The 57,671-nt window shown below is 72.5% G+C and carries 45 protein-coding genes, 2 tRNA genes and 1 pseudogene (1 of these 48 running past the window's edge); 30 read left to right on the top strand and 18 right to left on the bottom strand.

Translation table 11 applies throughout. From position 1 onward, the window contains the following. The 4 genes from AB0912_RS16785 to AB0912_RS16770 form a co-directional block, all read left to right on the top strand. Nucleotides 1-905, top strand: the 3' portion of a protein-coding gene (locus AB0912_RS16785) for an MFS transporter (RefSeq protein WP_366700222.1). Its footprint begins 487 nt before the window's first position; the window shows 905 of its 1,392 coding nt (coding positions 488-1,392); the start codon falls outside the window, past its left edge; its stop codon occupies nt 903-905. A gap of 11 nt (nt 906-916) precedes the next feature. After that, nucleotides 917-1,378, top strand: a complete 462-nt coding sequence (locus AB0912_RS16780; protein WP_366700220.1) for a cupin domain-containing protein — start codon at nt 917-919, stop codon at nt 1,376-1,378. Between the two features lie 10 nt (nt 1,379-1,388). Beyond that, nucleotides 1,389-1,640: a 4-oxalocrotonate tautomerase family protein gene (locus tag AB0912_RS16775; protein WP_366700218.1), complete on the top strand. Its 252-nt coding sequence runs from the start codon at nt 1,389-1,391 to the stop codon at nt 1,638-1,640. 769 nt (nt 1,641-2,409) lie between these two features. Continuing rightward, nucleotides 2,410-5,442 (top strand): BTAD domain-containing putative transcriptional regulator, encoded by a 3,033-nt coding sequence (locus AB0912_RS16770; protein ID WP_366700216.1) that lies wholly within the window; start codon nt 2,410-2,412, stop codon nt 5,440-5,442. A gap of 255 nt (nt 5,443-5,697) precedes the next feature. On the opposite strand, the gene AB0912_RS16765 is transcribed toward AB0912_RS16770, so the two are convergent. Both AB0912_RS16765 and AB0912_RS16760 read right to left on the bottom strand, forming a co-directional pair. After that, nucleotides 5,698-6,390 (bottom strand): hypothetical protein, encoded by a 693-nt coding sequence (locus AB0912_RS16765; RefSeq protein WP_366700214.1) that lies wholly within the window; start codon nt 6,388-6,390, stop codon nt 5,698-5,700. A 263-nt stretch (nt 6,391-6,653) separates the two neighbouring features. After that, complete coding sequence (locus AB0912_RS16760) at nt 6,654-7,847, bottom strand: hypothetical protein (RefSeq protein WP_366700212.1); 1,194 nt, start codon at nt 7,845-7,847, stop codon at nt 6,654-6,656. A 669-nt stretch (nt 7,848-8,516) separates the two neighbouring features. On the opposite strand from AB0912_RS16760, the gene epsC reads away from it, so the two are divergent. The 12 genes and pseudogenes from epsC (at nt 8,517) to AB0912_RS16700 (ending at nt 22,980) form a co-directional block, all read left to right on the top strand. After that, entirely contained in the window at nt 8,517-9,086 is a 570-nt protein-coding gene (gene epsC / locus AB0912_RS16755; protein ID WP_366700350.1) for a serine O-acetyltransferase EpsC, read from the top strand. 253 nt (nt 9,087-9,339) lie between these two features. Next, nucleotides 9,340-10,341 carry a cysteine synthase family protein gene (locus tag AB0912_RS16750; RefSeq protein WP_366700210.1) on the top strand — a complete coding sequence of 334 codons (1,002 nt, stop codon included), beginning with the start codon at nt 9,340-9,342 and terminating at the stop codon, nt 10,339-10,341. Next, nucleotides 10,338-10,805 carry a cupin domain-containing protein gene (locus AB0912_RS16745; protein ID WP_366700208.1) on the top strand — a complete coding sequence of 156 codons (468 nt, stop codon included), beginning with the start codon at nt 10,338-10,340 and terminating at the stop codon, nt 10,803-10,805. The genes AB0912_RS16750 and AB0912_RS16745 overlap by 4 nt, the downstream gene beginning before the upstream one ends. 88 nt (nt 10,806-10,893) lie before the next feature. Beyond that, nucleotides 10,894-11,901 (top strand): DMT family transporter, encoded by a 1,008-nt coding sequence (locus AB0912_RS16740; protein ID WP_366700206.1) that lies wholly within the window; start codon nt 10,894-10,896, stop codon nt 11,899-11,901. A 451-nt stretch (nt 11,902-12,352) separates the two neighbouring features. After that, nucleotides 12,353-13,183, top strand: a complete 831-nt coding sequence (locus AB0912_RS16735) for a cupin domain-containing protein (RefSeq protein WP_366700204.1) — start codon at nt 12,353-12,355, stop codon at nt 13,181-13,183. Between the two features lie 7 nt (nt 13,184-13,190). Next, a complete protein-coding gene (gene asnB, locus AB0912_RS16730) occupies nt 13,191-15,068 on the top strand; it encodes an asparagine synthase (glutamine-hydrolyzing) (protein ID WP_366700202.1) in 1,878 nt (625 codons plus the stop codon). Beyond that, the gene (locus AB0912_RS16725) at nt 15,065-16,099 is read left to right on the top strand and encodes a PrpF domain-containing protein (RefSeq protein ID WP_366700200.1); all 1,035 of its coding nucleotides are present in this window, start codon (nt 15,065-15,067) and stop codon (nt 16,097-16,099) included. Before asnB (AB0912_RS16730) ends, AB0912_RS16725 begins: the two co-directional genes overlap by 4 nt. Beyond that, complete coding sequence (locus AB0912_RS16720) at nt 16,078-17,253, top strand: acyl-CoA dehydrogenase family protein (protein ID WP_366700198.1); 1,176 nt, start codon at nt 16,078-16,080, stop codon at nt 17,251-17,253. The genes AB0912_RS16725 and AB0912_RS16720 overlap by 22 nt, the downstream gene beginning before the upstream one ends. After that, nucleotides 17,241-17,339: pseudogene (locus tag AB0912_RS16715) on the top strand (hypothetical protein); the annotation flags it as partial. The gene AB0912_RS16720 and the pseudogene AB0912_RS16715, both read left to right, overlap by 13 nt. A 27-nt stretch (nt 17,340-17,366) precedes the next feature. Continuing rightward, nucleotides 17,367-18,779 (top strand): dihydroorotase family protein, encoded by a 1,413-nt coding sequence (locus AB0912_RS16710; protein ID WP_366700348.1) that lies wholly within the window; start codon nt 17,367-17,369, stop codon nt 18,777-18,779. Beyond that, nucleotides 18,776-19,363: a flavin reductase family protein gene (locus AB0912_RS16705; protein WP_366700196.1), complete on the top strand. Its 588-nt coding sequence runs from the start codon at nt 18,776-18,778 to the stop codon at nt 19,361-19,363. The genes AB0912_RS16710 and AB0912_RS16705 overlap by 4 nt, the downstream gene beginning before the upstream one ends. A gap of 413 nt (nt 19,364-19,776) precedes the next feature. After that, nucleotides 19,777-22,980, top strand: coding sequence for an alpha-L-rhamnosidase (locus tag AB0912_RS16700; RefSeq protein ID WP_366700193.1), 3,204 nt, complete (start codon nt 19,777-19,779; stop codon nt 22,978-22,980). 33 nt (nt 22,981-23,013) lie between these two features. On the opposite strand, the gene AB0912_RS16695 is transcribed toward AB0912_RS16700, so the two are convergent. Beyond that, a complete protein-coding gene (locus AB0912_RS16695) occupies nt 23,014-24,906 on the bottom strand; it encodes an ABC transporter ATP-binding protein (protein ID WP_366700346.1) in 1,893 nt (630 codons plus the stop codon). Nucleotides 24,907-25,287: 381 nt separating this feature from the next. Here AB0912_RS16695 and AB0912_RS16690 point away from each other — a divergent pair, with 381 nt between their 5' ends. From AB0912_RS16690 to AB0912_RS16665, 6 genes are all read left to right on the top strand, one after another. Next, nucleotides 25,288-26,217 carry a lysylphosphatidylglycerol synthase domain-containing protein gene (locus AB0912_RS16690; protein WP_366700344.1) on the top strand — a complete coding sequence of 310 codons (930 nt, stop codon included), beginning with the start codon at nt 25,288-25,290 and terminating at the stop codon, nt 26,215-26,217. Nucleotides 26,218-26,507: 290 nt separating this feature from the next. Further along, on the top strand, nt 26,508-27,272 hold the full coding sequence (locus tag AB0912_RS16685; RefSeq protein ID WP_366700191.1) for a crotonase/enoyl-CoA hydratase family protein: 765 nt from the start codon (nt 26,508-26,510) through the stop codon (nt 27,270-27,272). 374 nt (nt 27,273-27,646) lie between these two features. Beyond that, a complete protein-coding gene (locus AB0912_RS16680) occupies nt 27,647-28,732 on the top strand; it encodes a mechanosensitive ion channel family protein (protein ID WP_366700189.1) in 1,086 nt (361 codons plus the stop codon). A gap of 226 nt (nt 28,733-28,958) precedes the next feature. Further along, nucleotides 28,959-31,178, top strand: coding sequence for an NADP-dependent isocitrate dehydrogenase (locus AB0912_RS16675; protein ID WP_366700187.1), 2,220 nt, complete (start codon nt 28,959-28,961; stop codon nt 31,176-31,178). A gap of 319 nt (nt 31,179-31,497) precedes the next feature. Then, nucleotides 31,498-32,565 carry a right-handed parallel beta-helix repeat-containing protein gene (locus AB0912_RS16670; RefSeq protein ID WP_366700185.1) on the top strand — a complete coding sequence of 356 codons (1,068 nt, stop codon included), beginning with the start codon at nt 31,498-31,500 and terminating at the stop codon, nt 32,563-32,565. A gap of 186 nt (nt 32,566-32,751) precedes the next feature. Next, entirely contained in the window at nt 32,752-33,792 is a 1,041-nt protein-coding gene (locus AB0912_RS16665) for a methyltransferase (RefSeq protein ID WP_366700183.1), read from the top strand. Nucleotides 33,793-33,889: 97 nt separating this feature from the next. Here AB0912_RS16665 and AB0912_RS16660 read toward each other — a convergent pair whose 3' ends face one another. From AB0912_RS16660 to AB0912_RS16630, 7 genes are read right to left on the bottom strand one after another with little or no spacing between them, the layout of a single operon-like run. After that, nucleotides 33,890-34,222, bottom strand: coding sequence for a TcmI family type II polyketide cyclase (locus AB0912_RS16660; RefSeq protein WP_366700181.1), 333 nt, complete (start codon nt 34,220-34,222; stop codon nt 33,890-33,892). 24 nt (nt 34,223-34,246) lie between these two features. Then, nucleotides 34,247-34,720, bottom strand: coding sequence for an SRPBCC family protein (locus AB0912_RS16655; protein ID WP_366700179.1), 474 nt, complete (start codon nt 34,718-34,720; stop codon nt 34,247-34,249). 1 nt (nt 34,721) lies between these two features. Next, entirely contained in the window at nt 34,722-34,982 is a 261-nt protein-coding gene (locus AB0912_RS16650; RefSeq protein ID WP_366700177.1) for a phosphopantetheine-binding protein, read from the bottom strand. A gap of 27 nt (nt 34,983-35,009) precedes the next feature. Beyond that, nucleotides 35,010-36,254, bottom strand: a complete 1,245-nt coding sequence (locus tag AB0912_RS16645) for a ketosynthase chain-length factor (protein ID WP_366700175.1) — start codon at nt 36,252-36,254, stop codon at nt 35,010-35,012. After that, a complete protein-coding gene (locus tag AB0912_RS16640) occupies nt 36,251-37,519 on the bottom strand; it encodes a beta-ketoacyl-[acyl-carrier-protein] synthase family protein (RefSeq protein ID WP_366700173.1) in 1,269 nt (422 codons plus the stop codon). The genes AB0912_RS16645 and AB0912_RS16640 overlap by 4 nt, the downstream gene beginning before the upstream one ends. After that, nucleotides 37,516-37,998 (bottom strand): cupin domain-containing protein, encoded by a 483-nt coding sequence (locus tag AB0912_RS16635; RefSeq protein ID WP_366700171.1) that lies wholly within the window; start codon nt 37,996-37,998, stop codon nt 37,516-37,518. Before AB0912_RS16635 ends, AB0912_RS16640 begins: the two co-directional genes overlap by 4 nt. A 56-nt stretch (nt 37,999-38,054) precedes the next feature. After that, nucleotides 38,055-39,179, bottom strand: a complete 1,125-nt coding sequence (locus AB0912_RS16630) for a SchA/CurD-like domain-containing protein (RefSeq protein WP_366700169.1) — start codon at nt 39,177-39,179, stop codon at nt 38,055-38,057. A 234-nt stretch (nt 39,180-39,413) separates the two neighbouring features. Here AB0912_RS16630 and AB0912_RS16625 point away from each other — a divergent pair, with 234 nt between their 5' ends. Further along, nucleotides 39,414-41,144: an FAD-dependent monooxygenase gene (locus tag AB0912_RS16625; RefSeq protein WP_366700167.1), complete on the top strand. Its 1,731-nt coding sequence runs from the start codon at nt 39,414-39,416 to the stop codon at nt 41,142-41,144. Between the two features lie 40 nt (nt 41,145-41,184). Here the strand turns inward: AB0912_RS16625 and AB0912_RS16620 are convergent, their stop codons facing one another. Next, nucleotides 41,185-41,877, bottom strand: coding sequence for a TetR/AcrR family transcriptional regulator (locus AB0912_RS16620; RefSeq protein WP_366700165.1), 693 nt, complete (start codon nt 41,875-41,877; stop codon nt 41,185-41,187). Nucleotides 41,878-42,034: 157 nt separating this feature from the next. Between AB0912_RS16620 and AB0912_RS16615 the strand changes: the two genes are divergently transcribed. Then, the gene (locus tag AB0912_RS16615; RefSeq protein WP_366700163.1) at nt 42,035-43,642 is read left to right on the top strand and encodes an oleate hydratase; all 1,608 of its coding nucleotides are present in this window, start codon (nt 42,035-42,037) and stop codon (nt 43,640-43,642) included. Between the two features lie 209 nt (nt 43,643-43,851). Next, complete coding sequence (gene asnB, locus AB0912_RS16610) at nt 43,852-45,681, top strand: asparagine synthase (glutamine-hydrolyzing) (RefSeq protein WP_366700161.1); 1,830 nt, start codon at nt 43,852-43,854, stop codon at nt 45,679-45,681. A 279-nt stretch (nt 45,682-45,960) separates the two neighbouring features. Here asnB (AB0912_RS16610) and AB0912_RS16605 read toward each other — a convergent pair. Both AB0912_RS16605 and AB0912_RS16600 read right to left on the bottom strand, forming a co-directional pair. Beyond that, a tRNA-Pro gene (locus AB0912_RS16605) sits at nt 45,961-46,034 on the bottom strand. Nucleotides 46,035-46,174: 140 nt separating this feature from the next. Then, nucleotides 46,175-46,942: an NPP1 family protein gene (locus tag AB0912_RS16600; RefSeq protein ID WP_366700159.1), complete on the bottom strand. Its 768-nt coding sequence runs from the start codon at nt 46,940-46,942 to the stop codon at nt 46,175-46,177. A gap of 537 nt (nt 46,943-47,479) precedes the next feature. On the opposite strand from AB0912_RS16600, the gene AB0912_RS16595 reads away from it, so the two are divergent. Beyond that, on the top strand, nt 47,480-48,016 hold the full coding sequence (locus AB0912_RS16595; protein ID WP_366700157.1) for an NUDIX hydrolase family protein: 537 nt from the start codon (nt 47,480-47,482) through the stop codon (nt 48,014-48,016). Nucleotides 48,017-48,131: 115 nt separating this feature from the next. On the opposite strand, the gene AB0912_RS16590 is transcribed toward AB0912_RS16595, so the two are convergent. After that, entirely contained in the window at nt 48,132-48,686 is a 555-nt protein-coding gene (locus AB0912_RS16590) for a hypothetical protein (protein WP_366700155.1), read from the bottom strand. Nucleotides 48,687-48,846: 160 nt separating this feature from the next. On the opposite strand from AB0912_RS16590, the gene AB0912_RS16585 reads away from it, so the two are divergent. Next, nucleotides 48,847-49,410, top strand: a complete 564-nt coding sequence (locus AB0912_RS16585; RefSeq protein ID WP_366700153.1) for a dihydrofolate reductase family protein — start codon at nt 48,847-48,849, stop codon at nt 49,408-49,410. A gap of 265 nt (nt 49,411-49,675) precedes the next feature. Here the strand turns inward: AB0912_RS16585 and AB0912_RS16580 are convergent. Further along, nucleotides 49,676-49,749: transfer RNA gene (locus tag AB0912_RS16580), tRNA-Pro, on the bottom strand. A 101-nt stretch (nt 49,750-49,850) separates the two neighbouring features. Between AB0912_RS16580 and AB0912_RS16575 the strand changes: the two genes are divergently transcribed. The 3 genes from AB0912_RS16575 to AB0912_RS16565 all read left to right on the top strand — a co-directional run bounded on the left by AB0912_RS16575 (nt 49,851) and on the right by AB0912_RS16565 (nt 53,473). Next, nucleotides 49,851-50,378 (top strand): DUF309 domain-containing protein, encoded by a 528-nt coding sequence (locus tag AB0912_RS16575; RefSeq protein ID WP_366700151.1) that lies wholly within the window; start codon nt 49,851-49,853, stop codon nt 50,376-50,378. Between the two features lie 126 nt (nt 50,379-50,504). Next, nucleotides 50,505-51,275, top strand: a complete 771-nt coding sequence (cobF, locus tag AB0912_RS16570) for a precorrin-6A synthase (deacetylating) (protein ID WP_366700149.1) — start codon at nt 50,505-50,507, stop codon at nt 51,273-51,275. Nucleotides 51,276-51,388: 113 nt separating this feature from the next. Further along, entirely contained in the window at nt 51,389-53,473 is a 2,085-nt protein-coding gene (locus AB0912_RS16565; RefSeq protein WP_366700342.1) for an MDR family MFS transporter, read from the top strand. 210 nt (nt 53,474-53,683) lie between these two features. On the opposite strand, the gene AB0912_RS16560 is transcribed toward AB0912_RS16565, so the two are convergent. The 3 genes from AB0912_RS16560 to AB0912_RS16550 form a co-directional block, all read right to left on the bottom strand. Continuing rightward, nucleotides 53,684-54,439, bottom strand: coding sequence for a cobalt-precorrin-6A reductase (locus AB0912_RS16560; protein WP_366700147.1), 756 nt, complete (start codon nt 54,437-54,439; stop codon nt 53,684-53,686). Between the two features lie 55 nt (nt 54,440-54,494). Continuing rightward, complete coding sequence (locus tag AB0912_RS16555; protein WP_366700145.1) at nt 54,495-56,078, bottom strand: alpha-amylase family glycosyl hydrolase; 1,584 nt, start codon at nt 56,076-56,078, stop codon at nt 54,495-54,497. A 630-nt stretch (nt 56,079-56,708) separates the two neighbouring features. After that, nucleotides 56,709-57,482, bottom strand: a complete 774-nt coding sequence (locus AB0912_RS16550; RefSeq protein ID WP_366700143.1) for a sulfite exporter TauE/SafE family protein — start codon at nt 57,480-57,482, stop codon at nt 56,709-56,711. Nucleotides 57,483-57,671: the final 189 nt, after the last annotated feature.

Below are 57,671 nucleotides of genomic sequence, written 5' to 3'. Positions count from 1 at the left end.
TGAACGTGCCGCTCATCCTCGTCACCGTCGCCCTCGCGCTGCGGGTGCTGCCGGCCGGCGAGCGCACCCAGGCCTCGGTACGGCGGCTCAACATCCCCGGCGCGGCCCTGTTCACCGGCGCGGTCCTCTTCCTGGTGGCGGCGCTCACCGAGGCCGCGGTCGACGGCTGGGCCTCCGCGTCCTGCCTCGGCTGCCTCGCCGCCGCCGTGGCGCTGGGCACGGCGTGGACGGCGTACGACCGGCGCCCGGCCGCCACGCCCCTCATCCCGCCGGCGCTGCTGCGGGTGCGTTCGCTCGCCGGGGCGAGCACGATGTCGGCGCTCTACATGGCGAGCGTCGGCGCCGAGTTCTTCCTGATCACGCTCTTCCTCCAGAACGTGTGGGGCTACGGTCCGCTCGGGGCCGGCATCGCCTTCCTGCCGCTAGCGCTCAGCGTGGTGGCGGGCAACCTCGTCACCGGGCGGCTCGCCGGGTCCTGGGGCATCCGTCCCACGCTCGCCACCGGCTTCGCAGTCGGCGCGGCGGGGCTCGCCCTGCTCGGCCTCGGCACGGGCGGCTCGGACTACTGGACCGCCGTGCTGCCGGGCCTGCTGGTCAGCGGACTCGGCCAGGGCATGGCCTTCGCGGGCATGTACATCGCGGGCACCAAGGACGTGCCGGACAGCGAGCAGGGGACGGCGTCGGCCGTCCTGACGACGACGCAGTACACCGGCGGCGCCATGGGCCTCGCCGTGCTGGTCCTCGTACTCGGCGACGCGCCGGCCGGCGCCGCGTTCGGCCGGGCGTACGCGCTGACCGCCGTCCTCGCCCTGATCGCGTCGGCGGTGGCCCTGCGGACACTCGCACCCGGCACGGCGACGGCCGCCGGGGCGAACGCCGGACCGGACGCCGGGGGCGAGCGGTGACGCTGCCCCGTGTGATCGCTCCCGGTACGGGCCCCACCACGGTCGTCGGCGGCACCCCGGTCTCCTTCCTCGTCACCGGGGACGACACGGCCGGCCGCTTCGGCCTCACCGAGCACCGGCTCCCGCCCCGCGCCCCCGGAGCGCCGCTGCACTTCCACAACGAGCTGACGGAGATGTTCTACGTGGCGAGCGGCGACGTACTGCTCACGCTGGGCGGGGAGCGGCGCGTCGCGGGTCCGGGCACGTTCATGATGGTGCCGCCCGGAACCACCCACGCGTTCGGCAACCCCGGCGCCGACCCCGCCACGCTGCTGGTGATGTTCACCCCGGACGGCGGCCGGGAGAAGTACTTCCGCGAGCTGGGCGAGCTGCTGGACTCCTCGCCCGAACCGACACCCGAGATGATGGAGGAACTGGCGCGCAGGTTCGACCAGTTCCCCGCGGCCGAGGGCCTCGTCGCCCCCGAGAAGTGAGGAGAGAACCGTGCCTGTGGTGACCGTGGACTGGTGGAAGGGCAACGACCGACGGAAACGAGCCGATCTCGTGGACGAACTCACCACGACGCTGGCCCGGATCGCGGGATGCCCGAGAGAGGCCGTGACCGTGCTCGTGCGCGATGTCGAGCAGGACCACTGGGGGCGCGGCGGCGTCCTCGCCGACACCCCGGCCGAGGCGCCCGCGGACCGCCCGCCGGTGCCCGAGGACGCCGAACTCCCCCTGGCGAGGCGCGGTTGAGAGTTCGGACGGACACGGTGGGTGGCCGGCGGCGCAATGCCGCCGGCCACCCGGCGTGTGCGGAACGGACGGGCGGCGGGCGGGGCCCGCGTTCACAACCTGGTCCGCCGTCCCGCCCACGAGCCCGATCGGCGGTACACCGTACGAGGGGGCCGGGGCCGTCTCCCCGTGGGGCGCCCCGCGCTGGCCGTACGGCGGGCGAAGCGGCCGACCGGGCCCAACGCCCTTGATCGCGGTGGGGCTTGATCGCGCCGGCGACCTCCCGAACGGGCAGGAAACGGGCATCTCCCGGCCGCGGGCGGGCACCGGTACGCCCAACTCCGCCGCCGGTGGCGGGCCGCGCCCGGCCCGGCCGGACGATCACACGCCGTCACAACGCCGTCGTGGGACCGCCCGCCTCCCCCGCTTCCGCCCCGTCCGCGGACCCGCGCCCTCCGCGACAGCCGACCGCCGCCTCCAACGCGCCTCTCCGACAGGCCCGTTGAATATGCCCCCGCCCCGCGCCCGGCACCCACACCTGGTCTGGACCCTTGCGGAAACTTGTCCTATATCCGCCAGCGCGTCCGACGCGCACATCATGCGAGCCCTGAACCCGCGACCGTCAGTACACGTTGTGGGTCAGAATGTGAACGTCGACGACGGCCGCCCTGTGCCGTTCCCTGCAGAACGTGAAGGAACGGGACGCCGTCTCCGGTCCTGACGCGCGGTCCCCTCTGCGGGCGAGCGGTGGTACGGCGGCCGCACCAGGACCGAGGAGAGGACCCGCGCCATGCGCCAGCCAGCGCCGATTCGCTTTCGCATCCTCGGCTCCCTGGAATGTTGGGACGGGGACGAACGCGTCCACGTCGGCGGACCGGTCAGCGAACGGGTCCTGGTGACCCTCCTGCTCGAACCGCAGCGCGTGCTGCCGGTGCACCGGCTCGTGGAGGCGGTCTGGGACGAGGACGCCCCCGCCACCGCCGCCCACCAGGTCCGCAAGGCGGTCGCCGAACTGCGCCAGCGCATCCCGGACGGCCGCACCCTGATCGCCACCGACGGACCCGGCTACCGCGCCGCCGTCACCTCCGACCAGCTCGACCTGCTCCAGTTCACCGACGCCCTGCGCCGGGCCCGCGACCACGCCGCCGCCGGACTGGCCGCCGAGGCCACGGCACTGCTGCGCGAGGCCCTCGCCCTGTGGCGCGGGCCCGTGCTGTCCGGCAACGGCGGCGCGGTGGTCGACGCGGCCTCCGCGTCGCTGGAGGAACGGCGCATGACCGCCGTGGAGCAGCTCTTCGACCTGCGGCTGGAGGCCGGCGAGAGCGCCGAACTGATCGCCGAGATCCGCGAGGCCATCGGCGGAAGCCCACTGCGCGAGACCCTGCGCGGGCAGCTGATGCTCGCCCTGTACCGCTCGGGCCGGCAGGCCGAGGCGCTGGAGGAGTACGGCACGATCCGCGCCGTACTGGACGAGGAACTCGGCATCCAGCCAGGTGACGCCCTGCGCGAGCTGCACCAGGCCATCCTGCGCAACGATCCCGCGCTGTCCGCCCCGGCCGCGCCCGCCGCCCCGGCACCGCCGACGGTGACCGGCAGCCGCTCCACCCTCCCCTACGACCTGCGCGACTTCACCGGCCGGGAGGAGGAACTGCACAAGCTCCTCGGCTTCGTCGAGGACGCCACCGGCTCCGGGCCGCTCATCGTGGCGATCGACGGGATGGGCGGCAGCGGCAAGACCTCCCTCGCCGTCCGCGCCGCCCACCGGCTCGCCGAGCGCTACCCCGACGCTCAGCTCCACCTCGACCTGCGCGGCTACACCCCCGGCGAGGAGCCGCTCGCGCCGGCCGCCGCGGCCGAGGCGCTGCTGCGCATGCTCGGGGTGCCGGGGGAACGCATCCCCGACGACCCGCAGGGCCGCATCGCCCTGTGGCGGTCCACCATGACCCGGCACCGGATGATCCTGCTGCTCGACAACGTCGTCGACGAGGCCCAGGTGAAACCGCTGCTGGCCTCCCCCACCGGCACCGTCGTCCTCGTCACCAGCCGCGCCCTGCTCGTGGACCTCGACGCGGCCCACTCCGTCTCGCTCGGCACCATGTCACCGCCGGACAGCGTCGCCCTGATCGTCGGCATCATCGGGGAGCGGCGGGCGCACGCCGAGCCCGCCGCGGTCGCCGAACTGGCCGACCTGAGCGGGCACTTACCCCTCGCCCTGCGGATCGCGGCGGCCCGGCTGCGCAAACGGCCCCGGTGGACCGTGCGCTACCTGGTGGACCGGCTCCGCGACGACACCCACCGCCTCGCCGAACTCAGCGCCGGCGAGCGCAGCGTGGAGGTCACCCTGCGGCTGTCGTACGAGGGTCTGGACGCCGACTACCGCAAGTCGTTCCGGCTGCTGGGCCAGCACCCGGGGGCCGATCTCGACGTCTACACGGCGGCGGCCCTGCTCGACCTCGGGGTGCGGGACGCGGAGGACATCCTCGAATACCTCCTCGACATGCATCTCGTGCAGCAGCACGAGCCGGGCCGTTACGCCTTCCACGACCTGGTGCGCAGTTTCGCGCACATGCTGTCGCGGGCCCGGAGTTCGGGCGGCACCGGCGAGTTCAGCGAGGAGGCGGAGGGCGCCGTCCGCCGGCTGCTGGAGTTCTCGATCACCGCCTCGGACGCGGCCTGCGACCTGCTCTTCCCCGGCCGGGTGCGGATGGCCCGGCCGACGCCCTCCTTCCGCCCCGAACTGGCCCCGCTGACCACACCGGAGGCCGCCCGGGACTGGTTCGAGCGCGAGCAGGACAGTCTCCTCGCGGCGATCGCGCTGGCCTTCCGCCGGGGCCTGGACCGCGAGGTCGCCCTGCTCGCGGCGAACGTCGTCTTCCATCTCGATCTGCGCGGCCGGCTCGACGAATTCCTCGCGCTGTGCCAGACCGCGCTCGCCGCGGCCCGCCGGCTGGGCGAGGCCGATCTGCTGCGGCTGAGCCTGTCCAACCTGGCGGTCGCCTGCTGGAAGCGCGGCAGATTCGAGGACGGCATAGCGGCGGCGGTCGAGGCCCACCGCCTCGCGGTCGACCTCGGGGACCTGCGCGGCCAGGCCAAGGACACCGGCGTGCTCGGCCTGCTGCTCGCCACCACCGGCCGCTTCGAGGAGGCGCTGCCCCGGCTGGAGCAGTCGATCGCCCTCAAGCGCGAACTGGGCGCAGAACGGGCCGAGGCCGAGTCCTTGTCGAACGTCAGCGGCGTCTACATGGAACGCGGGAACTTCACGGAGGCGGTGCGGGCGGCCACCCGGTCGATCGAACTCGCCCGCAAGATCGGCGCGTCGGAGAAGGAACTCGTCGGGCTGAACGACCTCGCGCAGATCCAGTTGGCCATGGGTGACGCCGAGGCGGCGGCCCGCACCCTCGCGGCGGGCCGGGAACGGGCTCCGGGTGTACTGGCTCCGGCCGAGCGGGCGCTCCAACTGGTCCTGTCCGCGGAGGCCGAGGGCCGGCTCGGGCACCGCCGGGAGGTACTGCACTGGGTGGAGGAGGCCCTTGCCACCAAGGGACTTGAGGACGCGCCCGTACGGGAGGCGACCGTGTGGAACAGCGCCGGGCGCTTCTTCCGGCGCGGCGGCGACCACCGGCGGGCGCTGGAGCTGCACCGGCAGGCCCACGCCTCGGCGGCCAAGCTGGGCCACCGGGTGGAGGAGGCGTACGCCCTGGACGGCGCAGCGCGGGCGCTGACGGCGCTGGGCGACACGGCGGAGGCGGCCGAACTGGGCGCCGCCGCCGAGGAGGCCTTCCAGGCGATGGCCATCCCGGGACGGGTCCGCCGGGGGGACTGAGGTTCCCGGCGGCGGCCGGGAACCTCGCGGTTCCGTCGCAACCGGGCGGGGCGCGGGTGCCCGTGTGCCGTCCAGGTGCGGGCCGAACGCCCCCTGCCGATGTCCGCCGTGGAGAACGGCGGGCATCGGCAGGGGGCGTCCGGTTCAGCAGGGGGGTGTTCGGTTCAGGTGCGGCGGTTCGCGGGTGGGGGCGCCACACCCCGTCGCGGTGGGGGCCGGGCGGGGCGCCGGCGTCAACCGCCGTACGGCGTCCGCTCAGACGGCGATGACGTTGGGGCCCTCGTCACCGTTCACCCCGACCTTGACCACGTTCGGCCCCTCGTCACCGTCGGCGCCGAGCGTGACCAGGTTCGGCCCCTCGTCACCGTTCACCCCGACCTTGACCACGTTCGGCCCCTCGTCGCCGTTCAGCCCGGCCTTGACGACGTTCGGACCCTCGTCGCCGCGCGCGCCGGCGGCGATGACGTTCGGACCCTCGTCCCCGGTCGTACCGGCCGGAACCACGTTCGGGCCCTCGTCACCGTCAGCACCAGCCGCCACGACGTTCGGGCCCTCGTCACCCTGGACACCGGCCGGGACCACATTGGGACCCTCGTCACCGTCAGCACCGGCGGCGACGACGCTCGGACCCTCGTCACCCTCGGCACCGGCGGCGACGACGTTCGGACCCTCGTCACCCTCGGCACCGGCGGCGACGACGTTCGGGCCCTCGTCCCCGGTCGTGCCGGCGGTGACGATGTTCGGGCCCTCGTCGGAGGCGGGCGCCCGGAGGGGAACGTGGTGGGTACCGGCGTCCCAGGCGACCGAGATGCCGGGGACCGCGTTCGGGCCCTCGTCCGAGACCGGGCCGGCCGCCGTCACCCCGGCGGCGACGCCCGCGCCGAGGGCCAGGGTGATCGCCGCGTAGGTGAAGAAGCCCGCCGAGGTTCCGAAGCCCTTGCTGATCATGGTGTCCGCCTTCTGTCGTCGCGGTGCGGTGCTGACGGAGAGAAAGGTCGCGTCGGGCGCTCCCGGCCTGTTCCGCCTCCGTTACCGGCCTCCCGGGCACGACGGGGAAGGACCCGGGAACCGCGTCGGCGGGGCGTCGGACACCGTCTCGGCACCCGCTCGGCGGCACCGACGACAACCGCCCGCACGACCCGGAACGGGGTCGTGCGGGCGGTTGTCGGACAGGGACGTGCCGGGCGGCCGGAGCGGACGCGCGGCGGGCGTCAGACGTGGTCGGGGCGCCGGCTCACCTCCGCGCGCAGGAGCCGCCCGACCGCGGTGACCGTCTCGGCGGCCTCCTGCGTCGACTCCGCGCTGAGCATCACGTGCCCCTCCGCGCCCGTCCCGTGGCCGGGGATGTCGTCCCCGGAGGCGTACGGGAAGTGCACCCGGTGCACGCCGGGCAGCTCGGACACCGCCTCCAGGCCGGACACCGACAGCAGCCGCCCGGCGGGCAGCCGGTAGGACGCGACGGCGGCGTACCGGTCGGCGGCCGGTACGGTCACGGGTTTGCCCGCGAGCACCTGGACGAGTTCCTCGTCGGGGTCGAAGCCCGTCGCCAGCTCGATCAGCGAGGCCAGCGGTTCGTCCGGCCAGGTGGCCCGGGAGCGCACCACCCGGGGTCCGTCGGCGGTCAGGACCACGACGGTATAGGCGTAGCCGAACTCGTAACCGGCCAGGTCGAGCAACTCGGTCACGACCGCGCGGGCCTCGGCCTCGTCGCGTTCTCCCAGGGGCGCCGGGAAGAGGTGGCTGCTCGGATGCCAGGCGCCGTGCAGGGCCGCCACGCCCACCACCCGGTGCATGCCGTCGACGGTGAGGGTCACGACGCCGTACTCGGGGCCTTCCAGATACTGCTCCACCAGATACGAGCGCTCGCCCGCCGTCCCGTTCAGGGGGCAGCCGTTCCCGGGGCAGGCGGGCAGGGTGCGTACGGTGACCTGGGCGCCGATCTCCTCGACGGCGGCGGGCAGTTCCTCCGCCGTACGGGCGCGGGCCGCGGGGACGTACGAGTGCCGGCTGCCGTTGAGCAGGGCCCGCATGGCGACGGGTTCGCCGAGCAGCCGGGCGGCGTCGGGCGGGTTGGGGGTCACCCCGAGGCGGGCCGCGGTACCGGCGACGGCGGCGAGTTCGGCCGTACCGGCGCAGGCCAGCACCCGTTGCGTCCCGTGGACCAGGACCGACGTCTCGACCGCGGCGGCCAGAGCCGTCTCGTCCGTGAAGTCGACCACCTCCAGGGGCACTTCGGGGGGAAGGGGGCCGTCCTCGGGCGGGCGGGTGTCCGTGAGCACCCGTACGGCGAACCCGGCCGCGACGGCCGCGCGCACCAGACGAGGCGGGGGACAGACCAGCAGCAGCCGCTGCGGAGCGCTGTCCCGGGGGTCGGGCTCTCGGTGGCGGTCGGCCGTCGCGCTCATGGCTGGCTCCTCGTCTCCTCGACGGCGGGCGGGACGCGGCGGGTGTCGGATCCCCCGACGCCCGCCGCGCCCCGGACAACTGATGGCCGTACCGGCCCTGATGGCCGTGACGGCTCCGGTGGCCGAACCGGCTCTGCCGGCCGTGACGGCTCCGGTGGCCGTCCCGGTCGTACCGGCCGTGACGGCTCTGGTGGCTCGTTCATGGGTGGTTGCTTCCTTGCGCGTAGGGGCGCCGGACCGGCTCTCCTGGTCGTGCTCCGCGCGTCCGGGCGCGGAGTGGCGCTCCACGGGAGTGTCCCGACGGCCGTTCCCGGATCCCTCCCCGTGCGTTCCCGGCACTGGCCGAATCACGGCCCTGGCGCCCCGGCGGCCGGGGAACCGGCCGGGAAGGGATCGGGAACGGGGCCGGGCAGGCTCTTTCCGGGACCTCGACCTACCACGGCGGCCGTCAGGATCCCCCCTCGCTCCGCCGGGCACGGAACGTGCCCGCACCACCCGTCCCGGACCCGTCCGCGGCCGCCTCCCTTCGTCCGACTGGAGCCCCCCGTGAGCGCCACTTCCCAGGAGCCCGCCTCTGTCCTGCCCTTCCGCCGGGCCGGTACGGACGCCGGCCGAACCGTGCCGACCGCCACCTCTCCCGACCTCGCCGGTACCGGTCTGCTGCGCCTGATGCGCGAGGACCTGCACGTCGTCGTCGAGCGCGACCCCTCCGTACGCGGTCGCCTCGAAGCGGCGCTGCACCCCGCGCTGACCGCCCTGTGGACCTATCGCCTCGCCCACCGCCTGCACACCCGGGGACACCGGATGACGGCCCGGCTGCTGTCCCGCTGGGCCCGGCGGCTGACGGCGGTCGAGATCCACCCGGGGGCGGTCCTGGGCCGCCGGGTGTTCATCGACCACGGAGCCGCCGTGGTCATCGGCGAGACCTGCACGGTCGGCGACGACGTGACCATCTACCACCAGGTGACCCTGGGCGCGGTGGGCTGGTGGAGCGACAACAACCGGCCCGAGGGCGACCGCCGGCACCCGGTGGTCGGCCGCAACGTCGTCCTCGGCACCAACGCGACCGTGCTCGGTCCGGTGACCGTCGGCGACGACGCGGTCATCGGCGCGCAGGCCCTGGTCAACAAGGACGTCCCGGAGGGGACCCGGATGCTGGCAGCCACCGCGACGACGGGCAAGCGGCGCCGGCCGTCCGAGGACGTCATCGCGAGCATCGCCTCGGCCGGTTCCTGGTAGCCCCGGCCGCCCGGCCCCGCCCCGCACCACCCACCGGCCGCCCACGCGGAGCGCCCCCACCGGCCGCGCCCACCGACCGCCCGCGCCGGGCGCTCCCACCGGCCGACCGCACCGGGCGCCCCGCACCGACCGCTCGCACCGGCCGCTCCCACCGGTCCCCGCCGGGCGTTCCCTCCGCGCACGACCTCCCGCCCGCGACCGAACCGCGCCCGAACGGCCGCCCACAGCAACCGAACTGACGAGGACTCACATCATGCGAACCCTTGCACCGCACACCCCGGCCCGGACGTCCCCGCAGACGCCCCGGCCGTCCCTGGTCCGGCCCGTCGTCGCCGACGGCATCGACGACCTGGTGGGGGCCACCCCGCTGGTCCGGCTGAGGCTCGAAGGAATGGCGGCCGGCGCGGAGATACTGGCCAAGCTGGAGGCGGCCAACCCGATGTCCAGCAGCAAGGACCGGGCGGCCCTGTACATGCTCAAGGCGGCCGAGGCCCGGGGCGATCTGGCGCCGGGCGGCACGATCGTCGAGGCCACCTCCGGAAACACCGGCATCTCGCTGGCCGCCCTCGCCGCCGCGCGCGGCTACCGCTGTGTCATCGTCCTGCCGGACAACGCGACGACCGAGCGGGTACGGCTGCTCGCCGCGCTGGGCGCGGAGGTCGTCCAGACCCCGGCGGACCGGGGCTACCCGGGAGCGATCGAGAAGGCCGAGGAGATCCACGCGCTCACCCCGGGCTCCTGGTTCCCCTGCCAGCACGAGAACGCGGACAACGTGGCGGCCCACTACGCCACCACGGGACCGGAGATCACCGCCGCCCTCACCGCGACCGGACGCCGGGTCGACACGCTCGTGTGCGCGGTCGGCACCGGCGGGACCCTCACCGGCATCGCCCGCCATCTGCGCGAACAGGACGCCGGGGTCCGGATCGTCGCGGTCGAACCGCAGGGGTCGCCGCTGCTGTCGGGCGGGCAGCCCGGACGGCACCGCATCCCGGGTCTCAACGGCGGTTTCGTCGCCCCGACCACCGACGTCTCGCTGATCGACGAGGTGATCGCGGTCGGTGACGCCGACGCGCTGCGCACCGCCCGCGAACTCGCCGCCGGGCAGGGCCTGTTCGTGGGCGTCTCGTCCGGCGCCGCCGTCTACGCCGCCCATCTGCTGGCCGCCCGCCCCGAGTACCGGGACAAGACGGTCGTCACCGTTCTGCCGGACACCGGCGAGCGCTATCTGAGCATGTGGGAGGACCCCTCGTGACGCTGTTGGTGTCGACCCTGAAGAGGTTCGGCGACGCGGTCAAGGTCCGCATCGGGGAGACGACGACCACCCGGTACATCGCGCTCGCCGAAACCACCGACGGCCGCCTCGGCATCTTCCACCACCACATGCTGCCCGGCGCCGCGGGAGCGGCCCCGCACTACCACACGCGCATCACCGAGACGTTCTACGTCCTCTCCGGTGAGGTCACCGTCCACGACGGCACCCGCTGGCACCAGGCGCACGCCGGCGACCTGCTGCACGTGCCCGAGAACGCCGTGCACGGCTTCCGCAACGACAGCGACGCCCCGGCGGAGATGCTGATCATCTTCACGCCGGCCGAGAACCGCGAGGGCTACTTCACCGGCCTGGCGGAACTCCTGGCCGACGGGAACGTCCCGACGCGGGAGGAGATGGTGGCGCTCATGGAGAAGTACGACCAGTTCGAGGTCGACGCGGACTGACGGATCGTCACTCCCCTTTGTAACCAGCCCGGTTCACCGGGATCACCCCTTTCCCCCACTCCGTTCGACAACCTCCAGGAGTCATGACATGAGTCCCGTCAACTGGGCCCGTTTCGGCCTGCTCGCCGCCCTCTGGGGGTGCAGCTTCGCCTTCATCAAGGTGTCGCTGGACGCCTTCGAGCCCCTCCAGCTCGCCTTCGGGCGGCTGCTCGTGGGCGCCCTCGTCGTCTCGGTGATCCTCGCCGTGACCAAGGGTTCCGTCCCCGACCGCAAGGTCTGGGGGCACATCGTGGTGGCCTCGGTGTTCGGCAACGTCGTGCCGTTCACCCTGTTCGCCGTCGGTGAGCAGCACACCACCGCCACCATCGCCGGCGTCATCCAGGGCGCCACGCCGCTGGTCACCCTCGGCCTCGCGGCCCTGGCCATCCGCGCCGAGAAGCCCACCGCCCGCAAGGTCACCGGCCTGGTCATCGGCTTCGTCGGACTGATCGTCGTGGTCGGCCCGTGGCGGACCCACGGCTTCGGTTCCATCGGCGGGCAGCTGGCCTGTGTCGGGGCGGCGGTCAGCTACGCGGTCAGCTTCGTCTACCTGCGGCGTTTCATCGCCCCGCACAAGATCCCGGCGCTCTCCGTGACCGCCGCCCAGCTCACCTCCGCGATGGTCATCACCGGTCTGATCACCACGTTCACCATCGGCTGGGACCGGCCGGGACCGCTGACCGCCGGTCCGCTGCTGGCCCTCCTGGTCCTCGGCGGCGCGTCCACCGGTATCGCCTTCGTGCTGATGAACCGGCTCATCGCGGACGCCGGCCCCACCACGGCCTCCGGCGTCAACTACCTGGTCCCGGTGTTCTCCGTGATCGTCGGCGCGTCGGCCCTCGGCGAGTCGGTGACGTGGAACGTGCCGGTGGGCGGCGCGGTGGTCATCGCCGCGCTGGCGCTCGCCGAGGGACGGCTGCCGCTGCCGTCCCGGCGTACCACGGCTCCGCCCGCGGCCACCGCCTCGCCCACGGCCGCCACGACCCCGCAGGCCGCCTCGACGCCCCAGGAAGGCGCCGACCGGACGCAGCCGACCGTCCCCCAGGAGGCCTGCTGACCGGCCCCGCGGCCGGTCAGCACCACACCACGCGAAACGCCGCACGGCGCGCTCCCGACCCCGGGGGCGCGCCGTGCGGCGTTTCGCGTGCGCACGCGCGCCGGTCTCCGGGAACGGCCGGCGTCCGAAGTGCCGGGTGGCGAGCGGGTGTCCCGTGGCGAACCGGTTCCCGTGACCGCTCCCGGGGCCGGGAGCGACGGGGGACACGACCGGGAACCCTCCGCGCGAACCTTCCACAGGAGCAGGAAGCCACCGGAGAACACCGCCACCGCAGAAGGAAACCACCGCGGAGCCGAGAAGGACCGCGGCGACCGGACCCGGGGCTCCGCTCCCGCCGTCGGCGGACGGCCAGGCCCCATCGGGTACCACCGTCCACCGCCCGCGCTCCCCCACCGCACCGGCAGACCGACGCCACCGCGCCGGCCTTCGCAGACAGGAAGCAGCCACCGGCATGCCCCCATCCACCGAAGCTCCCGTCACCAGCGCCCTCGGCGACGCCCGCATCATCACCGCGGCCGAGTTCGACTTCCGCCCCGTCCCCGGGGCCGACCCCGCCGCCCGCACCAGGGTGGCGACCCCGGTCAGCCCGGCCGCGGGCGCCACCCACGTCACCCTCCACATCGTCCGGGTCGCCGCCGGTGAGTCGTACACCCCCGAGCACAGCGCGGCCGAGGAGAACACCGTCGTGGTGTTCGCCGGCACCGGCAGCGCCGCCGTGGGAGACGACTCCCGCCCCGTGGAACGCGGTTCGGCCGCCTACGCCCCCACCGGACGCGCGCTCACGCTCAGCGCCGACGGCGCCGGGCTGACCGCGTACGTGTGGCGCACCCCGCTCGCCGGCGCCCCCGTCGGCAGCTCCCCCGTCCTGCACTCCTCGCTCTGGGACGACACCACCCAGTTGCGCGGCTTCGGCGGGACCGGACAGATCGAGGCCGCCGAGCGCCGGGCGACCATGAACTTCGTCTTCTGGCCCGGCAACGGCAGCGGCCGACTGTGCCTGCACTGCGGCATCCAGCAGCCGGGCGAGACCTTCAACGTCCACCTCCACCCCGACAGCGACGAGGCGTTCATCGCCTTCGAGGGCGTCGGCCAGATGTACCTGCGCGACCGGTGGATCGACGTCAGCGCGGGAGACGTGCTGTACGCCTCGCCCGGTGTCCTGCACGGCGCCCGCAACCCGCACACCGGTCCCACCGCCCGCCGCTTCGTCACCTGCGGCGGCCCCAGCCCCTACGACCCGGCGCTCTACTCCGCCGCCGGCTACTCCTCACAGGTCAGGTGAACGCAGCGTGTGCCGCATCTACGGAACCTTCAACGTCCACTCCGACCAGGCCGAACTGCGCCGGGTCGCCGACCTCATGCACCACGGCGGTCCCGACGCCCAGGGTGTCGCGCACCGGTCCGACTGGGCGCTCGGCAACAACCGGCTGTCCATCATGGACCCCGAGGGCGGCGCGCAGCCGTACCACCTCGGCCGGGTCACCGTCGTCTTCAACGGCGAGATCTACAACCACCGCGAGCTGCGCGAGCGGCTGACCGGCCTCGGCTTCCACTTCGACGACCACTGCGACGGCTCGATCCTGCCCGCGCTGTACCTGACCTACGGTGACCGGTTCGCCGAGCACCTGGACGGCATGTACTCCGTCGCGATCATGGACCTGCGCAGCACGCCCCGTATGGTGCTGGCCACCGACGACTCGGGCATGAAGCCGCTCTACTACCACTGGGAACAGACCACCGGGCGCTTCCACTTCGCCTCCGAACTGCCCGCGCTCCTCGGCTTCTCGGGGGTGCGGGCGGAGGAGGACGAGGCGGGGCTCGACGCCTATCTGACCTCCAAGACGCCGTTCGGCGACCGCACCATGTTCCGCGGGGTGCGGGTCATGCCGCCGGCCGCCACCGCCGTCCTCGGCCACCGCGACGGACTGCGCGTCAAGCAGCGGCCGATGGCCCACGAGCGCGGTCTGCGCCCCGACAAGGACCGCACCCTGGAGGAGGCGGGCGAGCAGCTGCGCGACCTGCTCGCGACGGAGGTGTCGCGCCTGCTGGTGGCGGACGCGCCGGTCGCGGCGGTCACCTCGGGCGGCCTCGACTCCAGCCTCGTCACCGCGCTCGCCGCCGAGGCGCTGCGCGCCGGCGGGGGCCAGGGCAGCCTGGACACCTTCAACATCGCCTACACCGGCACCTGGCCGAGTGACGAACGCGCCTACGCCGCCGAGGTCGCCCGCGCCGCCGGCACCCGGCACCACCAGGTCGAGATCGATCCGGCCACCTTCCCGGACCTGATGACCGACGTGGTACGCCACCTCGGCCAGCCCAACGCCGACCCGATCACCCTGTCCACGTTCTCCCTCTTCCGCGCGGTCCGCGACGCCGGCTTCAAGGTGGCCCTCACCGGTGACGCGGCGGACGAACTGTTCGGCGGCTACTCCCGGATGACCCAGGCGGTCGCCGCGCACCACGGTTCGGACTGGATCGGCGACTATCTCGACCACCTCGCGGCCGTCCCCCGGGCGCTGCGGGAGAGCCTGTACACCGACGAGTACGCCTTCGCCGTGAACGCGGTCGGCTCCCCGCTGCCCGCGGAGATCCGGCGCATCCTGCACCGCGGCCCCGACACCCGGCTGCAGCGCATCGGCGCGGTGGAGCAGCGCTACCGGCTGCCGGCCTACCACCTGCGCCGGGTGGACCATCTGTCGATGGCCAGCTCGGTCGAGGTGCGGCTGCCGTTCTGCCAGCCCTCCGTCGTCCGGTTCGCGTCCACCCTGACCGACGCGCAGCGGCTCGTGCCGGGCGAGGGCGTGAAGCGGGCCCTGTACCGGTCGGCGCGGGGCCTCGTCCCGCGCAGTGTGCTCGAACGTCCCAAGCAGCCCTTCACCCTCCCGGTCACGGCGATGCTCGCGCCCGGCCAGCGGCTGTGGACCCTCGCCCGCGATGTGCTGTCCCCCGCGACGCTGCGCGCCGACGGACGCGTCCGCCCCGAGCGGGTCGACGCGCTCTTCGACGAACAGGCCAACCGGCCGAGCGACTCCGTCTCGCTGGCCCTGTGGTCCCTGATGTCGCACCAGCTCTGGCGCCAGGAGTTCTTCGCGACGGCGGGGGCGGCCACGACCGCCCCCCTGACGCTGCCCGCGCCCGGGCGGATACTCCAGGAGGCGGCGGCATGACCGTCAGCCTCGCCCGAGCGCACGGCACCCCGTGCCCGACCGCAGTGGTCGACGCCCGGACCCTGCCCGAGTCGGAACCCGAACTGCTGGCCCGGCTCACCGAGTTGAGGTCGGCGCTCGCGGACCACGGAGCGGCGGACGTCCTGAAGAACGCGCTCGTCCAGCCCTCCCGGCACCCGCTGTTCGACCTGGACTACCGGTTCGTCCAGTCGATGCCGGACCGGCTCGACAGCTTCGACCTGCGGGGCTCCTGCGGGCACTCCATCCTCGCCGCGGTGGAGGCGGCGGCCCGCACCGGCATGATCCAGCCCCTGGTGCCAGGCTGCCGGGTCCGGGTCAACGTGCTCAACAACGGCGACAACGTGGTGTGCGAGGCGGAGGAGACCTCCGACGGCGGGACCCGCTTCACCGCGCACTTCCTCTGCTCGCCGCCGCGGCCGGTCGAGGAACTGCTCATCACGGGCGAGCCGGTCACCGGTGTCCGGTTCGAGGGCCGTACGGTCCCGGTCTCGCTGGTGTCGATGGGCAACCCGTATCTCTTCGTGCACGCCGTCGAGTTGGGCGTCGGCGCGGTCGAGGAGCTGTTCGCCGACGACCCGCTGCTGTTCGACCGGATGACCCGGCTGCGCCGCGCGGTCTGCGCCGCACAGGGCTGGGACAGCACCGGCGCCTTCCCCAAGGTGGCCGCGCTGCTGCCCGACGGCCCCGGCGCCCTCGCGGTGCGCGCCATCTCCGTACCGTCCTGGCACCCCACCGTGGCCCTCACCGGCGCGACCTGCCTCGCCGCCGGCGCCGCCGTCGAAGGCACCCTCCCGCACCTGCTGTCCGGCGCCGCCGAGCAGCCGGAGAACGGCATGCTCGCCCTGCGCACCCCGGGCGCCACCGTCCGCGCCTCGGCCCGTACGACGGGCGGCCCGCACGACCGCCGGCTCGCCTGGATCTCCGTCGCGGAGAAGCAGGTCGACTACCGCGGCCACTTCCTGCCCGCCCCCACCTCCCAGGAGTTGTCATGGCTTCCGCAGACAGCCTGACCGTGCCCGACGCGCCGGACCTCACCGACGCCCCCCTCCCCCTGCCGGCCACCGGCCTGACCCCGGCGATCCGCGAGCGGCTCGCCGCCTGTGCCCGCGACGCCGACCTGAGCGGCGAACCCGACCGGCGGGCCCTGGCCCTGCTGCGCGAGACGGGACTGCTCGGGCTAGCCCTGCCGTACGAGTACGGCGGCACGGGGGCCGACGCCCACGCGCTGAACACCGCAGTCGAACAGGTGGCGCAGGTCAACGCCTCCGCCTCGATCATGCTGTTCCAGCACTACGCGGTCAGCACCCGCATCCTCGAACACGGCAGCCCGGCGCTGCGCCGCAGGCTGCTGCCCCGGCTGGCCCGGGGTGAGTGGCTCGCCGCCTCGGCCTGGAGCGAGACGGGCGCGGGCGCGAACAAGAAGCACCTGTCGACCACCGCCCGCCGCACCCCCGACGGCGGCTGGGTCCTGGACGGCGCCAAGTCCTTCACCACCAGCGCCGGACTGGCCGACATCTATCTGGTGCTGGCGCAGACCGACGAGCCCGCCCCGGACGCGGCGCCGGACACCGGGTACGGCTCCGCGGGCCAGACCTTCTTCCTGGTACCGGCGGACACGCCCGGTCTGGAGCCGGACACCTCGCTGCGGCTGACCGGCATGCGCGGTTCGGCGACCGGTTTCGTCTCCGTCCACGACTGCCATGTGCCGGACACCGCCCGGCTGGGTCCGGTGGGCGCGGCGGCCTCCATCATCGCCGGCGTCCGGGACAGCGGCGCCACGCTCGGCGCGGTGTCCGTCGGTCTGGCGCAGGCGGCGCTCGACCTGGCCCACGAGCACGCCGAGCGGCGCGGTCTGACGGCCCAACAGGCCGTACGGCACCGGCTGGTGGACATCGCGGGCGAGGTCGAGGCGGCACGCGCGGTCGTCGAGCGCACCGGGCGTCGTACGGCTCCGGACCCGGGGATCGCCACGCTGCACTCCAAGCTCTTCGCCTCCTCGGCCGCGGAGCGTGTCGTGGGCGCGGTGGAACGGCTGCTGGGTTCGGCCGGCTATGTCGCCTCGAACGAGATCAACCGCTACGGCCGCGACGCGCGCGCCGTCGCCCTGATGGGACCGACCAACGACCTCTGCAAGGAACTGGTGAGTCTGACGTGGAACCGTTGAATCCCGCATCCGGCACGGAACCGCTGAGTTCCGCATCCGGCCTGGAACCGTTGAACTCCGCATCCGGCATGGAGCCGTTGGGTTCCGTGTCCGCCAGGGAGCCGTTGAGTTCCGTGTCCGCCATGGGGCCGTTGGGCTCCGTGTCCGGGGATCTGCCCGCCGATCTGGTCGTCGAGGGCGGCCGGCTCGTCACCCCCGACGGCGTCCGTGACGGCACGGTGGTCGTACGGGACGGCCGGGTCGCGGCCCTGCTCGCCCCGGACGCGCCGGCGCCCGCGGGCCGGCGGCTGGACGCGCGTGGCCGGTATGTGCTGCCCGGTCTGATCGACTCGCACGTCCACTTCCGCACTCCGGGCCTGGAGTACAAGGAGGACTGGGGGCACGGCAGCAAGGCGGCCCTCGTCGGGGGCGTCACGACCGTGCTCGACATGCCCAACACCCGTCCGCCGTCCCTGGACGAGGCCGGTCTGATCGCCAAGGACGAGGTGATCCGCGGCACTTCGTGGGCCGACTACCGCTTCCACCTCGGCGCCGACCCCGACCATCCCGAACTGCTGGCCGACATCGACCCCCGCATAGCCACCTCGGCGAAGGTGTTCATGGCGGGCCACCACACGGCGCCGGTCGTCTTCCGGGACGCCGAGCAGTTGCGGCGGGCGTTCGCCGCGGCGGCCCGGGGCGGCATCAGGCTCGTCCTGCACGCCGAGGACCAGCACGTCTTCGACCTGCTCGACGCGAGTTCGAACGCCCCCGGCTCGTACGGCGAGTACGAGCCGCACCGGCCGCGCTCGGGAGGCATCGTCGCCGTCGCCCAGGTCGTACGCCTGGTGCGCGAGTACGGCACGAAGGCGCACATCCTCCATGTGTCGTCGGCGGAGGAGGCCGACCTGCTGTCGGCCGCAGCGGCCGAGGGACTGCCCCTCACCTTCGAAGTCACCGGCCACCACCTGTCGTTCACCCACGACGACACCACCCGGCGCGGTCCGCGCACCCGGCTCTCGCCGGCCATCCGCGAGTGCCGGGACCAGAAACGGCTGTGGCGCGCGGTGCTGCACGGTGAGGCCGCCACCCTGGGCAGCGATCACGCCCCGCACACCGTGGAGGAGAAGAACCGCCCGCCGGCCGACGCGCCGCCCGGCCTGCCCGGCGTCCAGGAGCTGGCCACCGCCGTGTGGACCGGGCTGCGTACCCGGGAGATCGGCCCGGACGAGGCGGCGGCCCATCTGGCCCGGCTGATGGGCTCGGGGCCCGCCCGCCTCTTCGACCTGCCCGGCAAGGGCCGGCTCGAACCGGGCGCGGACGCCGACCTGACGCTGCTCGACCCGGCCGCGCGCTGGCAGTTCTCCGCGCACGACGTGCGGGCGCTGTGCGGCTGGTCGGCGTACGAGGGCTGGACGTTCACCGGACGCTTCACCGCCACGGTGAAGGCGGGACACGTCGCCTGGGACATCCGGACGGGCTTCTCCGGCCGCCCCGAGGGCCGCTGGCTCCAGGGTTCGGCCCGGCCGCTGGAGGTGGCGCGGTGAGTTCGACACTGCTCGCCTCCCAGCCCTCGGCCGGGACCGGGACTAAGACCGGGACTAAGACCGGGGCCGGGACCGGGGCTGAGACCGGGGCTGGAGTCGGCCAGGATCTCGCGGAGGCGTTCCGTGCCGCGATGTCCGCGCTGGCCGCCCCCGTCACCATCGTCACCTGCTACGACGACCGGGGCCGGCCGCGCGGGCTGACGGCCAGCGCGGTCAGCTCGCTCTCGCTGAGCCCGCCGCTGTTCCTCGTCTGCCTCGACCGCAACTCCCGTACGCACGACGCTCTCACCGACGCCGAGGACTTCGCCGTGCATCTGCTCGGGCCCGGCGAGGAACACCTCGTCAAGCGGTTCATGCGGCCGGCCGAGCGGCGCTTCGACGACATCCCGCTGGCGGCGGACTCCCACCGGGCGCCCGTCATCCGGGACGCGTCGCTGACCCTGACCTGTGTCCGACACGACGTCCTGGAAGGAGGCGACCACACGATCCTGGTGGGACGGGTGACCGGCGTGGGCGGGGAGCCCGCGCACTCCGGTGGCCTGCTCTGGCACCGCCGCGGCTTCGCCCACGCGCACCGCCCGTGAACCGGAGGGCGGGGGCTGCCCCCAGAACGAACGGCAGCCCCCGCCCGGGGCACGGTTTTACGCCCCCCATCGCCGTCTCCCCAAGGGAGTTGCTCATCGCGGTGAGCCGGGAAGAGAAGCTCGCGCCGGCACTCTGACCAAGGCCCCGACGGGAAACGTCCGTCACCGCACCGGCCCGCACCGACGTGCCCCTGACGCGCCACTCCGCAGCTCGGACGTCGTCCACCGTCCCGCACCTCCGCAAATTGAAACCGTTCAATCGTGGGCGGCTTCACCCCGGCCAACTCACCCGACGAAACAGGCCAGTACAGCCGAGCCACAGAAAATCCCCGCACACTCATTGACCCTCACCCCCCACACCCCTACCTTCACCGACGTGAATCGTTTCACAACTCCTAGGTGAGGGGCCGCAATTGATCAGCAGGAGGAACATCCTGGCGAGCGCCGCGGGCGCGGTCGCCGTGACGGCCACGGGGGCGGGGTCGGCGACGGCCGCTCCCGCGTCCCCGGCGGCCGGGCAGCGTGACGCGGCGCGGATCACCGCGCCGACCGTCGAGTACGTGCAGAACCCCCTGGGCGTGGACGCCCAACACCCGCGCCTGAGCTGGCCGTTGACCTCGGACACACCCGGGATGCGGCAGGCCGCCTATCAGATCCGGGTCGCCTCCAGCGCCTCCGGCCTGACCCGCCCGGACGTGTGGGACAGCGGGAAGGTGACGTCCGACCAGTCCACCCTCGTCCCGTACGCGGGGCCGCGACTCCGTTCACGCACGCGGTACTTCTGGTCGGTCCGGGTGTGGGACACGGAGGGGAACGTCTCCGCGTGGAGCGCCCCGTCCTGGTGGGAGACGGGGCTCATGGACGCCGGGGACTGGTCGGCGGAGTGGGTGTCCGCGCCCGCCGCCCTCACCGACGCGCCCTCCCTGGAGGGCAGTTCGTGGATCTGGTTCGCCGAGGGCGACCCGGCGAGCAGCGCCCCCAAGGGCACCCGGTGGTTCCGCCGGGTGATCGACGTCCCCGACGGTGTCACTTCGGCGAGAGCCGCCATCACCGCCGACAACGTCTACACGTTCGCGGTGAACGGCACCGAGGTCGCCCGCACCGACCTGGCGACGGACAACGAGGGCTGGCGCCGGCCGGCCGTCGTCGACGTCCTCGCCCGGCTGCGCCCCGGCCGCAACGTCCTCACGGTCGCGGCCACCAACGCGACGGAGAGCCCGGCGGGCCTGGTCGCCGCCCTCGACCTGCGGACGGCCGCCGGCGAGCAGCGGGTCCTCACCGACTCCTCCTGGAAGGCGACGGACGCGGAGCCCGCGGCGGACTGGCAGCGGACCGGCTACGACGACAGCGGCTGGCCCGCCGCGAAAGTGGCCGCCGCCTGGGGAGCCGGCCCCTGGGGCCGGGTCGTCCCGGCCTCGTTCGCCGCCAACCAGCTCCGGCACGCCTTCACCCTGCCCCGCAAGAAGGTCGCCCACGCCCGGCTGTACGCGACGGCGCTCGGCCTGTACGAGGCGCACCTCAACGGCCGGCGGGTGGGCGTCGACCAGCTCTCCCCCGGCTGGACCGACTACCGGACACGCGTCCAGTACCAGACGTACGACGTGACCGCGCTCGTACGGCCGGGCGCCAACGCACTCGGCGCCTGGGTGGCGCCGGGCTGGTACGCGGGCAACGTCGGCATGTTCGGACCCCACCAGTACGGCGAACGCCCGGCGCTGCTGGCACAGTTGGAGGTCCGGTACACCGACGGGACGACCGAGAGGGTCACCTCGGGACAGGACTGGCGGGCCGCGGCGGGGCCGATCGTCGCGGCCGACCTGCTCGGCGGGGAGACGTACGACGCGCGCCTGGAGACCGCCGGCTGGACCTCGCCCGGCTTCGACGACCGGAGCTGGCTGCCGGTGCGCGCCGCGGGGGACGCCGCGCCGCCCCGGATCGTCGCGCAGGTCGACGGCCCGGTACGGGTGGCCGGTGAGCTGCCGGCCAAGACGGTGACCCAACCGGCCCCCGGCGTGCACGTGTTCGACCTGGGGCAGAACATGGTCGGCTCGGTGCGGCTGCGGGTGTCCGGGCCCGCCGGGACGACGGTGCGGATCAGACACGCGGAGGTCCTCAACCCGGACGGCACGCTGTACACGGCGAACCTCCGCTCGGCCGCCGCGACCGACACGTACACCCTGAAGGGCGGCGGCGAGGAGACGTACGAACCGCGCTTCACCTTTCACGGGTTCCGGTACGTGGACATCACCGGGTTCCCGGGCACGCCGTCCGCGCGGGCGGTGACCGGGCGGGTGATGCACACCTCGGCGCCGTTCACCTTCGAGTTCGAGACCGACGTCCCGATGCTCAACCAGCTGCACAGCAACATCACTTGGGGACAGCGCGGCAACTTCCTCTCCGTGCCGACGGACACCCCGGCCCGCGACGAGCGACTCGGCTGGACCGGTGACATCAACGTGTTCGCGCCGACCGCCTCCTACACGATGGAGTCCGCCCGCTTCCTGACGAAGTGGCTGGTGGACCTGCGCGACGCGCAGACCTCGGAGGGCGCCTTCACGGATGTGGCGCCGATGGTCGGCACGGTCGGCAACGGCGTGGCGGGCTGGGGCGACGCGGGGGTGACCGTCCCGTGGGCGCTGTACCAGGCGTACGGGGACCGGCAGGTGCTGGCGGACGCCTGGCCGTCGGTGCGGGCGTGGCTCGCGTATCTGGAGCGCAACAGCGACGGACTGCTGCGGCCGGCCGGCGGATACGGCGACTGGCTGAACGTCTCGGACGAGACCCCCAAGGACGTCATCGCCACCGCGTACTTCGCGCACAGCGCCGACCTCGCCGCCCGGATGGCCACCGCGCTGGGCAAGGACGCCACACCGTACACACGGCTCTTCGCGAGCGTCCGTGACGCGTTCCAGGCCGCGTACGTCGGCGCCGACGGGAAGGTTAAGGGCGACACGCAGACGGCGTACGTGCTGGCCCTGTCGATGAACCTGCTGCCCGACGCGCTGCGCACGGCTGCGGCGGGCCGGCTGGTCGATCTGATCCGGGCGAAGGACTGGCATCTGTCGACCGGCTTCCTCGGCACCCCCCGGCTGCTACCCGTGCTCACCGACACCGGGCACACCGATGTCGCCTACCGGCTGCTCCAGCAGCGTTCGTTCCCCAGTTGGGGCTACCAGATCGACAAGGGCTCCACCACGATGTGGGAGCGCTGGGACTCCATCAAGCCCGACGGCGGTTTCCAGACACCGGACATGAACTCGTTCAACCACTATGCCTACGGCTCGGTCGGCGAGTGGATGTACGCGAACATCGCCGGCATCTCGGCGGGCCGGCCCGGCTACCGGGAGATCGTCGTACGGCCCCGGCCGGGCGGCGACGTCACCTCGGCCCGCGCCACGTTCACCTCGGTGTACGGGCCGGTCTCCACCCGGTGGAGCCTGCGCTCGGGCACCTTCGACCTCACCTGTTCCGTGCCCGCCAACACGACGGCCGAGGTGTGGGTTCCGGCGTCCGGACCGAAGGCGGTCACCGGCCCTCGGGCGGCGGCGTATCTGCGTACGGCGGACGGCTGCGCGGTGTACCGGGTCGGCTCCGGCAGCCATCGGTTCATGGCCTAGGGACGGAGAGAGAAGGGCAGTTGGGGTGGGGGGTTATGCCTCCACCCCCGCCGGTTCGGGTGCCTCCTCCCGCGCGGTGGTGAACTGGGTCCGGTACAGCTCGGCGTACCGCCCCCGCGCGGCGAGGAGTTCCTCGTGGGTGCCCCGCTCCACGATCCGGCCGGCCTCCACGACGAGGATCAGGTCGGCGGCCCGCACCGTCGAGAGCCGGTGGGCGATCACGACGGCGGTCCGGCCCTCCAGCGCTTCCGCGAGCGCCTCCTGGACGGCCGCCTCCGAGGTGTTGTCGAGGTGGGCGGTGGCCTCGTCCAGGATGACGACGCGCTGGCGGGCCAGCAGCAGGCGGGCGATCGTCATGCGCTGGCGCTCGCCTCCGGAGAGCCGGTAGCCGCGTTCGCCGACCACCGTGTCGAGGCCGTCGGGCAGCGAGGCGACGAGCGTGTCGAGGCGGGCACGGCGCAGCACCTCCCACAGTTCGTCCTCGGTCGCGCCGGGCCTGGCGAGGAGCAGGTTCTCGCGGACGGAGTCGTGGAAGAGGTGGCCGTCCTGGGTGACCATGCCGAGGGTGGCGCGCAGCGACGCGGCGCTGAGGTCGCGGACGTCGACGCCGCCGATCCGGACGGCGCCGGCGTCGGTGTCGTAGAGGCGCGGCAGGAGCTGGGCGATGGTCGACTTGCCGGCGCCGGACGAGCCGACGAGCGCGACGGTCCTGCCGGGTTCGGCGCGGAAGGAGACGCCGTGCAGGACCTCGGCTCCGCCCCGGGTGTCGAGGGCGGCGACCTCTTCGAGGGAGGCGAGGGACACCTTGTCGGCGGACGGGTAGGCGAAGCGGACGTCCTCGAACTCGACGGCCACCGGGCCTTCGGGGACCTCGCGGGCGTCCGGCCGCTCGGCGATGAGCGGCTTGAGGTCGAGCACCTCGAAGACCCGCTCGAAGCTGACCAGGGCGCTCATCACCTCGACGCGCGCTCCGGCGAGCGAGGTGAGCGGCGCGTACAGGCGGGTGAGCAGCAGCGCGAGGGAGACCACGGCGCCGGCGTCCAGGGTGCCGTGCAGCGCGAACCAGCCGCCGAGGCCGTAGACGAGGGCGAGCGCCAGGGCCGACACCAGGGTCAGCGCGGTGATGAACGCGGACTGCGCCATCGCCGTACGGACGCCGATGTCCCGTACCCGCGCGGCGCGTTGCGCGAACTCGGCGGACTCCTGGCCGGGCCGGCCGAACAGTTTCACGAGGGTGGCGCCGGGGGCGGAGAAGCGCTCGGTCATCCGGGTGCCCATGGAGGCGTTGAGGTCGGCGGCCTCGCGCTGGAGCCGGGCCATACGGCTGCCCATCCGCCGGGCGGGGAGCACGAACACGGGCAGCAGGACGAGCGCGAGCAGGGTGATCTGCCAGGAGAGGGTGAGCATCACGGCGAGGGTGAGCAGCAGCGTGACGACGTTGCTGACGACCCCCGACAGGGTGTTGCTGAAGGCGCGTTGGGCGCCGATGACGTCGTTGTTGAGTCGACTGACCAGCGCGCCCGTACGGGTACGTGTGAAGAACGCGACCGGCATGCGCTGCACATGATCGAACACCGCCGTCCGGAGGTCGACGATGAGTCCCTCGCCGAGCGTGGACGAGAGCCATCGGCCCACGATGCCGAGCGCCGCCTCGGCGACCGCGATGACCGCGATGAGCACGGCGAGGCCGACGACGGTGCGCTCGTCGCCGTGCGACACGATGACGTTCACGACGTGCCCCGCGAGCACCGGCGTCGCGACGGCCAGCAGCGCGGTCCCCATGCCGAGGACGACGAACTGGATGATCCGCCGCCGGTGCGGCCGGGCGAAGACGGCGATGCGGCGCAGCGTCGCGGGGTCGAAGGGCCTGCGCTCCCGTTGGGCGTTCATGACGCTGTAAAGCTGGGTCCAGGCTGTGCTTTCCATGCTCATGGGAGCGACGGTAGGACCTCAAGCAATGTTGAGGTCAAGGGTTCGGGGGGAGTGCACTCGCCTGGGCGGGGTGTCGCCGGGCGGGGCTCCGTGGGCGACGGCAAGCGGGACTCCGGGGGCTCCGGGGACTCCGGGGGCTCCGGGGACTCCGGGGACTCCGGGGGCGTCGGGGAGCGGGACACCGGGGGCGACGGGGGCGACGGGGGCGACGGGGGCGACGGGGGCGACGGGGGCACCCTTCCCGCAGCTTGCCCGGGGTGTCAGCCGTTGGCCCCGCGCCCGCAACCCGCCGTTGGTGCGGCGCGGAAAACCTCTCCCGGTGTGACAACCGTACGACTCTCCCGAGCACGGCCGCTGCTTCCCCGGCGTCTCGCCCTGCGCCCCGCCGTCCGGCCCGTCCTGTGCCTGCTGCCGCTCGCCCTCGTCCTGGTGGTCGCCGTACGCCACCGCTCCGTCCTCGCCGAGGGCTTCGGCCATCTGCGGTCCGCCGAGTGGCCGTGGCTCGGCGCCGCCGCGACCGCGACCGCCCTGACCTGGGTGGCCGCGGCCGTGACCCGGCAGGGCGCCGTCGTGGAACGGCTCCCCGCGCGCCGGCTGCTCGCCGCCCAGTTCGCGGCGGGCGCGGCCAACCACCTGCTGCCGACCGGCCTCGGCGCCGGTGCGGTCAACCTGCGGTTCATGACGGTCTGCGGGGTGCCGCTCGCCCGCTCCTCGGCCGCCCTCGCGCTGTATCTGCTGGCCGAGTCGCTGTCCCGGCTCGGCCTGCTGCTCGGGCTGCTGATCGCGTTCCCGGGCGCGCTGCGCCTCGGGGGCCTGCTGCCGGACGGCGCGGCCGGACCGCTGCTGCTGGGCACCGGGCTGCTGCTGGCCGTGGCGGCGGCGGCACTCCTGCTCGTCCGGCGGCTGCGCACCCCCGTGGTCACCTTCCTGCGTACGGCGATCGGCGAGGCCCGCTCCGTGCACACCCGGCCGGCCCGGGCCCTCGCCCTGTGGGGCGGCTCGCTGGCGTTCCCGCTGCTCCAGGCGGCCGGGCTCGCCGCGGTGGGCCGCGCGCTGGGTCTGCCGGTGTCACCCGTCCACATGGTGATCGCGTATCTCGCGGCGACCGTCGCCGTCGCGGTGGTGCCGACGCCCGGCGGCCTCGGTTCCGTGGAGGCCGCGCTGACCGTGGCGCTGGTCGCGGCGGGCGGCCCGGTCGCGGTGGCGACGGCGGTGGTGCTGGCCTACCGGATCATCACGGTGTGGGTACCGCTGCTGCCGGGGGCGCTGACGCTGGGCGCGCTGGTCCGCTGGAAGGTCATCTGAGACGCCGGTCACGCGAGATCGCACAGGGCCTCACCGGCCCGCATCCGTCCGCACCAGCCCGCACCAGTCCGCCGGAGACGCGGGCGCGCCTCCGGGGGCGGTGCGGTGGCGGCCGGGCTGTGGTACCGAGGAGTGACCAGGGCGCGCGGTGAGACGCGCGCCGGCGGAACCCCGGAGCAATCCGCAGGCACCCGAGACACCGGGCGCCGTCCAGCGACGCGACCGGGGTACCCGAGACCACCCGGCGACACCGGGGACACCGGGGACACCGGAGAAAAGGGGACAGTGCGATGCCGGTCCGGAGCGAACGTCAGGGTCACGTCACCACGGTCGTCCTCTCCCGGCCCGAGGCGCGCAACGCGGTGGACGGCCCGACCGCGGCGGAACTCGCCGACGCCTTCCGGAAGTTCGAGGCCGACGAGACGGCACGCGTCGCGGTCCTGTGGGGCGAGGGCGGCACCTTCTGCGCGGGCGCGGACCTCAAGGCCATCGGCACCGAGCGGGGCAACGAGGTCTCGGAGGACGGCGACGGCCCGATGGGCCCCACCCGGCTGCGGCTGACGAAGCCGGTGATCGCGGCGGTCGCCGGACACGCCGTGGCGGGCGGGCTGGAGCTGGCGCTCTGGTGCGATCTGCGGGTCGCCGAGGAGGACGCCGTCTTCGGGGTCTTCTGCCGCCGCTGGGGCGTCCCGCTCATCGACGGCGGCACCGTACGGCTCCCCCGGCTCATCGGCACGAGCCGCGCGCTGGACATGATCCTCACCGGCCGCCCGGTCCCCGCCCCGGAGGCCTACGCGATGGGGCTCGCCAACCGACTGGTCCCGCCCGGCCGTTCCCGAACCGAGGCCGAGACACTCGCCGCGAAGATCGCCGACTTCCCCCAAGCCTGCCTGCGCAGCGACCGCGCCTCGGTCCTCGACCAGGAGGGCCTGATCGAGAAAACCGCGATGCGCACCGAACTCCGTTACGGCATGGACGTATTGGCCGAAGGCATGGAGGGCGCGTCCCGCTTCTCGGCGGGCGCGGGCCGGCACGGGGTGTTCGACGGGGGCTGAGGCTCAGGGCCACCGGGTCCGAACCGAGGACCTCACCGGGTGCGCGCAAGGCGGGCGTTGGGGGTCCGCCCGGTCCCGCCCCGTCCGTTCCGGTCCGCGCAACAGCCCTCCCGTGCCGGGCTCGTGACGGCACGCCAGCCGGATACGGCAGGATGAGCGGTCGTCCCGGACAGCCGGCGGTTGTCCGGGCGTGATCGTGCGTTCCCGGATTCGAGCAGGTGGCAAGTGACGACACAGCGCATACGGCCCGCGCGCCCCCACCCCGGGCCCGCCCCCGGTCCGGCCCCCGGCAACACCCGCCGACTCCGTCCCATCCCCACCCCCACACCCCCGCTCGACCTCGCCCCCGCCCACCCCCTCCCCGAAAGTCACCGATGAAGCGTTCCGTCTCCCTGGACGACCTGATGATCGCCGGTATAGCCGTGGCCGCCGGCCTGCTGGCGGCCGTGCTGTCGCGGATGCTGCTGCGCTGGCTGGGCAAGCACGCCGAGCGCACCCGGTGGAGCGGTGACGACCTCATCGTGGACGCGCTGCGCACGCTGGTGCCCTGGGCGGCGGTCGCGGCCGGGGTCGCGTCGGCGGCGGCCGTGCTGCCGCTGACCGCGCCCGTCGGACGTACGGTCAACCGCTCGCTGACCGTGCTGCTCATCCTGGTCACGACGGTCACCGCCGCGCGGCTGACCGCCGGTCTGGTCCGGTCGGTGACGCAGTCCCGCTCGGGCGTCGCCGGATCGGCCACCATCTTCGTGAACATCACCCGGGTCGTGGTGCTCGCGATCGGGTTCCTGGTCGTCCTCCAGACCCTCGGGATCTCCATCGCGCCGCTGCTCACCGCCCTGGGCGTGGGCGGGCTCGCGGTCGCGCTGGCGCTCCAGGACACCCTCGCGAACCTCTTCGCCGGCGTGCACATCCTCGCCTCGAAGACGATCCAGCCGGGCGACTACATCCGGCTGAGCAGCGGCGAGGAGGGGTACGTCGTGGACATCAACTGGCGCAACACCACCGTCCGCCAGCTCTCCAACAACCTGGTCATCATCCCCAACGCGCAGTTGTCGGGCACGAACATGACCAACTTCACCCGGCCCGAGCAGCAGATGACCCTGACCGTGCAGGTGGGCGTCGGCTACGACAGCGACCTGGACCACGTCGAGCGGGTGACCAACGAGGTCGTCACCGAGGTGATGACCGGTATCACCGGCGCCGTCCCGGACCACGAGCCCGCCGTCCGCTTCCACACCTTCGGCGACTCCCGTATCGGACTGACCGTGATCCTCGGCGTGGGCGAGTTCAGCGACCAGTACCGGATCAAGCACGAGTTCATCAAGCGCCTGCACCGGCGCTACCGCGACGAGGGCATCCGCATCCCCTCGCCGGCCCGCACGGTCGCCCTCCAGCCCGGCGGCGCCCCCCTCCTGGAGTCGGCCATCCCCCACCAGCGCGAGGCGCCGACCCGCGTGTGAGGCGGCGCCGGCCCGACAGCGGCCGGTCCCGGGACGGATCGCTGCCGGGTCCCGGGGCGGGTCACCCTCGGGTCCTGGGGCGGGTCACCGTCGGGTCCCCGCATGGATCACCGTCGGGTCCCCGCACGGATCACCGCCGAAGCCGGGGCGGACCGCTGTCGAGGCCGGGGCGCTCACGAGATATCTTGATGTCGAGCAATGTTGCAGACGTGGAGCGGAGCACCCGGTGACTGACTCGACCATCATCTATACGCACACTGACGAGGCCCCGGCCCTGGCGACGTATTCGTTCCTGCCGGTGGTCCAGGCGTACGCCTCGCAGGCGGGTGTCACTGTGGAGACCCGTGACATCTCGCTGGCCGGGCGCATCATCGCCCTCTTCCCGGAGTACCTCCAGGAGGACCAGCGGATCGCGGACGCCCTGTCCGAGCTGGGCGAGCTGGCCAAGACCCCCGAGGCCAACATCATCAAGCTGCCGAACATCTCGGCGTCGATCCCCCAGCTCAAGGCGGCCGTCGCCGAGCTTCAGGCGCAGGGCTACGCGCTCCCCGACTACCCGGACGACCCGAAGTCGGACGAGGAGCGCGAGATCCGGGCCCGGTACGACAAGGTCAAGGGCAGCGCCGTGAACCCGGTGCTGCGCGAGGGCAACTCCGACCGCCGCGCTCCCGCGTCGGTCAAGAACTACGCCAAGACCCACCCGCACCGCATGGGCGCCTGGTCCGCCGACTCCAAGACGAACGTCGCCACGATGGGCGTGGACGACTTCCGCTCCACCGAGAAGTCCGCGGTGATCTCCGAGACGGGCTCGCTGCGCATCGAGCTGGCCGGCGACGACGGCACCACCACCGTGCTGCGCGAGTCGGTACCGGTCCTGGCCGGCGAGGTCGTGGACGCGTCGGTCATGCACGTCGCGCCGCTGCGCGAGTTCCTCACCGAGCAGATCGCCCGCGCCAAGGCCGAGGGCGTGCTGTTCTCGGTCCACCTCAAGGCCACGATGATGAAGGTCTCCGACCCGATCGTCTTCGGTCACGTGGTGCGCGCCTTCTTCCCGAAGACGTTCGCGAAGTACGGCGAGACCCTGGCCGCCGCCGGTCTGAGCCCGAACGACGGTCTCGGCGGCATCTACAAGGGCCTGGAGTCGCTGCCCGAGGGCGCCGAGATCAAGGCGTCCTTCGACGCCGAGCTGGCCGAGGGCCCGGAGCTGGCGATGGTCGACTCCGACAAGGGCATCACCAACCTGCACGTGCCGTCCGACGTCATCGTGGACGCCTCGATGCCGGCCATGATCCGCACCTCCGGCCACATGTGGGGCCCGGACGGCCAGGAGGCCGACACCCTCGCGGTGCTGCCGGACAGCAGCTACTCCGGCGTGTACCAGGTCGTCATCGACGACTGCCGGGCCAACGGCGCCTTCGACCCGTCGACCATGGGCACCGTCCCGAACGTCGGCCTGATGGCGCAGAAGGCCGAGGAGTACGGCAGCCACGACAAGACCTTCGAGGTGCCCACCACCGGCACCGTCCGGCTCGTCGACCAGGCGGGCAACGTCGTCCTGGAGCAGACCGTCTCCGCCGGCGACATCTTCCGCGCCTGCCAGACCAAGGACGCCCCGATCAAGGACTGGGTGAAGCTGGCCGTCACCCGCGCCCGTGCCACCGGCGACCCGGCCGTGTTCTGGCTGGACGCCGAGCGCGCGCACGACGCCGTGCTCATCGAGAAGGTCCAGCGCTACCTGCCGGAGCACGACACCGAGGGCCTGGACATCCGTGTCCTGTCCCCGGTCGAGGCGACCAAGCTGTCCGTGGAGCGCATCCGGCGCGGCGAGAACACCATCTCGGTCACCGGCAACGTGCTGCGCGACTACCTGACCGACCTGTTCCCGATCCTGGAGCTGGGCACCAGCGCCAAGATGCTGTCGATCGTCCCGCTGATGGCGGGCGGCGGCCTCTTCGAGACGGGCGCCGGCGGTTCCGCGCCGAAGCACGTGCAGCAGCTCGTCAAGGAGAACTACCTGCGCTGGGACAGCCTCGGTGAGTTCCTCGCCCTCGCGTCCAGCTTCGAGCACCTCGCGACCACCACGGGCAACGCGCGCGCCCAGGTCCTCGCCGACACCCTCGACCGGGCGACGGCGACCTTCCTCAACGAGGACAAGTCGCCGACCCGCCGCGTCGGCGGCATCGACAACCGCGGCAGCCACTTCTTCCTCTCCCTGTACTGGGCGCAGGAGCTGGCCCAGCAGACCGACGACGCGGACCTCGCCAAGGCGTTCGCCCCGCTCGCCGAGCTGCTGTCCGCCAAGGAGCAGACGATCGTCGACGAGCTGAACGCGGTCCAGGGCAAGCCGGCCGAGATCGGCGGCTACTACCAGCCCGACCCGGCGAAGGCCGCCTCGGTCATGCGCCCGTCGGCCACCTGGAACGAGGCGCTGGCGACCCTCGCCTGACCCGCAGCACCCTCCGCACGCCCCCGTGAAGACGCCTTCACGGAGGTGACCTCGCGGAGGCGATCTCGCGGAGGCGACTTCGCACCCCGCCGCCCCGGCCGGACTCTCCGGCCGGGGCGGCGCGCGTCGTACGCCATCCCGCCGGGTGCCGTACGCCGTCACCCGCACCGGGCCGCGCCTCCCCACCCTCCTAGGCCGTACGCCGCCACGGCCGCCCGGCGGACCCGGCGGGCGTCCTCGGCGCGTCACGGTGACAGGGGCGGGCCCACCTGGGCGATCAGCGGTGGCGGGCCGCAACGCCCCTTCTTAACTTCGGCCTATGACCAAACGACAGTTGGCCCACCTCGCCTGCGCCGCCGCCGTCGTGGCGTCGGGCGTGGGCGCCGCCGCCCCCTCGGCCGGCCACCGGTCGGTGCACCTCGTGCGCGCCGGCGAATCCATCCAGAAAGCCGTGGACGCGGCGCGGCCGGGCGACACCGTCGTCGTCACCCCGGGCACCTACCGCGAGAGCGTCCGCGTCACCGTGTCCGGTCTGACCCTGCGGGGCTCGGGCGCCGGCAACACCGTCATCGTGCCGGGTCAGGCGACCGCCGCCGGCGCGTGTGCCACGGCGGGCAACGGCATCTGCGTCGCCGGGACGGACGCCGCTCCCGTCCGGAACGTCACCGTGACCGCGCTGACCCTGCGGGGCTTCACCAAGCAGGGCCTGTGGGCGACCGGCACCGACCGGCTCACCGTCCGGGCCGTGACCACCGAGCGGAACGGGCAGTGGGGGCTGGCCACCGAGCGGTCCGCGCGGACGCGGATCGTCGGCAACACCGCCAGGGACAACGGCGACGCCGGGATCTTCGTCTCCAACACGGTCGACACCGAGGAAGGCGCCCGGGACACCCAGGGCACCGTCGTCGCCGGCAACCGGCTCAGCGGCAACCGGATCGGCATCACCGTGCGCCGGCTGCGGAACCTGACCGTCGACCACAACGACGCCACCGGCAACTGCTCCGCCGTCAACATCGTCGGCGACGAGAACAAGCCGCGGGTCGGCGCGGTGACCCTGCGGCAGAACCACATCCACGCCAACAACAAGTACTGCCCCAAGACCGCGCGGATGCCCTTCCTCCAGGGCTCGGGCATCGTCCTTACCGGCGCCGAGGACATCCACGTGACGCGCAACCGGATCGAGGACAACGTGGGCACCTCCCCGCTGTCCGGCGGCATCGTGCTGTTCAAGAGCTTCGTGGGCGCCCTCAACGAGCGCAACGACGTGAGCGACAACGTCCTGCGCCGCAACGGCCCGGCCGACCTCGCCAACCACGACACCGGCGGCCAGGGCAACACCTTCCGCCGCAACACCTGCCGGGTCTCCGAGCCCGCCGGAATGTGCTGACCGGGGGCCACTCCCCCTGTACTCCGGCCCGCCGAGTCCGTACACCGGGGCCGGCCCACCGTACTCCGGCCCCGTACGCGCAGGGCCCGATCCCCGTACCCCACGACCCGGTCCCCGTCCCTCCCGGACCGGTCAACCCCCTCCCCTCCCCCCCCGTACAGCACGACACCAGAAGCGAGGCACCCCATGACGACTGCCGAACAGGTCGACCAGACTCCTCCGCCGCCGCCCATGCGGCTGCGGGAGCTGGTGTTCGGGGCGGCCTGTGCCGCCGCCGTGCGCGCCGCCGCCCGTCTCGGCGTGGCCGACGCGCTCGACGACCGCCCGCTGAGCGCCGAGGACCTGGCGGCGGCGGTGAAGACCCAGCCGCACACGCTGCGCCGGCTGCTGCGCGCCCTGTCCTGCCAGGGCGTGTTCGTGGAGAACCCGGACGGCACGTTCGGCCACACGGAGATGTCCCGGCTGCTGCGCGAGGACGACCCGCACAGCCTGCGCTACATCGCCCTGTGGTGCACCGAGCCGTGGACGTGGATGGTCTGGCCGAAGCTCGACGAGGCGGTCCGCTCCGGCGGCAACGTCTTCGAGGACACCTACGGCCGGGAGTTCTTCACCTACCTCAACGAGGAGGCGCCCGAGTCCGCGCATGTCTTCAACCGCGCCATGACCACGTCCAGCGCTCAGTCGGCGCGGGACGTGGCCGAGCTGCTCGACCTCCAGGGCGTCGACTCGGTCGCGGACATCGGCGGCGGGCAGGGGCAGGTCGTGGCCGGCCTGCTGGAGAAGCACCCCGCCCTGCACGGCACGCTGCTCGACCTGCCGGGCGTCGTGGAGAACGCCGACCCGCGCCTTCGCGACGGCGGGGCGCTGGCCGGGCGGGTGCGGATCGTGCCGGGCGACTGCCGCGAGGACATCCCGGTCCAGGCGGACGTGTACATCATCAAGAACATCCTGGAGTGGGACGACGAGAGCACGCGCCGGGCCCTCGCCAACGTCCGTAAGGCGGCCCGTCCGGGCGCCCGGGTCGTCGTCATCGAGAACCTGGTGGACGACACCCCGTCGATGAAGTTCACCACCGCCATGGACCTGCTGCTGCTCCTGAACGTCGGCGGCGCCAAGCACACCCGGCAGAGCATGGTCGACCGGCTCACGGACGCGGGCCTGGTCATCGGCGAGGTCCGCCCGGTGAACGCGTATCTGCACGCCTTCGAGTGCACGGTCCCCGCCTGATCCGCGCGTACCGCTCGCAGCACCCGGAAAACCCGAGGCCGCCGGTTCCGCTTCACGCGGAGCCGGCGGCCTCGGGTATGTGCCGGGGTGCCTTTGGTCAGGAGGCGGGGCTGCGCTCCCACGTGTAGAAGCACTGCGCCATGGCGTCCTTGGGGCTGCGCCACGTCTGCGGGTCGTACGCGCTGACGTACGCCGCCAGTTCGTCGCTGATGCTGCGGAACTCGGGGTGCCCGGCCACCTTGGCGATGGCGGGCGCCGGGTCCTGGTCGGACTCGATGAGGTGCAGGTACACATCACCGAACTGGAAGAGGCTGCGCCGGTTGACCCCGATGAGGTGCGGCAGTTCACCGCGGTCGGAGGCGGCGAACACGTCGGAGATCGCGGGCGCCGAACCGGGCGCCATACGGGCGACGATCAGGGCGTGGTGCATCGGACGGTCCTTCCTGTGGCCGGGTCAGCGGACGGGAGCGGTACGGCGTTCCCGGGCGGCCTGCTCGATCTTGTCCCGGATGAGGCCCATCTGGGTGGCGGAGTTCCGGTTGATGTTGTCGGTCATCCACGCGTCGTCCACCGGGGCCTCGGGCTTCATGGCGAAGTCCTGCACCCAGCGCATGTGGGTGCCGGCCGGCGTCTCCTCGTACTCCCAGCGGATGTTCATGTGCGCGAAGGGTCCCGTCTCCACGCGGCGGGCCCGCACGGTCCGGGCGGCGCGGTCCACGGTGCGCTCGGAGACCCAGCTCCACACCTTCCCGTTCTCGTCCGGGTGCATGGTGAGGCGGAAGGTCGTCGAGTCGCCGTCCCGGGAGAGGACTTCGAGGGAGGCGTACTCGCTGAACAGCCGCGGCCAGTTCTCGATGTCGTTCGTCATGTCCCAGACGAGGTCGAGAGGGGCGTCGATGGTGATGCTGTTGTCGGTGTGTCCGGGCACGTCAGGCTCCAGCCTTGAGGGTGTCGTTGACGAGGTCGAGGAACTCGCGGGGGGTCTTGCAGCGTTCGGCGTCCGGCGGGAGGGGCCGGCTGTACCGGTTCTCCAGCTCGCCGACGATGCCGAGCAGGCCGAGCGAGTCGAGGCCGAGGGTGCCGAAGGGGGCGTCGGCCGCCTGGGCTAGTTCCTGGGGGTCGACGGTGATCCCGGCCGCCTTCTTCATCAGCGCGGCGAGTTCGTCGAGGGTCACTTCGGTGGTGATCATGCGTGTTCTCCTCCGTTGGCGCCCGGGTCAGCGGGCGCTGTCACCGCGGCGCACGACGAGCGCCGCGTTGGAGCCCATGAGTCCCCGGCTGAGGATCAGGGCCGTCCGCAGCTCGGCGGGGCGGGCGTCCGACGTCACCAGGTCGAGGTCGTGGCAGACGTCGAACACGTTCGGGGTGGGCGGCACCTGGCCGTGCTCCATGGCGAGGACCGCGGCGGCGGTGTCCAGCAGTGGCGCCCCGCAGTAGGCGCGGCCGATGCCCGTCTTGGGTGCCGTGACGGGCACACGGGTGCCGTGCGCGCCGAGCGCGTCGGCGATGGCGAGGGCTTCGGCGCGGTCGGCCTCGGGCACGCCGAGGGCGTCGGCGAAGACGACGTCGATCTCCTCGGGCGCGCAGTCGGCGTCGGCGAGGGCGCCGCGGATGGCCTGCGCGAGCCCTTCCCTCGACCGCTCCCACTGGTTGGCGCCGGTGAAGGTCGCCGCGTGTCCGGCGACCAGGGCCCGGACGGTCGCCCCGCGCTCCCGCGCCCGCCGCTCGTCCTCGACGACGAGCATGGCGCCGCCCTCGGCGGGCACGAAGCCGCAGGCTCCCTTGGTGAAGGGACGGTAGGCGCGGTCGGGGTCCTCGACGGTGCTCAGCTCGGGGTAGGCGAGCTGGCAGACCATCGAGTATGGGGCGAGGGGGGCCTCCGCCGCCCCGACGACCATGGCGCCGGTGCCACGCCGGACCCCGCGGGCGGCGTGCGCGACGGCGTCCAGGCCGCCCGCCTCGTCGCTCGCGACCACCCCGCAGGGGCCCTTGAAGCCGCCGCGGATGGATATCTGGCCGGTGCTGGCGGCGTAGAACCAGGCGATGGACTGGTACGGGCCCACGTACCGGGAGCCCTGGCCCCACAGCTTCTGCAGTTCGCGCTGGCCGAACTCGCCGCCGCCGGAGCCGGCGGCGGTGACGACACCGACGTCATACGCCTCCTCGGCCTCGACGTCACCGAGGCCGGCGTCGTCGAGGGCGAGGACGGTCGCGGCGAGCGCGAAGTGGCTGAAGCGGTCGGTCTGGACGAGGAACCGCTCCTCGATCAGGTCGGCGGCCTCGAAGGCCCGGACCTCGCCCGCGACGCGCAGCGGGAGGTGCCCGCAGCCCTCGCGGGTGATCCGGTCGAGGACGCCGAGGCCTTCCCTGACGGACTTCCAGTAGGCGTCGGCGGTCAGTCCGTTGGGGGCGATGACGCCGATGCCGGTGACGGCGGCGCGCCCGGGGGCTTGCGTGCTCATCGTGTCCTCCCAGTCGGCCCGGTCAGGAGCACCGCGGACTGGAACCCGCCGAAACCGCTGCCGACCGAGAGCACGTTCTGGAGCTTCCGGGGGCGGGCGGTGCGCGGCACGTAGTCCAGGTCGCACTCGGGGTCGGGCGTCTCGTAGTTCGCCGTGGGCGGTACGACCTGGTGCTGGAGGGCGAGGACGCAGGCGACGACCTCGATGGCGCCGATCGCGCCGAGCGAGTGGCCCACCATGGACTTGATGGAACTCATGGGGGTGCCGTAGGCGTGGTCGCCCAGGGAGCGCTTGACGGCGGCGGTCTCGTGGCGGTCGTTCTGCCGGGTGCCGGAGCCGTGCGCGTTGACGTAGTCGATCAGGGTCGGGTCGATGCGGGCCTGGTCGAGCGTGGTGTCGATGGCCCGGGACATCTCCAGTCCCTCACTGGTGAGACCGGTCATGTGGTAGGCGTTGCCGTAGGTGGCGTAGCCGCCGATCTCGCAGTAGATGTGCGCGCCGCGGGCCCTGGCGTGTTCGTACTCCTCCAGGACGAGGACCGCGGCGCCCTCTCCCATGACGAACCCGTTGCGGTGGGCGTCGAAGGGGCGGGAGGCGTGCTCGGGGTCGTCGTTGTCGGGCGAGGTGGCCTTGATGGCGTCGAAGCAGGCCATGGTGATCGGGGAGATCGGGGAGTCGGACGCGCCGGCTATGCAGATGTCGGCCCGGCCCTCCTCGATGGTGTGGAAGGCGTAGCCGACCGCGTCGAGTCCGGAGGTGCAGCCGGTGGAGACGGTCTGCACCGGCCCCTGGGCGCCGAACCGCTCGGCGACGACCGAGGCGAGCGTGCTGGGCGAGAACGCCAGGTGGAGCCGCGGGTCGGCGGTGCGGTGGTCGACGTCCCACCGGCTGCCGCCCTCGCTGACCTTGACGTAGTCGTGCTCCAGGCGGGTGGTGCCGCCGACGGCGCTGCCCAGGGAGACGGCGACGCGCCAGGGGTCCTGCTCGGCGGTGTCGAGTCCCGCGTCCTGGACGGCTTCCCCGGCGGCGACGACCGCGAACTGGATGTAGCGGTCGGCGTCGCGGACGAACTGCGGGTCGAGTCCGTGGTCGAGCGGGTCGAAGTCGCATTCGGCGGCTATGCGGGAGCGCAGTCCCGCCGGGTCGAAGAGCGTGATGCCGCGGGTCGCCGTGCGGCCGCTTGCGAGGAGGTCCCAGAACGCCTTCGTCCCGGTTCCGCCCGGAGCGACCACACCGATGCCGGTGACGGCCACTCGCCGGGTCACTGTATGGCCCCACTTCGCTCGGACGGCTGTCCGTGGTCGGGCGCGGCCAGGTCCGGCCCGGTGGTGGCGAACCGGGGGGCGGGCTGGGTGTCGTCCGTCTCCTCGGTGTCGACGTGGCCGAGGCTCGGACGGGGGGCGAGCGGGCCGAGGTGGAAGACCATGCGGGCCTCGGTGTCGCCGACGTTGCGGAAGCGGTGCCGCATGTTGATCGGGATGAGCAGGCCCTGGTCGGGCCGGAGCGCGAACGCCTCGCCGTCCAGGTCGACTTCGAGGTCGCCGTTGACCACGAAGACGAACTCCTCGGAGTACGGGTGGTAGTGCTCGCTGATGCGCTCGCCGGGCTGCATGACGGCCAGGCCCATGAAGCCGCTGGTGGACCCCGCGGTGGCGGGCGTGAGCATGGCCCGGACGTCCCCGCCGCGCCTGCGGTTGGGTTCCGTCTCGCTCAGGTCCACGATGCGTGGATGGTTCTTGATCATGCTTGGTTCCTCCGGGTGGGGGTGCGGTGTCCGCGGACACCGGCTGTGGGGGTCCCTCAGGAGTCCGACGCGCTGCGGTCGGTGATGGGCAGCATGTCGGTGTGCGACAGCAGACGGTTGGTGTTGCGCTCCGTCGACAGGGCGCCTTCGACGCCGATCGCGGCACCGTCGAGCAGGCGCTCCAGCTCGGCGGCCTTCTGCGGGCCCTTGAGTCCGAGCGAGGCGACGGGGTCCAGGTCGAGTTCGCCCACGATGTCGATCAGCCGGACGACGATGTCGTCGCGCTGGAAGACGGTGCTCCGGTAGACCGGGCTGTCCGGGTCGTCGGCGGCGGCCTCGTCCTGGTGGGAGAGGAACCGGGCCAGCTCCGTTCCGCTGCCCGGCCGCGCCGGGTAGTAGAGGGCGTGCCGCCGCAGCCGGGCGGGCTCCTCGCGGCCGGCGACCACGTGGTGCACGGCGGGCAGCGCGGCCCGGGTGAAGAAGACCCGGGCGGAGTCCGGGTCGCTCAGGTCCCGGTCCTGCTCCAGGTAGGGGTTGATGGCCTCCTCGACCGCGCGTACCTCGGGCTGGCGTGCCACGTGGCGCAGGGCGGCGAGGAGGTCGCCCTCGACCTCCACGGCGCGTACGACGCGGTTGCCGTGCATGAACAGCGAGGTGCGGCGCAGCCGGGTGGTGTCGTCGACGCGGGCCTGCGGTGAGGTGTAGCCGGCCAGGATCTCCGCGACCTTCGACTCGGAGCCGGGCTTCACCGTGAAGGTGAGGGCGTGCCGGGCGACGCCGTCGCCGACGCGGGCCTCGACCTGGGGGGCCGGCGAGGCCGGCGCACCGGTGAGGGACTGGGCGGGGTGGGTCTCGCGGAGGATGCTGTAGCGCATCGACCGGGTGTCCCGGACGCAGCTGTGCATCGGCCGGACCGTCTCGACGTGCTCCTCGCTGTTGACCCAGGCGAGGAAGGGCGGTGCGCTCTCCCACTCGCTGGTGATGAGCCACTGCGAGGGGTTCTCGATCGACTGGCACAGCTGGTCGCTGATGTGACCGGGCACCGAGGCGACCTGGTTGCGCATCAGCTCGTACGCTTCGAGGAACTGCTCCTGGGCCCCGTCGTACAGGTCCAGCAGCAGGATCACCCGAAGCCTGGAGCCGTCGAAGGCCGACTGCGAGATACGTCCCGAGATGGTCATTGCGGCACACCTCTCCTCTTCGTCAGGGAAAGCGAGGAACGACCGCGGTGTCGGAAAGGCCGGGGCCGCCATGAGCTGATCGTTGACGGGACCTCCCGGCCGCGCGAGCCCCACGGGTCGGACGAGTGAACCGCGCGCCATCCGGGTGTCCCCGACGCGCGGAGCGGAGCCACAGGGCGTGGAATCGGCATCCTCATCTCCCATCACGTCGCAGGCGACGCCTGGAGGCAGTCAATGAACCGATTCGAAGGGACCGGCGAGATCGGTCACCGCACGCCCGTCCTGATCGTCGGCGGCTCTCTGGTGGGGCTCTCCACCTCGCTGTTCCTGGGCCGCCTCGGCGTGCTGCACATCCTCGTGGAGCGGCACGCGGGGACGTCGATCCATCCGCGCGGACGCGGCAACAACGTGCGCACCATGGAACTCTTCCGGGTGGCGGGGGTGCAGCGGCGCATCGAGGAGGCCGCCTCGGTGCTCGCGGACAACCACGGCATCCTGCAGACGCCGACCCTGGTGGGCGACGCGGGTGAGTGGCTGTTCAAGGAGATCGACCCGGGCGGCGGGCTGGCCCGGTTCAGCCCGGGCGCGTGGTGCCTGTGCAGCCAGAACGATCTGGAGCCGGTGCTGCTGGAGAGCGCCCGGGAGCTGGGCGGCGATCTGCGGTTCTCCACCGAGCTGATGTCGTTCGAGCAGGACGCGGACGGCGTGACCGCGCGGGTCAAGAGCCGCGAGACCGGCGAGCACACGACGATCCGCGCGGACTACCTGGTCGCGGCGGACGGTCCGCGCAGCCCGATCCGTGAGGGGCTCGGCATCGGCCAGACGGGTCCGGGCGACCTGTTCCACAACGTGAGCGTCACGTTCACCTCCCGGGGTCTGGCCGAGGTGGTGGGCGACCGGCGGTTCATCGTCTGCTACCTCACCGATCCGGAGGCCGACGGCGCGCTGCTGCCGGTCGACAACAAGGAGCACTGGGTCTTCCACGCCCCCTGGCACCCCGAACACGGGGAAACCCTGGAGGAGTTCACCGACGAACGCTGCGTCGAGCACATCCGGCGGGCGACCGGTGTGCCGGATCTGGACGTGACGATCACCGGCCGGGCGGCGTGGCACGCGGCCGAGCGGGTCGCCGAACGGTACGCGGACGGGCGGGTGTTCCTGGCCGGCGACTCGGCGCACGAGATGTCGCCGACGGGCGCGTTCGGCTCCAACACCGGTATCCAGGACGCCCACAACCTCGCCTGGAAGCTGTCGGCGGTGATCGGCGGCTGGGCGGGCCCGGACCTGCTCGCGTCGTACGACGCCGAGCGCCGGCCGGTGGCGCAGGCGACGAGCGCGCGAGCCTCGTCCCGCTCGGTCGAACACAGCCACCCGGGGTATACGCCGTCCCCGGAGGCGGCCGGTTCGGCCGTGCCGGGTCGTCCCGGGGGGCCGGGCGGTCCTGGTGGTACGGGCGGTCCCGGTGGCCCTGGGGGTCCGGGTGGCCGGAAGGGCGGGATCCTCAACGTGGCGCTCGCCTACCGCTACCCGCGGGGCGCGGTGGTAGGCGCCGACGCGGCGGCTCCGGTGGTGCCCGACGGCGTACGGCTGACGGGTGAACCCGGGACCCGGGCGCCGCACCAGTGGCTGACCCGCTCGGGCGAGCGGATCTCCACGCTCGACCTGTACGAGCGGTCGATGGTGCTGCTCAGCTCGGCGGACGGCACCGGCGGCTGGCACGACGCGGCCGAGGAGGTGGCCCGGCGGCTGGACGTCCCGCTGGACTCCTACCGGGTCGGCGCGAGGCCGGAGGCGGAGCTGGCGCCGGCGGACGACAGGGACTGGGCGGAGGTCCACGGTGTCACCCCGGACGGCGCGGTACTGGTCCGCCCGGACGGGTTCGTGGCCTGGCGCTCCCCGCAGGCGCCCGCCGACCCGGCGGACGCACTCCACCAGGCCCTCACGGCGGTCCTGGACCGCGGCTGATCCTTGCCCGGCCCGCCCGGTCTTCCAGGCGGGCCGCTCGTCATCCCCTCGAACGCCCGCGGCCGGGCGGAGTGCGGGTTTCACCGGCCGCCGGCGGCAGCAGCGCGTCGAGAAGATGGTCGACCGACCCCCGCAGCCGGAGGGTGAGGTCGTCGGCCGGGGCGCGGCCCACGCAGACCCGCACGATGTCCATGTACATCGTCGAGTAGACGGCGTGCGCGGCCCGGTCGAGATCGTGCGCGGGGCGGGACGTGGTCCGGCTCCGCAGGATCTCCTCGATCGCGGACTCGATCCGGGCGACCTGGGCGGTGGCCGTCTCGCGTTCCGGGCCGGTGCCGAAGAGTGTCTCCCGTTGGTAGACCGCGGTGTTCTCGGGGTGCCGGGAGCTGGCGTCGACGAGCGGGGTGACCAGGGCGAGGATCGCGTCGGTGGGCGCGGCCCCGGAGCGGGCGAGTGCGAGGCCCCGCTCGACGCCCAGCCGGAGCTGTTCGTTCATGACCAGCATGAGCAGTCCCGCCTTGGACCCGGCGTGGCGGAAGAGGGTGCCGATCCCGACGTCGGCCGCCTCGGCGATCTGCTGCGTGGTCACGGCCGAGTAGCCCTGCTCGGTGAACAGTTCGGTGGCCGCTTCCAGGATGCGGTGGAGTTTGTCCTGCTTGTTGCGCTCCCGCCGGCCGGGCGGCCGGTCGGCGGAGACCGTCGCGGGCTCCGGCCGCGAAGTACTGGACGACATGAGCGCCTTCCCGTCAAAGGGCTGCCACCTGGGCCGAACGGCCCTGATCCGGCGATCGAAGGGGGCCGAAGGTCCCGCGTTCGCCCAGGATAGACCGAGGGCCTGGAAAACGGAGTACGTTCGAAACGGAGTCCAGTCCGAAAAGAAGGTGTTGACAATGAGCGACGACAACCGGCAGCTCTGGATCGTCGGCGGCGGGATCGCGGGCATGGCGGCCGCGGCGTTCGCCATCCGGGACGCCGGCATGTCCGGCGAGCAGATCCACATCCTGGAGGAGCTGAACGTCCAGGGCGGCTCCCTGGACGGCGCCGAGTCCCCGGCGCAGCCCGACGCCTACGTGACCCGCGGCGGACGGATGCTGGAGGACGAGGCGTACCAATGCGTGTGGGACCTCTTCGGCTCCATACCGTCCCGGGACGACGCGGAGATCAGCGTCACGGACGAGATCCGCGCGTTCAACGAGAAGGTCAGGACACACGCCAACGCCCGCCTCATCGACGGCGGACACAACATCCTGGACGCCTCCGACTTCGGTTTCTCCGTCCGGGACCGCACCGAGCTGTCCCGCCTCATGGGCACCCCGGAGAAGCTGCTCGGCAGCAAGCGGATCGACGAGGTGTTCGGCCCGCACTTCTTCACCACCAACTTCTGGCAGATGTGGCGCACCACGTTCGCCTTCCAGCGCTGGCACTCGGCGGCCGAACTGCGCCGCTACTTCCTGCGGTTCATCCAGGAGTTCCCCCGCATCCACACCCTGTCCGGCGTGCGCCGCACCGTCTACAACCAGTACGACTCCATGGTCGTACCGCTCCAGCGCTGGCTGACGGCCCAGGGGGTCGACGTGCGCTTCGGCACCCGCGTCCTGGACGTCGACTTCAGCGGCACCCCGGCGACCGGCCGCCGAGCCACCTGTCTGCACATCCAGGACGGCGACGGCGCGGGCCGCATCGACCTCGGTCCGGCGGACTACGCCCTGCTCACCCTCGGCTCCATCACCGCGGACTCCACCTACGGCGGGAACGACACCGTGCCGGAACTCGTCCGGGACCGCCGCGACGAGGGCTGGTCCCTGTGGGAGACCATCGCCCCCAAGGCCGACGACTTCGGACGCCCGCTGTCCTTCTACGGCAGCGTCGACGAACACAAGTGGGAGTCGTTCACCCTGACCATGCGCGACGACGCCCTGCTGAAGCGCATCACCGCCTACACCGGCAACGAACCGGGCACCGGCGCGCTGATGACCTGGGTCGAGTCGGGCTGGCACCTGTCCATCGTGGTCCCGTACCAGCCGCACTTCCCCGGGATGCCCGAGAACACCTACACCCTGTGGGGCTACGGCTTCGAGATCGACCGGCGGGGCGACTACGTCCGCAAGCCCATGGCGCGGGCGACGGGCAGGGAGATCCTCACCGAACTCATCCACCAGCTCGGCTTCGACGACCTCCTCGACCACGTCCTCGAGACCACGGACGTCGCTTCGGTGATGATGCCGTACGCCTCGGCCCTGTTCGCCTGCCGCGCCCCCGGGGACCGCCCCAAGGTCGTCCCCGACGGCGCCCGCAACTTCGCCTTCGTCGGCCAGTTCGTCGAGATGCCCGACGACGTCGTCTTCACCGTGGAGTACTCGGTCCACGCGGCGATGCTGGCCATGTACACCCTGTTCGGCGTCGAGCGCCCCATCCCGCCGGTCTACCAGGGTCTTCGCGACCCCCAGGTCGCCGCCCGCGCCACCCGCACCCTTCTCCAGGCGCGGGGCGACGACTGACGCCGCCGGGGAGCGAGGCGGCCTGACCAGGCGGTTTTGGGGAGCACGGGGTGATTGGCTCAAAGTTTTCACCCCGTGCGAAACCCCCGTTAACACAAATTTACCTGTCAGAAACGACACATAGGCGATCCGCCGCTCGGTGTGGGACAACTGCGTGTACAGGGCATCAATCAGCCTGGACAGCCTTCTTCCAGTGGAGCGAGGTTCGTATGTGCGGAATCACCGGCTGGGTCTCCTACCGGCGTGACCTGACGCAGCACCGCGACGACATCGACGCCATGACGCAGACCATGTCCTGCCGGGGCCCCGACGCCGCGGGCGTGTGGGTGGCGCCCCACGTCGCCCTCGGACACCGGCGGCTCGCCGTGATCGACCTGCCGGGCGGCGCCCAGCCCATGACCGTGCGGACGCCCGACGGGACGGTCGGCATGGTCTACTCCGGCGAGACGTACAACTTCACCGAGCTGCGCGCGGAGTTACGCCGGGCCGGACAGCGGTTCGACACCGACTCGGACACCGAGGTGGTGCTGCGCGGCTACCTCGTGTGGGGCGAGAAGCTCGTGGAACACCTCAACGGCATGTACGCCTTCGCCGTCTGGGACGCCCGCACCGAGCGCCTCGTGATGATCCGCGACCGCATGGGCATCAAGCCGTTCTACTACTACGAGACCGAGGACGGCGTCGTCTTCGGCTCGGAGCCCAAGGCGATCCTGGCCAACCCCACCGTCGCCCCCGTCGTCGGCCCCGACGGACTGCGTGAACTCTTCGCCGGTGCCAAGACCCCCGGCGCCGCGGTGTGGGAGGGCATGCGCGAGGTGCGCCCCGGGGAGATCATCGTTCTCGACCGGGGCGGGCTGCGCCGCCGCACCTACTGGCGGCTGCGTTCCGAACCGCACACCGACGGCAAGGACGAGACGGTCACGCGCGTACGCGAACTGCTCGACGACATCGTCCGGCGTCAGCTCGTCGCCGACGTACCCCGCTGCACGTTGCTTTCCGGCGGCCTGGACTCGTCCGCGCTCACCGCCCTGTCGCAGATCCACCTCACCCCGCGGGGCGAGACGGTACGCAGCTTCGCCGTCGACTTCCCCGACCAGGACAAGCACTTCCAGGCCATCGACGTCTCGCCCACCCAGGACACCCCCTACGTCCACGCCGTCGCCGAACACGTGGGCTGCGACCACCAGGACATCATCCTGGACGGGGCGGCCCTGTCCGCCCCGGAGGTCCGTCGCGCGGCCGTCGGCGCCCGCGACCTGCCGACCGGCATCGGCGACCGCGACAACTCCCTCTACCTGCTCTTCGCCGCGGTCCGCCGGCATTCCACGGTGGCCCTGTCCGGCGAGTCGGCGGACGAGGTGTTCGGCGGCTACCCGTGGTTCCACGACGAGCGTCGGGACGCCGAGACCTTCCCCTGGCTGGTGGGCCGGCACTCACTGGTCGAGTCGAGCGGCCAGCTCGACGAGGACCTCGCATCCGTGTTGAACCTCGGCGACTACATCGCCGACAGTTACCGCACGGCCGTCGCGGAAACCCCCGTCCTGGACGGCGAGACCGGCCTGAACCAGCGTATGCGGGTGGTCAGTTATCTCCATCTGACCCGCATGGTGCAGACCCTGCTGGACCGCAAGGACCGGATGAGCATGGCCGTCGGCCTGGAGGTCCGCGTCCCGTTCTGCGACCACCGTCTCGTCCAGTACGTCTTCAACACCCCCTGGTCGCTGAAGACCTTCGACGGCCGTGAGAAGAGCCTGCTGCGCGCCGCCACCCGGGACGTCCTGCCCGAGTCGGTCGCCAACCGCAAGAAGAGCGGCTATCCGGGCACGTTCGACCCCGCCTATGTCGAGGCCATCCAGTCCCAGGGCGCCGACCTGCTTCGGGCCGGCCACCCGGCGACGGACCTGGTCAGCCGCGAGCGCCTCACCGAGGCCACCCGCCGGCCCGCCGCCGACCTGGACCAGCGGCAACGGATGCTGCTGGAGCGGACCCTCGACCTGGGAGTGTGGTTCGACATCCACCGGCCGACGGTCAAGGTCTGACCTCGGCGATCCGACTGACGGTGGCGACCGGCCGACGGTGGGCGACCGGCTGACGGTCAGGGGCTGACTTCGGCGGGCCGGCCGACGGTCAAGGTCCGGCCTCGCGGTCGACTGCGACGGTGACGTTGCGCGGGGCCGGGTGATCGTACGACGCGGCGGCCGCGTCGAGGAGTTCAGCGCCGGCGCGGGCGCAGACTGCGGTGAAGTCATCAGGGGCGGAGCAGTCAGGGGCGGTTCCGGATTCCTCCGGAACCGCCCCTGATCCGCGACTGTCTCCAGTCGGGACGACAGGATTTGAACCTGCGACCCCTTGACCCCCAGTCAAGTGCGCTACCAAGCTGCGCCACGTCCCGATGCGCCGCCGGCCGGTGTTCCGTGCGTTCCGGGGTCCCGTGTGGCGGCGCAATCAAACCCTACCGCACCTCGGTGGGTGCCCCCGCACACACCGTCATCGTCGCAGTCCAGCGGGGGTCACGGAGCGTCTTCCCAACCGTCAGGCGTTGGGGTCGAAGGCTATGCCGGCCGGCTTGGCCTTCGCCAGGTGGGCGTTGAAGTTGCCGTCCTTGAGGCCGAAGACGGCGCTGCCGAAGTCGTACGCGCTCAGCTTGTCGCGCAGCCCGGCGGGGTAGCCGTTCCAGCCGACCAGGGTCGGGAACTGCCAGGTGTGCTGGTGGTTCTCGGGCGGCTCGTCGTTGTTGTTGGCGGGCCGGAAGCAGTGCGTGCCGATGCCGTCCTTGTGGTAGACGACCTTGGGGTGCGTGCCGTCCCAGCGGATCTGGTCCCGGTTGTAGATGTTGAAGTTGCCGTGGGCGGACGTGGACACGTACTTGGCCTGGTTGTCCTGGACCCACACCACGACGTGTTCCCAGTCGTTGCGGTGTCCGCCGAGACCGCTGCCGACGACGGCCTGGTCCTTCTCGAAGTAGAGGCCGTAGATGACGGCGCACCAGCCGTTGTTGCACTTCTCGCGTGAGTACCCGTTGGTGTTGTCGAGGTCCCAGGAGTCGCGGCACTGGCCGTTGAGGGCGCCGGAGGGCTTGAGGCCCGGGTTGATCGTGCCGTCGGGACCGATGGCGGGTGTCGGGTAGCAGCCGTCGGTGTCGTAGTCGAAGGCAGGCTGGAACGTCTGTTCCAGCGCGTCCGCGTTCGCGGGCAGGGCCTTGGGCGGGTCGGCGAGGGCGACACCCGAGGCGGCGACGACCAGCGCGACGGCGCTGCCGACGACGATGGAGACCCTGCGGATCCGCGAGCTTCTCTTCACTGCGTCCTCCAGATCGACCGCTACGTGGGGGAGGCAGGCCACGCGGTCAGGTTGGCATGCCCAGATCATGCCCAGAGCAGCTTTCCGGGCGGCCGGGGAAAACGCCAGAGTCCGCGGATGTCCGAGCGGTGAAGGATCAGCCAATGCGGCTTCCACGACGGACTGTTGGGGTGATCCGGACAGGGGGCCGCCGTCGGTCACGGGGCCGCGCGGGCGAGTCCGACCGTGTGCCGGCAGCCCCTGCCGTGGACGAGGAACTTTCTTCCGCGGTCCGGCAACTCCTGCCGCGCGCGGGCACCTTCTGCCGCACTCGGGCGCTTTCTGCCGTGCTCGGCCACCTTCTATCGCGCACCCCGGCAACTCCTGCCCCCTGCGGACGAGTTCGGACCGGAAGAGACCGAAAGGGGCCGGAACGTCTTCTCCTGGGCCCCGACACCACCGCACTGAGCCCGAGCGACACGTGATCGTCCGTTCCGTAAGGCATGGTTGACCCGAGCAACACGCACGCACCGGACGCACGGAAAGTATGATCAAGCAATGTCTGACTTGACCGAAACCACGCCCGGCTGGCTGTCCCGCGAGGAGCTGGAATCGGCCCGCGCCCGTATGCCGATCCTGTACGTCGAGGCGGTGCCGGTGCGCGTCGACGACAACGGCGAAGTCACCCGGATCGGGCTACTGCTCCGCATCGGTCCGGACGGCACGGTCAGCCGCACCCTGGTCTCCGGCCGGGTGCTGCACCACGAGCGGGTCCGCGACGCGCTGCTGCGCCACCTGGAGAAGGACCTCGGCCCGGTGGCACTCCCCCGGGTCCCCGCCTCCCTGCAGCCCTTCACCGTCGCCGAGTACTTCCCGACGCTCGGCGTCACGCCCTTCCACGACCCGCGCCAGCACGCGGTGTCCCTGGCCTACATCGTCCCGGTCACCGGCGACTGCCGCCCTCGGCAGGACGCGCTCGACCTGGTCTGGTTCAGCCCGGAGGAGGCGTCCTCGGCGATGGTCGCGGACGAGATGCCGGGCGGCCACGGCGTCCTGCTGCGCCAGGCATTGGCCTATGTGGGGTGCCTGTCCTGACGTACCGGACCGGACCGCCGTGGACGGGCGCCGCGGCGGTCCGGTAAGCGGTGTCAGCCGGTATCGGACGGTGCCGGGCGGTGTTGAGCGGCGTCGGGCGGACAGCCAACGCCTCTCAGTGATCCGAAAGTGCCTGCGTGATCAGGCGGGTGGCGAAGTCGTGGTCGTCGGTGATCCGGTTGATGCGCTCGGCGAGGAGGATGGTCGTCGCCTCCAGGGCGTTCAACTCGGCGTCCGTCCAACGGCCGTACTGCGAGCGCCACAAGTTGGGGCTCAGGCCGGTGGCCGCCGCGATGACCAGGCCGGCCATGGTCGGGATGACCTCGGGACGGAAGGTCTTGGGCATCATGCGCATCGAGGACACGAGCGTGGGCACCACGTACTCGACGATGTCCTCGTCGTGGTCCTCGCAGGCAGCCCGCAGCCACTGCATGAACATGTAGATGAGGGTGCAGGCGCCGTCCAGGAGCGCGTCGATTCCCTCAGGGCCCAAGGACGCGGCGAACTGCTTGGTCAGTCGTCGCTGTTCGGCGTCGGTCCGGGCCTCGCTCGCGGCCTCACTCTCGGTCTCGCTCTCGTCGTAGATGGCCTTGAGTTGGGAGTCCATCATCAGGAGAGCCGCGCTGACATCGCCGACGGGAGCGTACTTGGGATCACAGGGTGACGGCACAGAGCCCCTCCTCGTAGGACCGCGGCGGACGGCGCGGCGTGTCTCCACGGTAGACCGCCGAGCGCGGGCGGCGGCGATCCAATGGCCACATCAGCCATGTCCGGGACTCAAGGTCAAGACCCGTCTAGACTTCCGCGACCACTGATGGAAGGCCGCCGCCATGCGGAGACTCCTGTACGGCATGAACCTGTCCCTGGACGGCTATATCGCCGCGCCCGGCGACGACATCGGCTGGAGCGAGCCGAGCGACGAGTTGTTCCGGTGGTGGCTCGACGAGGAGCGGGCAATCAGCCTGTTCCTGTACGGGCGCAGGCTGTGGGAGACCATGAGCGCCTACTGGCCGACCGGCGACCAGCAGCCGGACGTGACCCCGGCGCAGGTCGAGTTCGCGCGGAACTGGCGTGACACCCCGAAGGTGGTGTTCTCCTCGACGGTAGAGAAGGTGGACTGGAACGCCCGCCTGGTCACCGGCGACGCGGTCGCGGAGATCACCCGGCTCAAGGCCGGGGACGGCGGGCCGATGAGGGTCGGCGGCGCGGCACTCGGCGCGGCGGCGATGCGGGCCGGGCTGGTCGACGAGTACACGATCGTCACCCATCCGGTCCTGGTGGGCGGCGGCACACCGTTCTTCACCGCGCTGGACGACTGGACGAAGCTGAACCTGGTGGAGACACGGACGTTCCCCGGCGGCGTGGTCCTGACCAGATACGAGACGAGGCGCTGAACGCGCCGGCCGAGCGGTGGAACATCCACCGGAGCCACGATCAACGAGTCACGTGCCTGCGGACCCTGCCGAAGCGATGCCAGACCGCACGCGTCTCCAGCGCGGCCACCGTCCGCTTCGGCTCCCCTTCGCCCGTCCCGTCCACAGCGGCCTTGCGCGACACCGCCCGCTGGGGCGGGGTGGGGCCGCCCGGCTCGGTCCCCGCAATGGAGTCAGGGGCGGTTCGGATCGCTCCGAACCGCCCCTCACCTGCGACTGTCTCCAGTCGGGACGACAGGATTTGAACCTGCGACCCCTTGACCCCCAGTCAAGTGCGCTACCAAGCTGCGCCACGTCCCGGTCGCGTTCACGCGCGGTGGGCCGCGCGATCGTGCGGACAGAACTTTACCCCACGCCGGGGGCACTCCCGCAGGGGGCGGGGCGGGCGGGACAATCGGAGGATGAGCGGCACAGGGTGGATCAGGCGGAGCGGCGGCGGGCGTGACCGGGACCCCGAGGGCCGGGCGCGCAACGCCCGGCCCCGTGACGGCCTCGGCCGCCCCCTGCCGTACGGCTCGGCCGGGGTCGAGCGGCAGCCGGAGGGGGTCGTACGGGCGCCCGGGGAATCGGTCGCCGAGGCCCAGACGCTGCTGGACGCCGGGCGGCCCTTCCACGCGCACGAGGTGTTCGAGGACGCCTGGAAGTCCGGCCCGGACGACGAGCGTGGACTGTGGCGGGGGCTCGCCCAGCTCGCCGTGGGGCTCACCCACGCCGCCCGAGGGAACACCACCGGCGGCGCCCGGTTGCTGCGGCGCGGCGCCGGGGCCGTGGCGGAGTGGACGACGGAGTCCGGGCGGGCCCGGCCCTACGACCTTGACCTTGCCGAAATCGGGGACTGGGCAAGGGAGTTGGCCGCTTCCGTGGAGCGTGACGGCGGCCCGGTCGACGCGGCGGCCTCGGCACCCCGGCTGCGCGGACGTCCGTCGTAGGACCAAGGCGGCCCCGGCACCCTGGCCGCGCGGACAGCCCGCCTGCCGCCAGTGGCACCGACGCGGAACCCGATCGGAACCCGACGCGGTGCGTCCCGCGTCCGAAGGGTGCGGCAGACTCCGGGTGTGCGAAAGATTCATGTCATCGGCATCGGAGCGGGCGACCCCGAGCAGCTCACACTGCAGGCGGTCAAGGCGCTGAGGGGCACCGACGTGTTCTTCATCCTGGACAAGGGCGAGGTGAAGTCCGACCTCGTGCAACTGCGCCGGGACATCCTGGACACGCACGTGCCCGAGGGGACGTACCGCCTGGTCGAGGCGCGGGACCCGGAGCGTGACCGGACGGCGGACGGCGCCGCGTACTCCCCCGCCGTCGGGGACTGGCGCAGCGCCCGCGGCGCGATCTACGAGCGGCTGATCGCCGAGGAACTGGGCGAGGACGAGAGCGGCGCGTTCCTGGTGTGGGGGGACCCCGCGCTGTACGACAGCACGCTCGGTGTCCTGGAGGAGATCCTGGAGCGAGGCTCGGTCACGTTCAGCTACGACGTGGTGCCCGGCATCAGCAGCGTCTCGGCGCTCGTGGCCCGCCACCGGACCGGCCTGAACCGGGTCGCCCGGCCTGTCCAGATCACCACCGGGCGGCGGCTCGCCGAGGGCTTCCCGGAGGGGGTGGACGACGTGGTCGTGATGCTCGACGCGCAGCGGACGTTCCGGCGGTACGCGGACCAGGACATCGACATCTACTGGGGCGCCTACATCGGCACCCCCGACGAGATCCTCGCGTCGGGACCGCTGGCCGAGACGGCCCCCCGCATCGAACGGCTGCGCGCCGAGGCCCGGGAGCGCAAGGGCTGGATCATGGACACCTATCTGCTGCGCAGGAACCCGCGGGGGTAGGCGCACGGGCCCTTCCGACGGCCTGCGGGTCTCCGCGATGCCCTCGACCCGCCCGTACGCCGGGCGGGTGGCTCCGCATGCACGCAGCGCGCACCGGTGTGAGGGTGGCGCATGTGACGATCACCGAGGAAGTGCCACCTCCCGCGGCGGACGCGCCCGGGCCGCCGGTGCTGGACGGACGGCGCCGCAACATCGTCTTCGCGACGATTGTGCTGGGTATTCTCCTCGCCGCGCTCGACCAGACGATCGTGGGCACCGCGCTGCCGACGATCGTGTCCGACCTGGGCGGCGCGGCGCACATGTCGTGGGTGGTGACGGCGTACCTGCTGGCCGAGACCGTGGCGACGGTGCTGGTCGGCAAGTTCGGCGACCTGTTCGGCCGCAAGGTGATCTTCCAGGCCTCGGCGATCATCTTCATCACCGGTTCGTTCCTGTGCGGCCTCGCCACGAACATGCCGCTGCTGATCGCCTGGCGGGCGATGCAGGGCGTCGGCGCGGGCGGGCTGATGGTGACCGCCATGGCGCTCATCGCGGACGTCATCCCGCTGCGTGAGCGCGGCAAGTACCAGGGTGCGATCGGCGCCGTCTTCGGCGTGGCCACGGTCATCGGTCCGCTGCTGGGCGGGCTGTTCACGGATCACCTCACCTGGCGGTGGGCGTTCTACATCAACGTGCCCATCGCGATCCTCGTGGTGATCGCGGCGGCCCGCACCATCCCCGTGGTCAAGTCGGCGACCCGGCCCGTCATCGATTATCTGGGCATCGCGCTCGTCGCGGTCGGCGCGAGCGCGCTGATCCTCGCGACGAGCTGGGGCGGCAACGAGTACGCCTGGGGTTCGCCGACCATCATCGTCCTGTTCGTGGGCGGGGTGATCGCGCTCGCCCTGTTCTGCCTGGTGGAGACCCGCGCCGTCCAGCCGATGCTGCCGATGCGGCTGTTCTCCAACCCGGTCTTCACGGTGTGCTCGATCCTCAGCTTCATCGTCGGTTTCGCGATGCTCGGCGCGATGACGTTCCTGCCGACGTATCTCCAGTACGTCGACGGGAACTCGGCGACGATCTCCGGTGTGCGCACGCTGCCGCTGGTGGTGGGTCTGCTCATCGCCTCGGTCTTCAGCGGCAACGTGGTCAGCAAGACCGGCCGCTACCGCGTCTTCCCGATCGCGGGTTCCCTGGTGATGGCGCTCGGGCTCTATCTGATGTCCCTGATGGGGCCGGACTCCGGGACCTGGCTGGAGTCGCTGTACATGTTCGTGCTCGGCATCGGCATCGGGCTGTCCATGCAGGTGCTGACGATCGCCGTGCAGAACACCGTGGACTACACCGACCTCGGCACGGCGACCTCCGGCGTCACCTTCTTCCGTACGCTCGGCAGTTCGTTCGGCACCGCCGTGTTCGGGACGATCTACACCAACGCGCTGAAGCCGAACCTGGCCGACGGGGTGCGGCAGGCCGCGGAGACCGGTGCCGCGCGGCCCGCCGTGATCGCCCGCGCCGCGCAGAGCCCGGAGGGGCTGCACCGGCTTCCCGCGCAGGCGGCCCGGCCCATCATCCAGGCGTACGCCGACACCATCCACACGGTGTTCCTGTGGACCGTGCCGGTCGCGGTCGTCGGCTTCGTGGTGGCGCTCTTCCTCAAGCAGGTGGAGCTGCGGGACAGCGCGCGGCTGGGCTCGACGGACATGGGCGAGGGCTTCGCGTCACCGGCCGGCTCCGACTCGCAACGCGTGCTCGAGGCGTCCGTCGGGAAGATCCTCGGCGGTACGGAGATGGCGACCGCCCGCCGGATCATCAAGGAGTCCGACACCCGGCTGGACGTGGCCGGCGCCTGGGCCGTGATGCAGGTGGAACTGTTCACCCGACTGGTCGGTCACGCCAACCTCAATCTGATCGCCGGCCGACGCCATGTGCCGCCCGAGGTCCTCGTGCCGGTGTTCAGCCGGATGGTCGACGAGGGGTACCTGACCCGGCACGGTTCGCTCTTCTCCCACACGCCGGCCGGTGAGCGCGAGGCGGCGGTGATTGGGAATGCCTGGGGCATGTGGCTCGCCGAACGCGTCGAGCAGGACGTGGGCCGGCCGTCCGGCACGGAACTGCGCGCCGCCGTCGACACCATCGCCAAACGCCTGCTGGTGGAGGACCTCACCCAGGGCCTCCCCGCCCGCTCCCGCGAACTGGAGCCGGCCGCCCCGAACTGACGGCACTGACGGCGGCCCGCCCCGCAGCCACCTCCGCGAGCTGACGACCCGCCCCGCAGCCACCTCCGCGAGCTGACGGCCCGGTTCCACGTCCGCGACCTGACGGCCCCGGATCTACTCCGCGAGCTGACGGCGGGGCCTCCGTCTGCCGGCCATCCGCCTGTCTACGTCCGCCGGCTGACGGCTCCGCCGACTGACGACAGCGGGCGGTCACTTCCCGGCGGGTCCGGGCAAGCCCAGCAGGGCGAGCACCGACGGCACGTCCCCCACCGCGCTCACCCCCTCCGGCAGCGGCGGACGCCGTACGACGACCACGGGCAGCGCGAGATCGCGGGCGGCCGTCAGTTTGGCGGCCGTCGCCGCTCCCCCGCTGTCCTTGGTCACGAGCACGTCGATGCGGTGCCGGACCAGGAGGGTCCGCTCGTCGTCCGGGGTGAAGGGGCCGCGGGCGAGCAGCACCTCGGTGTCCGGGGGCAGCGGCGGATCGGGGGCCTCGACGGACCGGACGAGGAAGTGGAGTCCGGCGAGACCCGCGAAGGCGGCGAGGCCGAGCCGGCCGGTGGTGAGGAAGACGCGCCGGCCGAGCCCGGGCAGCAGGGCGGCGGCCTCGGCGAGACAGCCGGCGTCGTGCCAGCGGTCGCCGGGACCGGGGTGCCAGCCGGGGCGGCGCAGGACCACGGCGGGAACGCCGGTCGCCTCGGCGGCCCGTGCCGCGTTCGCGGTGATGCCGGAGGCGAACGGGTGGGTCGCGTCCACCAGGGCGTCCACCCGCTGCTCGCGCAGCCACCGCGCGAGCCCGTCCGCCCCGCCGAAGCCGCCGATCCGTACGTCCCCTTGGAGCGTCCCGGGCCGCGACACCCGCCCGGCGAGGGACGTCGTCACGCGCACCCCGGGACGGGCGGCGAGTTCGGCGGCGATTTCACGTGCCTCGGTGGTGCCACCGAGGACGAGGACGTGCGGAGACATGGCCCCGAGCGTACGGGGGCGCGCCGGGAGGTCCGGGGCGCCCCCGTGGCCGGGGTCAGGGGGCGAGGCGGAAGACGCCGTAGGAGAAGGGCTCGGTGGTGAGCGTGCCGTCGGGGTGGGCCTCGACACCACGTGTGAGCAGCGGCGGCCCGACCGTCACGTCACCGAGCGCGCAGCTCTCCGGGCGTCCGCTCGGGTTGACGGCGACGAGATACGAGTCGCCGCGCGTGTAGACCAGCGGATAACCGGAGTTGAGCACCTCGACGGATCCGCGCGTGCCCAGTTCGCGGTGTTCGCGGCGGAGCCGGATCAGGGCGCGGACCTGGTGGAGCAGGGAGTCGGGGTCGTCCCGCTGCGCGGCCACGCTGGGCCGGTCGGCCGCCGGGTCGAGGGGCAGGTAAAGGTCCTCCGGGGGTGCGGTGGAGAAGCCGGCGCCCGGGCCGTCGTCCCACTGCATGGGCGTACGGGAGCCCTGACGTGCCTCGTCGCCGAGCTGGCTGCCCTCCTTGCCGGGCAGCCCCGGCAGATAGCGCATGCCGATCTCGTCGCCGTAGTAGATGACGGGCAGCGAGGGCCAGGTGAGCTGGAACGCGAAGGCCGGCGCGACCATGTCCCTGGTGCGTGTGCCGCACACGAGCCGGGAGAAGTCGTGGTTGGCGGTGGGCAGGGCCACGTAACCGGCGCCGGCGATGGCCGTGTCCGCCTCCCGCCAGGCGTCGAGGAACTCCCGCATCGAGCCGTCGCCGTCGGGTCCGAAGAAGCAGGGGTCGTCGCCCCAGACGGGGTTGTGGCTGCCCTGCGCGTTGCCCCACAGGGAGCGCAGCGGGCGGCCGACGAAGTGCAGGAAGAAGTCTGCGTGGATGCCGGCGGGGACGGAGGTCTTCGGGTCGCCCCACTCGGAGAGCAGCGCCCGGTCCGGATAGGTCTCGTCCATCCAGGCCCGCGTCTCGCGCCACAGGGCGGCGGTGGCCGAGCGGTCGGGGTCGTCCTTCACCAGGGAGAACGCCATGTCGACGCGGAAGCCCGCGACTCCGCGGTCGAACCAGTACGCCATGATGTCGCGCAGCGCCTGCCGGTTGGCGCGCGGACCGGGAACGTCGACGGGCTGACGCCATGGTTCGGCGGGGTCGGGGCGGGCGTAGCCGAAGTTGAGGGCGGGCTGGACGGGATAGAAGTTCGGCAGGTAGAAGCCGGGCCGGCTGCCGGGCGAGGGCACCCAGGCGGGGCTGGGCGGTTCGGGGGTGTCGGCCCAGATGTACCGGTCGTCGTCGGGGTCGTCGGCCGAGGCCCTGAACCAGGCGTGCTGGTCGGAGGTGTGGCCGGCGACCAGGTCGAGCATGACCCGGATGCCGCGCGAGCGGGCTTCCTCGACGAGGGTGGTCAGGTCGTGGTTCGTGCCGTAGCGGGGGGCGACGGTCAGGTAGTCGCTGACGTCGTAGCCGGCGTCCGCGAAGGGCGAGGCGAACAGCGGGCTGAGCCAGACGGTGTCGACGCCGAGCCACTCCAGATACTCCAGCCGGCTCAGCACACCGGGCAGGTCCCCGATGCCGTCGCCGTCGGTGTCGGCGTAGGTCTGCGGATAGATCTGGTACATCACCGCGTCCGCCAGCCAGGCGGGCGGCGGTTGGATGTCCGCCATGGAAGCGGCCCTTCTCTCGGACGTCGACAGGGCAGGCAGGGGGTGCGTGGGTGGTGCTGGGCAGGACCGGGTGGGGCGGGCGCGGCGCTTGGTGAGGAGCCGCGCCGCGTCAAGCTAACAGGGGGGAAAACGCTTTCCAAGGGTGTTTGCGGAGGCGGGTGAGGGACGCGTCGGGAAGCCCCGCCGGGTTCCTGGGCGGCCGACGACACACGCATGCCCCGGCGGGGCGGCCTGACACCGTGGAGACGCCCTCGGCTGGGGGCCTGACACCGTGGAGACGCCCTCGGCTGGGGGCCTGACACCGTGGAGACGCCCTCGGCTGGCGGCCTGACACCGTGGAGACGCCCTCGGCTGGGGGCCTGACACCGCCTGACACCGCCGCCACACAGCTAGGGCGTGTCGTTTGGATCATGTGGCGGGTCGCGGGGCAGGGCACGCACTCCCCCAAGCTCTTCGAGCAGGGGGTACCCCCAGCGGCGTTGTCGTCGGTTGCCGACGCTCCGCGTCGTCGCCCTCCTCCGCCTTGCAGCTGCACGCACCCTGCCCCGCTCGGCCCAGCCGACAAGGCGCCGCACTCCGGCGCCACCTGATCCAAACGACACGCCCTAGCCCATGGTCGGTCGGCCGGGCTCAGTGGATCAGCAGTTGGACTCCGCCCACCACCGTCGCCGCGATGACGAGCCGTTCGAAGAGAAGCTGGTTGATCCGGTTCACAGCCCATTTCCCGAGAAACGCGCCCGGCACGACGAAGACGGCCAGGTCGGCGTCCAGCAGCAGCGAGTGGCCGTCGATCAGGCCCAGGCCCGCGCTGAAGGGCAGCTTGGAAACGTTGACGATGAGAAAGAAAAACGCCGAGGTACCGAGGAAGCCGAGCTTGCGGAAGCCCGCCGACAGGAGATACATCGACATCACCGGGCCGCCCGCGTTGGCGACCATGGTGGTGAACCCGCCGAGCACGCCGTAGGAACGGGCCTTGACGCGGCCGGCGCGGGTGACGACGGCGTCGGGATCGTCGTCCTGGGCGGCGGCTCTGCGGCGCCACACCGTGACTCCCGTCATCAGCAGCAGGATGGCGCCGATCGAGGTCCGGACGACCGTGTCGTCCGCCCACACCAGGAAGGCCGTGCCGAGGACGACTCCGGCGGCGACCGCCGGGAACAGCCGCCACAGCGTGGGCCAGTGGGCGTGGCGCCGGTAGCTGAGGACGGCGAGCACGTCGCCGACGATCAGGATGGGCAGCAGGACGCCGGTCGAGGCGCGGGCCGGCAGCACGGCCGCGAAGATCGCCAGGCTGACCGTGTTGGCCCCGCTCACCGCGGTCTTGGAGAAGCCGACGAGCAGAGCCGCGGCGGCGAGGGCGGCGAACTCCCACGCGGATATGTGCCAGAGGGTCATCGTGTTCATGCGGGGACCGATGCTATCCGCACGCAAAATCGCCGGCTGAAGGAGCGTCTCGGCTGGTGGGGCCGGGGCAGGCGGCGAGGCCCACCGGCTTGGCGTGGCCGGGGCCGGGGAGGTCGGTCGGGCCCGGGACGGTCGGCCGGGCCGGGGGCGGTCGGCCGGGCCGGGGGCGGTCGGCCGGACCGGGGGCGG

Origin of the sequence: Streptomyces sp. NPDC007084 (assembly GCF_040703595.1) — a bacterium.
Taxonomy (GTDB): Bacteria; Actinomycetota; Actinomycetes; order Streptomycetales; family Streptomycetaceae; genus Streptomyces.
This window is presented reverse-complemented; position numbering and strand designations above follow the sequence as displayed.

What these genes read in the sequence shown, in the direction of transcription:
- AB0912_RS16770 (WP_366700216.1), top strand. Translation starts at nt 2,410, where the DNA reads ATGCGCCAGCCAGCGCCGATTCGCTTTCGCATCCTCGGCTCCCTGGAA.
- AB0912_RS16765 (WP_366700214.1), bottom strand. Translation starts at nt 6,390, where the DNA reads ATGATCAGCAAGGGCTTCGGAACCTCGGCGGGCTTCTTCACCTACGCG.
- AB0912_RS16760 (WP_366700212.1), bottom strand. Translation starts at nt 7,847, where the DNA reads ATGAGCGCGACGGCCGACCGCCACCGAGAGCCCGACCCCCGGGACAGC.
- epsC (WP_366700350.1), top strand. Translation starts at nt 8,517, where the DNA reads ATGCGCGAGGACCTGCACGTCGTCGTCGAGCGCGACCCCTCCGTACGC.
- AB0912_RS16750 (WP_366700210.1), top strand. Translation starts at nt 9,340, where the DNA reads ATGCGAACCCTTGCACCGCACACCCCGGCCCGGACGTCCCCGCAGACG.
- AB0912_RS16740 (WP_366700206.1), top strand. Translation starts at nt 10,894, where the DNA reads ATGAGTCCCGTCAACTGGGCCCGTTTCGGCCTGCTCGCCGCCCTCTGG.
- AB0912_RS16735 (WP_366700204.1), top strand. Translation starts at nt 12,353, where the DNA reads ATGCCCCCATCCACCGAAGCTCCCGTCACCAGCGCCCTCGGCGACGCC.
- AB0912_RS16725 (WP_366700200.1), top strand. Translation starts at nt 15,065, where the DNA reads ATGACCGTCAGCCTCGCCCGAGCGCACGGCACCCCGTGCCCGACCGCA.
- AB0912_RS16720 (WP_366700198.1), top strand. Translation starts at nt 16,078, where the DNA reads ATGGCTTCCGCAGACAGCCTGACCGTGCCCGACGCGCCGGACCTCACC.
- AB0912_RS16695 (WP_366700346.1), bottom strand. Translation starts at nt 24,906, where the DNA reads ATGGAAAGCACAGCCTGGACCCAGCTTTACAGCGTCATGAACGCCCAA.
- AB0912_RS16685 (WP_366700191.1), top strand. Translation starts at nt 26,508, where the DNA reads ATGCCGGTCCGGAGCGAACGTCAGGGTCACGTCACCACGGTCGTCCTC.
- AB0912_RS16680 (WP_366700189.1), top strand. Translation starts at nt 27,647, where the DNA reads ATGAAGCGTTCCGTCTCCCTGGACGACCTGATGATCGCCGGTATAGCC.
- AB0912_RS16670 (WP_366700185.1), top strand. Translation starts at nt 31,498, where the DNA reads ATGACCAAACGACAGTTGGCCCACCTCGCCTGCGCCGCCGCCGTCGTG.
- AB0912_RS16665 (WP_366700183.1), top strand. Translation starts at nt 32,752, where the DNA reads ATGACGACTGCCGAACAGGTCGACCAGACTCCTCCGCCGCCGCCCATG.
- AB0912_RS16660 (WP_366700181.1), bottom strand. Translation starts at nt 34,222, where the DNA reads ATGCACCACGCCCTGATCGTCGCCCGTATGGCGCCCGGTTCGGCGCCC.
- AB0912_RS16650 (WP_366700177.1), bottom strand. Translation starts at nt 34,982, where the DNA reads ATGATCACCACCGAAGTGACCCTCGACGAACTCGCCGCGCTGATGAAG.
- AB0912_RS16645 (WP_366700175.1), bottom strand. Translation starts at nt 36,254, where the DNA reads ATGAGCACGCAAGCCCCCGGGCGCGCCGCCGTCACCGGCATCGGCGTC.
- AB0912_RS16635 (WP_366700171.1), bottom strand. Translation starts at nt 37,998, where the DNA reads ATGATCAAGAACCATCCACGCATCGTGGACCTGAGCGAGACGGAACCC.
- AB0912_RS16630 (WP_366700169.1), bottom strand. Translation starts at nt 39,179, where the DNA reads ATGACCATCTCGGGACGTATCTCGCAGTCGGCCTTCGACGGCTCCAGG.
- AB0912_RS16625 (WP_366700167.1), top strand. Translation starts at nt 39,414, where the DNA reads ATGAACCGATTCGAAGGGACCGGCGAGATCGGTCACCGCACGCCCGTC.
- AB0912_RS16620 (WP_366700165.1), bottom strand. Translation starts at nt 41,877, where the DNA reads ATGTCGTCCAGTACTTCGCGGCCGGAGCCCGCGACGGTCTCCGCCGAC.
- AB0912_RS16615 (WP_366700163.1), top strand. Translation starts at nt 42,035, where the DNA reads ATGAGCGACGACAACCGGCAGCTCTGGATCGTCGGCGGCGGGATCGCG.
- asnB (WP_366700161.1), top strand. Translation starts at nt 43,852, where the DNA reads ATGTGCGGAATCACCGGCTGGGTCTCCTACCGGCGTGACCTGACGCAG.
- AB0912_RS16595 (WP_366700157.1), top strand. Translation starts at nt 47,480, where the DNA reads ATGTCTGACTTGACCGAAACCACGCCCGGCTGGCTGTCCCGCGAGGAG.
- AB0912_RS16585 (WP_366700153.1), top strand. Translation starts at nt 48,847, where the DNA reads ATGCGGAGACTCCTGTACGGCATGAACCTGTCCCTGGACGGCTATATC.
- AB0912_RS16575 (WP_366700151.1), top strand. Translation starts at nt 49,851, where the DNA reads ATGAGCGGCACAGGGTGGATCAGGCGGAGCGGCGGCGGGCGTGACCGG.
- AB0912_RS16560 (WP_366700147.1), bottom strand. Translation starts at nt 54,439, where the DNA reads ATGTCTCCGCACGTCCTCGTCCTCGGTGGCACCACCGAGGCACGTGAA.
- AB0912_RS16555 (WP_366700145.1), bottom strand. Translation starts at nt 56,078, where the DNA reads ATGGCGGACATCCAACCGCCGCCCGCCTGGCTGGCGGACGCGGTGATG.
- AB0912_RS16550 (WP_366700143.1), bottom strand. Translation starts at nt 57,482, where the DNA reads ATGAACACGATGACCCTCTGGCACATATCCGCGTGGGAGTTCGCCGCC.